Annotated in this window: 50 protein-coding genes and 1 rRNA gene (1 of these 51 only partly in view); 24 read left to right on the forward strand and 27 right to left on the reverse strand. The window is 69.0% G+C overall.

Annotation, left to right across the window (positions count from 1 at the left end; translation table 11 throughout):
• The 4 genes from rrf to HP445_RS13795 all read left to right on the forward strand — a co-directional run.
• A 5S ribosomal RNA gene (rrf, locus tag HP445_RS13780) occupies positions 1–84 on the forward strand; the annotation flags it as partial.
• Positions 85–212: 128 nt separating this feature from the next.
• A complete protein-coding gene (locus HP445_RS13785) occupies positions 213–1,343 on the forward strand; it encodes an ROK family transcriptional regulator (protein WP_175330821.1) in 1,131 nt (376 codons plus the stop codon).
• A gap of 104 nt (positions 1,344–1,447) precedes the next feature.
• The gene (locus HP445_RS13790) at positions 1,448–3,463 is read left to right on the forward strand and encodes a beta-galactosidase (protein ID WP_128779598.1); all 2,016 of its coding nucleotides are present in this window, start codon (positions 1,448–1,450) and stop codon (positions 3,461–3,463) included.
• On the forward strand, positions 3,460–5,619 hold the full coding sequence (locus HP445_RS13795; protein WP_241660333.1) for an alpha-galactosidase: 2,160 nt from the start codon (positions 3,460–3,462) through the stop codon (positions 5,617–5,619). The genes HP445_RS13790 and HP445_RS13795 overlap by 4 nt, the downstream gene beginning before the upstream one ends.
• 338 nt (positions 5,620–5,957) lie before the next feature.
• Here the strand turns inward: HP445_RS13795 and HP445_RS13800 are convergent, their stop codons facing one another.
• Positions 5,958–8,513 (reverse strand): glycoside hydrolase family 2 protein, encoded by a 2,556-nt coding sequence (locus tag HP445_RS13800; protein ID WP_128779599.1) that lies wholly within the window; start codon positions 8,511–8,513, stop codon positions 5,958–5,960.
• A gap of 116 nt (positions 8,514–8,629) precedes the next feature.
• On the opposite strand from HP445_RS13800, the gene HP445_RS13805 reads away from it, so the two are divergent.
• From HP445_RS13805 to HP445_RS13830, 6 genes are read left to right on the forward strand one after another with little or no spacing between them, the layout of a single operon-like run.
• Positions 8,630–10,315 (forward strand): ABC transporter substrate-binding protein, encoded by a 1,686-nt coding sequence (locus HP445_RS13805; RefSeq protein ID WP_111033828.1) that lies wholly within the window; start codon positions 8,630–8,632, stop codon positions 10,313–10,315.
• A 34-nt stretch (positions 10,316–10,349) separates the two neighbouring features.
• Positions 10,350–11,339, forward strand: a complete 990-nt coding sequence (locus HP445_RS13810; RefSeq protein ID WP_071247140.1) for an ABC transporter permease — start codon at positions 10,350–10,352, stop codon at positions 11,337–11,339.
• A gap of 14 nt (positions 11,340–11,353) precedes the next feature.
• Positions 11,354–12,394, forward strand: coding sequence for an ABC transporter permease (locus tag HP445_RS13815; protein ID WP_128779600.1), 1,041 nt, complete (start codon positions 11,354–11,356; stop codon positions 12,392–12,394).
• Entirely contained in the window at positions 12,391–13,347 is a 957-nt protein-coding gene (locus HP445_RS13820; RefSeq protein ID WP_128779601.1) for an ABC transporter ATP-binding protein, read from the forward strand. The genes HP445_RS13815 and HP445_RS13820 overlap by 4 nt, the downstream gene beginning before the upstream one ends.
• Positions 13,344–14,237, forward strand: coding sequence for an ABC transporter ATP-binding protein (locus HP445_RS13825; protein WP_128779602.1), 894 nt, complete (start codon positions 13,344–13,346; stop codon positions 14,235–14,237). Before HP445_RS13820 ends, HP445_RS13825 begins: the two co-directional genes overlap by 4 nt.
• Positions 14,234–16,357, forward strand: a complete 2,124-nt coding sequence (locus tag HP445_RS13830) for a glycoside hydrolase family 36 protein (RefSeq protein WP_128779603.1) — start codon at positions 14,234–14,236, stop codon at positions 16,355–16,357. The genes HP445_RS13825 and HP445_RS13830 overlap by 4 nt, the downstream gene beginning before the upstream one ends.
• A 165-nt stretch (positions 16,358–16,522) precedes the next feature.
• Here HP445_RS13830 and HP445_RS13835 read toward each other — a convergent pair whose 3' ends face one another.
• The 5 genes from HP445_RS13835 to HP445_RS13855 all read right to left on the reverse strand — a co-directional run bounded on the left by HP445_RS13835 (position 16,523) and on the right by HP445_RS13855 (position 20,322).
• Complete coding sequence (locus tag HP445_RS13835) at positions 16,523–17,155, reverse strand: response regulator transcription factor (protein ID WP_128779604.1); 633 nt, start codon at positions 17,153–17,155, stop codon at positions 16,523–16,525.
• Positions 17,152–18,354 carry a sensor histidine kinase gene (locus HP445_RS13840; RefSeq protein WP_128779605.1) on the reverse strand — a complete coding sequence of 401 codons (1,203 nt, stop codon included), beginning with the start codon at positions 18,352–18,354 and terminating at the stop codon, positions 17,152–17,154. Before HP445_RS13840 ends, HP445_RS13835 begins: the two co-directional genes overlap by 4 nt.
• A gap of 29 nt (positions 18,355–18,383) precedes the next feature.
• Entirely contained in the window at positions 18,384–19,181 is a 798-nt protein-coding gene (locus tag HP445_RS13845) for an ABC transporter permease (protein ID WP_128779606.1), read from the reverse strand.
• Positions 19,178–20,017, reverse strand: coding sequence for an ABC transporter ATP-binding protein (locus HP445_RS13850; RefSeq protein ID WP_164941077.1), 840 nt, complete (start codon positions 20,015–20,017; stop codon positions 19,178–19,180). Before HP445_RS13850 ends, HP445_RS13845 begins: the two co-directional genes overlap by 4 nt.
• Positions 20,018–20,181: 164 nt before the next feature.
• Positions 20,182–20,322, reverse strand: a complete 141-nt coding sequence (locus HP445_RS13855; RefSeq protein ID WP_164941078.1) for a hypothetical protein — start codon at positions 20,320–20,322, stop codon at positions 20,182–20,184.
• Positions 20,323–20,709: 387 nt separating this feature from the next.
• On the opposite strand from HP445_RS13855, the gene HP445_RS13860 reads away from it, so the two are divergent.
• From HP445_RS13860 to HP445_RS13885, 6 genes are all read left to right on the forward strand, one after another.
• Positions 20,710–21,378 carry a hypothetical protein gene (locus HP445_RS13860; protein ID WP_128779608.1) on the forward strand — a complete coding sequence of 223 codons (669 nt, stop codon included), beginning with the start codon at positions 20,710–20,712 and terminating at the stop codon, positions 21,376–21,378.
• 87 nt (positions 21,379–21,465) lie between these two features.
• Positions 21,466–22,398 (forward strand): NADP-dependent oxidoreductase, encoded by a 933-nt coding sequence (locus HP445_RS13865; protein ID WP_128779609.1) that lies wholly within the window; start codon positions 21,466–21,468, stop codon positions 22,396–22,398.
• Between the two features lie 156 nt (positions 22,399–22,554).
• Entirely contained in the window at positions 22,555–23,268 is a 714-nt protein-coding gene (locus tag HP445_RS13870; RefSeq protein WP_128779610.1) for a sporulation delaying protein family toxin, read from the forward strand.
• A complete protein-coding gene (locus HP445_RS13875; RefSeq protein ID WP_128779611.1) occupies positions 23,265–23,831 on the forward strand; it encodes an SdpA family antimicrobial peptide system protein in 567 nt (188 codons plus the stop codon). Before HP445_RS13870 ends, HP445_RS13875 begins: the two co-directional genes overlap by 4 nt.
• Positions 23,831–24,811, forward strand: coding sequence for a sporulation-delaying protein SdpB family protein (locus HP445_RS13880; RefSeq protein WP_164941079.1), 981 nt, complete (start codon positions 23,831–23,833; stop codon positions 24,809–24,811). The genes HP445_RS13875 and HP445_RS13880 overlap by 1 nt, the downstream gene beginning before the upstream one ends.
• Positions 24,798–25,289 (forward strand): hypothetical protein, encoded by a 492-nt coding sequence (locus tag HP445_RS13885; RefSeq protein WP_128779613.1) that lies wholly within the window; start codon positions 24,798–24,800, stop codon positions 25,287–25,289. Before HP445_RS13880 ends, HP445_RS13885 begins: the two co-directional genes overlap by 14 nt.
• A 57-nt stretch (positions 25,290–25,346) precedes the next feature.
• Here the strand turns inward: HP445_RS13885 and HP445_RS13890 are convergent, their stop codons facing one another.
• Positions 25,347–26,606 carry a hypothetical protein gene (locus HP445_RS13890; RefSeq protein WP_241660334.1) on the reverse strand — a complete coding sequence of 420 codons (1,260 nt, stop codon included), beginning with the start codon at positions 26,604–26,606 and terminating at the stop codon, positions 25,347–25,349.
• Positions 26,607–26,699: 93 nt separating this feature from the next.
• On the reverse strand, positions 26,700–27,077 hold the full coding sequence (locus HP445_RS19185) for a DUF2510 domain-containing protein (RefSeq protein ID WP_308201627.1): 378 nt from the start codon (positions 27,075–27,077) through the stop codon (positions 26,700–26,702).
• Positions 27,078–27,620: 543 nt separating this feature from the next.
• Here HP445_RS19185 and HP445_RS13900 point away from each other — a divergent pair.
• The 3 genes from HP445_RS13900 to HP445_RS13910 all read left to right on the forward strand — a co-directional run bounded on the left by HP445_RS13900 (position 27,621) and on the right by HP445_RS13910 (position 30,266).
• Positions 27,621–27,941: a nucleotide pyrophosphohydrolase gene (locus HP445_RS13900; protein ID WP_128779614.1), complete on the forward strand. Its 321-nt coding sequence runs from the start codon at positions 27,621–27,623 to the stop codon at positions 27,939–27,941.
• The gene (locus HP445_RS13905) at positions 27,928–29,649 is read left to right on the forward strand and encodes a DUF2075 domain-containing protein (RefSeq protein WP_128779615.1); all 1,722 of its coding nucleotides are present in this window, start codon (positions 27,928–27,930) and stop codon (positions 29,647–29,649) included. Before HP445_RS13900 ends, HP445_RS13905 begins: the two co-directional genes overlap by 14 nt.
• Before the next feature lie 68 nt (positions 29,650–29,717).
• The gene (locus HP445_RS13910; RefSeq protein ID WP_241660335.1) at positions 29,718–30,266 is read left to right on the forward strand and encodes a zinc-binding dehydrogenase; all 549 of its coding nucleotides are present in this window, start codon (positions 29,718–29,720) and stop codon (positions 30,264–30,266) included.
• A gap of 167 nt (positions 30,267–30,433) precedes the next feature.
• On the opposite strand, the gene HP445_RS13915 is transcribed toward HP445_RS13910, so the two are convergent.
• Both HP445_RS13915 and HP445_RS13920 read right to left on the reverse strand, forming a co-directional pair.
• The gene (locus HP445_RS13915) at positions 30,434–31,534 is read right to left on the reverse strand and encodes a DNA cytosine methyltransferase (protein ID WP_128779616.1); all 1,101 of its coding nucleotides are present in this window, start codon (positions 31,532–31,534) and stop codon (positions 30,434–30,436) included.
• A 32-nt stretch (positions 31,535–31,566) separates the two neighbouring features.
• Positions 31,567–34,740 carry a sigma-70 family RNA polymerase sigma factor gene (locus HP445_RS13920; RefSeq protein ID WP_128779617.1) on the reverse strand — a complete coding sequence of 1,058 codons (3,174 nt, stop codon included), beginning with the start codon at positions 34,738–34,740 and terminating at the stop codon, positions 31,567–31,569.
• 202 nt (positions 34,741–34,942) lie between these two features.
• On the opposite strand from HP445_RS13920, the gene HP445_RS13925 reads away from it, so the two are divergent.
• Both HP445_RS13925 and HP445_RS13930 read left to right on the forward strand, forming a co-directional pair.
• Positions 34,943–35,935 carry a PD-(D/E)XK motif protein gene (locus HP445_RS13925; RefSeq protein ID WP_164941080.1) on the forward strand — a complete coding sequence of 331 codons (993 nt, stop codon included), beginning with the start codon at positions 34,943–34,945 and terminating at the stop codon, positions 35,933–35,935.
• Positions 35,932–38,949: a Z1 domain-containing protein gene (locus HP445_RS13930; RefSeq protein WP_128779619.1), complete on the forward strand. Its 3,018-nt coding sequence runs from the start codon at positions 35,932–35,934 to the stop codon at positions 38,947–38,949. The genes HP445_RS13925 and HP445_RS13930 overlap by 4 nt, the downstream gene beginning before the upstream one ends.
• Positions 38,950–39,169: 220 nt before the next feature.
• Here HP445_RS13930 and HP445_RS19315 read toward each other — a convergent pair whose 3' ends face one another.
• From HP445_RS19315 to HP445_RS13970, 7 genes are all read right to left on the reverse strand, one after another.
• Positions 39,170–39,535, reverse strand: coding sequence for a MupG family TIM beta-alpha barrel fold protein (locus HP445_RS19315; protein ID WP_128779620.1), 366 nt, complete (start codon positions 39,533–39,535; stop codon positions 39,170–39,172).
• Positions 39,535–41,043 carry a PTS transporter subunit EIIC gene (locus tag HP445_RS13945; protein WP_128779621.1) on the reverse strand — a complete coding sequence of 503 codons (1,509 nt, stop codon included), beginning with the start codon at positions 41,041–41,043 and terminating at the stop codon, positions 39,535–39,537. Before HP445_RS13945 ends, HP445_RS19315 begins: the two co-directional genes overlap by 1 nt.
• Before the next feature lie 45 nt (positions 41,044–41,088).
• Positions 41,089–42,012 (reverse strand): N-acetylmuramic acid 6-phosphate etherase, encoded by a 924-nt coding sequence (murQ, locus tag HP445_RS13950; RefSeq protein WP_128779622.1) that lies wholly within the window; start codon positions 42,010–42,012, stop codon positions 41,089–41,091.
• Positions 42,013–42,020: 8 nt separating this feature from the next.
• Positions 42,021–42,926 carry a MurR/RpiR family transcriptional regulator gene (locus HP445_RS13955; RefSeq protein ID WP_164941081.1) on the reverse strand — a complete coding sequence of 302 codons (906 nt, stop codon included), beginning with the start codon at positions 42,924–42,926 and terminating at the stop codon, positions 42,021–42,023.
• Positions 42,927–42,982: 56 nt separating this feature from the next.
• On the reverse strand, positions 42,983–43,570 hold the full coding sequence (locus HP445_RS13960) for a hypothetical protein (protein ID WP_128779624.1): 588 nt from the start codon (positions 43,568–43,570) through the stop codon (positions 42,983–42,985).
• 185 nt (positions 43,571–43,755) lie between these two features.
• Positions 43,756–44,859, reverse strand: coding sequence for a DUF7224 domain-containing protein (locus tag HP445_RS13965; RefSeq protein WP_128779625.1), 1,104 nt, complete (start codon positions 44,857–44,859; stop codon positions 43,756–43,758).
• Positions 44,859–45,602 carry an ATP-binding cassette domain-containing protein gene (locus tag HP445_RS13970; protein WP_206647582.1) on the reverse strand — a complete coding sequence of 248 codons (744 nt, stop codon included), beginning with the start codon at positions 45,600–45,602 and terminating at the stop codon, positions 44,859–44,861. Before HP445_RS13970 ends, HP445_RS13965 begins: the two co-directional genes overlap by 1 nt.
• 94 nt (positions 45,603–45,696) lie before the next feature.
• Here HP445_RS13970 and HP445_RS13975 point away from each other — a divergent pair, with 94 nt between their 5' ends.
• A complete protein-coding gene (locus HP445_RS13975) occupies positions 45,697–46,125 on the forward strand; it encodes a hypothetical protein (RefSeq protein WP_128779626.1) in 429 nt (142 codons plus the stop codon).
• Position 46,126: 1 nt separating this feature from the next.
• On the opposite strand, the gene HP445_RS13980 is transcribed toward HP445_RS13975, so the two are convergent.
• The 4 genes from HP445_RS13980 to HP445_RS13995 form a co-directional block, all read right to left on the reverse strand.
• Complete coding sequence (locus HP445_RS13980) at positions 46,127–46,741, reverse strand: hypothetical protein (protein WP_128779627.1); 615 nt, start codon at positions 46,739–46,741, stop codon at positions 46,127–46,129.
• Positions 46,738–47,340 carry a hypothetical protein gene (locus HP445_RS13985; RefSeq protein ID WP_128779628.1) on the reverse strand — a complete coding sequence of 201 codons (603 nt, stop codon included), beginning with the start codon at positions 47,338–47,340 and terminating at the stop codon, positions 46,738–46,740. Before HP445_RS13985 ends, HP445_RS13980 begins: the two co-directional genes overlap by 4 nt.
• A gap of 103 nt (positions 47,341–47,443) precedes the next feature.
• Complete coding sequence (locus HP445_RS13990) at positions 47,444–47,923, reverse strand: DUF4395 domain-containing protein (protein WP_128779629.1); 480 nt, start codon at positions 47,921–47,923, stop codon at positions 47,444–47,446.
• Positions 47,920–48,411, reverse strand: a complete 492-nt coding sequence (locus tag HP445_RS13995) for a TlpA family protein disulfide reductase (RefSeq protein WP_128779630.1) — start codon at positions 48,409–48,411, stop codon at positions 47,920–47,922. The genes HP445_RS13990 and HP445_RS13995 overlap by 4 nt, the downstream gene beginning before the upstream one ends.
• Before the next feature lie 203 nt (positions 48,412–48,614).
• Here HP445_RS13995 and HP445_RS14000 point away from each other — a divergent pair, with 203 nt between their 5' ends.
• Together HP445_RS14000 and HP445_RS14005 are read left to right on the forward strand one after the other, a co-directional pair.
• Positions 48,615–48,833 (forward strand): DUF1653 domain-containing protein, encoded by a 219-nt coding sequence (locus tag HP445_RS14000; RefSeq protein ID WP_241660336.1) that lies wholly within the window; start codon positions 48,615–48,617, stop codon positions 48,831–48,833.
• 68 nt (positions 48,834–48,901) lie between these two features.
• Complete coding sequence (locus tag HP445_RS14005) at positions 48,902–52,396, forward strand: TM0106 family RecB-like putative nuclease (RefSeq protein ID WP_128779631.1); 3,495 nt, start codon at positions 48,902–48,904, stop codon at positions 52,394–52,396.
• Between the two features lie 11 nt (positions 52,397–52,407).
• On the opposite strand, the gene HP445_RS14010 is transcribed toward HP445_RS14005, so the two are convergent.
• The 6 genes from HP445_RS14010 to HP445_RS14035 all read right to left on the reverse strand — a co-directional run.
• Positions 52,408–53,094: a hypothetical protein gene (locus tag HP445_RS14010; RefSeq protein ID WP_128779632.1), complete on the reverse strand. Its 687-nt coding sequence runs from the start codon at positions 53,092–53,094 to the stop codon at positions 52,408–52,410.
• Positions 53,095–53,642: 548 nt separating this feature from the next.
• A complete protein-coding gene (locus HP445_RS14015) occupies positions 53,643–54,068 on the reverse strand; it encodes an SseB family protein (protein ID WP_164941082.1) in 426 nt (141 codons plus the stop codon).
• A 95-nt stretch (positions 54,069–54,163) separates the two neighbouring features.
• Positions 54,164–54,967, reverse strand: a complete 804-nt coding sequence (locus HP445_RS14020; RefSeq protein ID WP_128779634.1) for an SDR family oxidoreductase — start codon at positions 54,965–54,967, stop codon at positions 54,164–54,166.
• 157 nt (positions 54,968–55,124) lie between these two features.
• Positions 55,125–55,790: a GOLPH3/VPS74 family protein gene (locus tag HP445_RS14025; RefSeq protein WP_128779635.1), complete on the reverse strand. Its 666-nt coding sequence runs from the start codon at positions 55,788–55,790 to the stop codon at positions 55,125–55,127.
• Between the two features lie 77 nt (positions 55,791–55,867).
• Positions 55,868–56,659: an HNH endonuclease family protein gene (locus tag HP445_RS14030; RefSeq protein ID WP_206647583.1), complete on the reverse strand. Its 792-nt coding sequence runs from the start codon at positions 56,657–56,659 to the stop codon at positions 55,868–55,870.
• A gap of 66 nt (positions 56,660–56,725) precedes the next feature.
• On the reverse strand, positions 56,726–57,069 hold the end of the coding sequence (locus HP445_RS14035) for a DEAD/DEAH box helicase (RefSeq protein WP_128779636.1). Its footprint extends 3,079 nt past the window's final position; 344 of the gene's 3,423 nt are visible here — the last part of the coding sequence; its start codon lies beyond the right edge, outside the window; the stop codon is at positions 56,726–56,728.

The raw sequence follows: 57,069 nt of genomic DNA on the forward strand, positions 1-57,069 counted from the left end.
CACATTCCGAACCCGGAAGCTAAGCCTCTCAGCGCCGATGGTACTGCAAGGGGGACCTTGTGGGAGAGTAGGACGCCGCCGGACTTAACGTAGTAAGAACAGGGAACCCCTGACCATTCGTGGTCAGGGGTTTTCTGCGTTTTGCGGCCCGTTCGGGGTCCTTGTCGAGGGGGTCCGGTCAGGCCGTAGGATCAGCCGACGACGGAGGAACGATGACCGAAGCCTGGCCGGCCCTGCCCGACGGCTCCCGACTGGCGCTGCGGGAGATCCTCATCCACGGGGTGCTCTCCCGCGCCGAGATCGCTCGGTCACTCGGGCTCTCACGGGCGAGTCTCACGCGGGCCATGCGCATCCTCGTGTCACAGCGGCTCGTGGTCGAGGTCGGCACTGATGTGCGCGGTGCCACCGGTCGCCCGTCGGAGCTCCTGCAGGTGAGCAGCGGGCAGTGGGAGTTCCTCGGCATCAAGCTCACGAAGGACCGCCTGTACGCCGCGGTCACGGACCTGGGCGGACGGGTCCTCGCCCTGCACGAAGAGGCGATCGACGACACCGCCGCCGAGTCGCTCGCGGAGCAGATCACGATGGTGCTCGATCGGCTCCGGGATGCGCACCCGGCGATCTGTGCGGTCGGGGTCTCGCTGCCCGGTGACGTCGTGCTGCGCGCGGGGGAGTCCGTCGTCGCGGCGTCGGTGTTCCTCGGGTGGCACGAGGTGCCGTTCGCCCGGATGCTCGAGGAGCGGACGGGGATCGCCACGTTCACGGCGAACGACGTCCACGCGCTCACCGCGAAGGAGCACTGGTTCGGTGCCGGCGCTGGCCGCGGGTCGATGGTGCTCGTGACGGTCGGTGAGGGCCTGGGGCTCGGGCTCATCGCGAACGGGCAGGTCTCCACCGGGGAACACGGGCGACTGGGGCGCATCGGGCACCTCCCGGTCCTCGGGGGCGGTCCGGATTGCGGTCTCGGTCACGCCGGGTGCGCCTCGAGCTACCTGCCGAGCCCGGTCATCGTGCGGAACGCCGGGCACGAGGGGAAGACGTACGACGAGGTGGTCGAGCTCGCGCGGGACGGCGACGAGGGCGCCCTCGCTGCGTTCGAGGATGCCGGCCGCGCCCTCGGGGTCCTGCTCGCCACCGCGGTGCACATCGCGGACCCCTCGGCGATCGTGCTGACTGGTGACGGGCTGCCCGTGTACGACCTGGCGCGGGCGACCGTCGACGAGTCGATGCGAGCCGCACTGGCGCCGTACACCGAGCCGGTCACGGTGGAGGTGCAGCCGTTCGAGTTCTCGGAGTGGGCACGCGCCGGGGCGGTCCTCGCCATCCGCCGGCTGCTGGGGGAGTGAGCGACCACGGGTACTGCAGCGGTGTCGGAGCGTTAGTTACACACGTTGACAAACGCGGACGCAGACGGGAGGCTTGAGCGGTCCACACCATCGAAGGAGATGCCGTGACCGCTGCCCCCACCGTCCCGTGGCCGACCGACGGCCTGTCGTTCGGCGGCGACTACAGCCCGGAACAGTGGCCCCGGGAGACCTGGCTCGAGGACGTCAGACTGATGCGCGAGGCCGGGGTGAACCTGGTCACCGTCGGGGTGTTCTCGTGGGCACTGCTCGAGCGGTCGCCGGGGGACTTCACGTGGGAATGGCTCGACGACGTCCTCGCGCTGCTGCATCAGAACGGGATCGCGGTGGACCTCGCGACGCCGACCGCTGCACCACCGAACTGGCTGCTGACCGCACACCCGGAGATCCTGCCCGTGGACGCCACCGAGCGGCGAGAACGACCCGGTGGGCGACTCGGGTGGTGCCCGGCGTCCGAGTTGTTCCGGGAGCACGCGCTCCGCATGGTCGACGCGCTGGCCGAGCGGTACGGCCGGCATCCCGCGGTGCGGCTCTGGCACGTGAGCAACGAGCTCGGTGGCGGTAACGGCCGGTGCTACTGCGAGGAGTCGGCAGCGGACTTCCGGCACTGGCTCGTCGCGAAGTACGGCGACGTTGAGGCCGCGAACGATGCCTGGGGCACGGCCTTCTGGGGGCACACGTACACCTCGTTCGACGAGGTCTCGCCGCCGCGCGGGGTGGGCGGGGCGCCGAACCCCGGGCTCGCGTTGGACTTCGAGCGGTACTCGTCCGACGCCCTGCTGCGCCAGTACGACGCCGAGAAGGCCGTCATCGAACAGCACTCGGAGGTGCCGGTCACGACGAACTTCATGGTGGGCGCCGGGTCGCAGGTCGTCGACTACGCCGGGTGGGCGACGCACGTGGCGATCGTCGCCAACGACCACTACACCCTGGTCGACGACGCCCGCCGCGAGCAGGACCTCGCGCTGGCCGGTGACCGGATGCGCGGGATGTCGGCAGGCCGCCGTCCCTGGCTGCTCATGGAGCACTCGACGGGGGGTCCGAGCTGGCAGCAGCGCAACCGCGCCAAGGAACCGGCCGAGCTCGTCCGGAACGCCCTGGCGCACGTCGCGCACGGGTCCGACGGGGCGCTGTTCTTCCAGTGGCGGGCCTCCACCGCGGGCGCGGAGCAGTTCCACTCGGCGATGCTCCCGCACGCCGGCACCCGCACTCGCATCTGGCGCGAGGTGCTCGCCCTCGGCCGGGCACTGCAGGCCCTCGCACCCGTCCAGGGCACCCGCGTCGAGCCGGCCCGGGTCGCGATCGTCGTGGACGAGGCCTCCGGGTGGGCCGTGCAGTCGGGGCTCAAGCCGCACCGGGGCCTGCGCTACGGCCGGGAGCTCCGCGCCTGGCACCGCGCGTTCCACGACCGGCAGGTGCTCACGGACGTGGTCCCCGCCGACGCCGACCTGGACGGCTACGACGTGGTCGTCGTGCCGACGATGCTCATCGTCGACGATGCGACCGCCGCGCGGCTGTCCGCCGTGGTGGACCGCGGCGCCACCCTGATCGTCACGTACCTGTCCGGCGTCGCCGACGAGACCGCCCGCATCCGCACCGGCGGCTACCCGGGCGCGTTCCGCGAGGTGCTCGGCGCCTGGAGCGAGGAGTTCACCCCGCTGCAGCGCGACGAGCGCTGGACCCTCGACGACGGCGAGGTCGTCACCGACTGGGCCGAGGCGGTCGTCCTGGAGGACGCCGAGTCCGTGCTCCGCTACACCGACGGCCCGCTCGCGGGCCGGGCCGCCGTCACGCGCCGCGCCGTCGGCGGCGGCGCCTGGTACGTGTCCGCGATGCTCGCGGACGACAGCATCCAACGGCTCGTGGACGGGGTGATCGCGGAGCGGGGGATCCAGCGGACGGTCACCGGGCCTCCCGGCCTGGAGGCGGTGCGTCGCGTCAGCGACGACGGTTCCGCCTTCCTGTTCCTCGTCAACCACCGTGCTGACGACGTCACGGTCGTCGCGTCCGGGACGGACCTGCTCGACGGGTCCGGCCACGGGCCGGACACCGTCGTGCCGGCCGGACGCGTCCGCGTGCTGCGCGAGGAGCGGGCCTCGTGACCGTCGTGGAGCGCGAGTCGACAGCCGTCGGTGCACGCGATCGACGGGTGCACGTGCTGCGATCAGCCGGGGTGTCGCTGGTGCTGGCGTCCGCGGCGGACGGGCTGCCCGAGGTGCTGCACTGGGGTCGGGACGTCGGGCCCGTCGCGCCGGACGATGCGGCCGACCTGCTGCTCGCACTCGGCCGGCCGCTCGGACCGAGTGCGCTCGACGCGCGGTGGCCGCTCACGGTGCTGCCGACCGAGCGCGACGGGTGGGAGGGTCGACCGGGGATCGCCGGGCACGTGGACGGGATGCCGCTCGTGCCGCGGTGGCTCGACGTGGTGGTGATCGGTGACGACGAGCGGATCGTCGTGACCGCGGAGTCGGACTCGTTGGCGCTCCGGAGCGAGTTCGCGCTCGACTCCGCGGGGGTGCTGCGGGTGCGGCACACGGTGACGAACACCCACGCCGAGCCCGTGCACGTGCAGGCGCTCGAGGCGACGCTGCCGGTGGGGGAGCGGATCACCGAGGTGCTCGACCTGGGCGGACGGTGGACCCGTGAGCGCACACCCCAGCGCCGGGCGGCGACGGCCGGGAGCCACGCGCGGGAGAGCCGTCGCGGGCGGACGGGCCACGACTCGCCGACGTTGCTCGTGCTCGGGACGCCCGGGTTCTCAGACGCCGAGGGTGAGCTGTGGGCGGTGCACCTGGCCTGGAGCGCCGACTCCGTGTACCGGTACGACCAGCTCGCCGAGGCGCGACCGCTGCTCGGCGCCGGAGAACTGCTGCGTGCCGGCGAGGTCGTGCTCGGCGAAGGGGACTCGTTCGCTTCCCCTGATGCGGTGTTCGTGTGGAGCGACACCGGGATCGACGGGCTGTCCGACCGCCTGCACGACTCGTTGCGAAGGCGCCCGGGGCACCCGCGACGACCCCGGCCCGTGGTGCTCAACACGTGGGAGGCCGTCTACTACCGGCAGGAGCTCGAACCCCTGGTGGCCCTCGCCGAGACGGCGGCGGACATCGGGGTCGAGCGGTTCGTGCTCGACGACGGGTGGTTCCTCGGCCGGCGGTCGGACTCGACCTCGCTCGGGGACTGGCGCGTCGACCCGACCGTGTGGCCGGACGGGCTGGCACCGCTCGTCGACCGGGTGCGTGCGCTCGGCATGGAGTTCGGCCTGTGGTTCGAGCCCGAGATGGTCAGCCCGGTGTCCGAGCTGGCGGTGGCACACCCCGAGTGGATGCTGCAGCGCCCCGAGGACGACGTCCGCACGTGGCGGAACCAGTACGTGCTCGACATGGCGAACCCGCTGGCCCGGCACCACGTGCTCGAGAGCATGTCCCGCGTGATCGGCGAGCACCACGTCGACTTCGTGAAGTGGGACCAGAACCGGGACATCGTGCACGCGGTGCACGCGGGACGCGCCGGCATCGACGCGCACACCCGCGGCGTGTACGCGTTGATGGACGAGCTGCGTGCACGGCACCCGTGGCTCGAGATCGAGGCGTGCGCGAGCGGCGGTGCCCGGATCGACCTCGGCGTGCTCGAGCGCACCGACCGGGTGTGGCCGTCGGACTCGAACGACGCCTTCGAGCGACTGCCGATCCAGCGCTGGACCGAGGCGCTGCTCCCACTCGAGCTGATCGGCTCGCACGTCGGGCCGGAGATCTCGCACACCACGGGCCGGCACCTCGACCTGGACTTCCGGATGGCGGTGTCGCTGTTCGGCTCGGCCGGCATCGAGACCGACATCACGAAGTTGTCGCCCGAGGAGCTCGACCGGCTCCGGGCCTGGACGGCGCTGTACCGACGGGAGCGCGGGCTGCTGCACACCGGGCGGCTGCGGCACCTGGACCTCGGGGACCCGGGGACGGTGGCGACCTCGGTGGTCGCCACCGACCGTTCGCGGGCGCTGGTGCGGGTGGCGCGGACGGAGACGGGGCCGAGGTCGTTGCCGGTGCCGCTCCGGGTGCGTGGACTCGACCGGTCGCGGCGCTACCGGCTCGCTCCGGTGTCCGGGCTCGCTGTGCCGCGTGGGCTCGACATGGTGCCGCCGGAGTGGCTCGTGCGCGGACACCTGGAACTGACCGGCGCCGTGCTCGAGGACGTCGGCGCCCGGCTGCCACTCCTCGCACCCGCGACCGCGATCGTGCTGGAGCTCCGCGCGATCGACTGAGCGCCGTCAGCCGCGCTGTTTCGGCGGGGGAAGCGTTTCCTGGTCGGCGACGTGACGGTTCCGGTTCGCGATCCTCGGGGATCGTGAACCAGAACCGTCACGCGCCGAGAGGAAATGTCCGTCGCGGGGCGATCGGTGGGGTGGCGCGCGGTGCACGAGGCGCGGTGCGGGACGGTCCCTCCGTCCGCGGGCTTCGGTGCTGCGGGCTGCCGGGTTGCGGGTGCAGCGGAGGTGTGCGGGCGTGCTCGGGTGACGGTTCCGGTTCGCGAACCCGGGGGATCGTGAACCGGAACCGTCAGCGGCGCGAGGGAACGTCGCCGCCCCCCAGGGCACCTGGGTCAGGGCAGGAGCGAACCCGCGTGGCGGAGGACGAGCGGGTGGACGAGCTCCTGTGCAGCGATGCCCGGCGCGCCCGTCACCGTGAAGGTCACGGACTCGCCGGGGAGCAGGGACACCAGGCCGTCGTCGACCCGGGCGGCCGCATCCACGCGGTCGGGGAACAGCGAGACGTCGCGCGCGTACGCCGTCGCCGTCACGGTGACCGTTGCGCCGTCCTCCGTCGCCGACACCACCGTGGACAGGGGCGAGGGCTCGAGTGCCTGGTCGACGACCTCGGCGAAGTCGTGCACGGTGCGGGTGCCGGCTCCCGTGACGACGAGGACCTCGGAACCGGGGTCGCCCGGTGCCGCGAGCGACGACGGCAGCTGCACCCGGTCGGCATCGGCGGGGGCGGCCGCGAGCATGAACGACGACGACTCGAGCACGGCGCCGTCGAAGGCGACGCGGGAGACCGTGACCTCGTCCGCGACCGGCGCCCCGGACGCGTTGACGAGGACGACGTCGAGACCTCCGTCGCCGTCGCCGTCACCGCCCTGGGCACCGGACGACGGCTGCACGGTGAGCAGCACGGGCTGGTAGGCCTGCCGGACGGCGTACCAGACGGGCTTCCGGATGCCGGCGTGGTCGACGAGGGCCCACGAGACCACGGGCCAGTCGTCGTTGAGCTGCCAGACGACCATGCCGGTGTTGTCGGGCGTGCGGGAGCGGAACCACTCCATGCCGAAGCGGATCGCGTGCGCCTGGTTGAGCTGCGCGGCGAAGTGCCAGTCCTCGATGGAGGCCGGCTCGGGCAGGTGCCCGCGCATGCCGTCGGCGAGCTTCCGGTTGCCCTGGTCGGCCTTCTGGTGCACGAGCATCTCGTGGCCGTCGGGGTCGAGGGGCTCGTCGTGCACCACCGCGGTCAGGGTCGACCACGCCGGCGGGCCCTGGAACCCGAACTCGGCGACGAACCGCGGCTCCCAGTCGGCGTAGGCGCGGTAGTCGAGCCGGTTCCAGACGTCCCAGATGTGCACGCTGCCGTTCCGCTGGTCGTTCGGCGTCAGGTACTCGTCGAACGAGAACGGGCTGCCCGGCGTGTACGGCCGGGTCGGGTCCGGCTCGGCGACGACCGACGGCAGCAGGGAACGGTAGTAGCCGTTGCCCCAGGTGCGGCCGACGAGCGACGGCCGCCAGCCCCACTCGGCGTAGGCGACGAGGTTCTCGTTGTTGCCGTTCCACACCACGAGCGACGGGTGCGGGCTGAGGCGGGTGACGGCCTCGCGGACCTCGGGCTCGACCTCGTCGGCGAGCCAGGGCTCCTCGGCGTAGGCAGCACAGGCGAACAGGAAGTCCTGCCACACCAGGACGCCGAGCTCGTCGCACCGGTCGTACAGGTCGTCGGACTCGTAGATGCCGCCGCCCCAGATGCGCAGCAGGTTCATGTTCGCGTCGATCGCGTCCTGGATCCGGTCCGCGTAGCGCTCGGGCGTCATCGCGGTCAGGTAGGCGTGGTCGGGGATCCAGTTCGCCCCGCGCACCATGACCGGACGGCCGTTGACGCGGAGCAGGAACGGCGCGCCGCCGGCGTCGGCAGCGGTGTCGAGCGTGACGGTGCGGAATCCGACGCGGCCGGTCCATACGTCGTCGCCGACCTCGACCCGGACGTCGTACAGCGGCTGGTCGCCCTCGCCGCGGGGCCACCAGACGGCGACGTCGGGGACCTCGAGGCGGACGGTCGCGGCGCCGTCGACGACGGGACGTGCGCCGACGACCCGGCCGGCGGTGTCGGAACCGGCGTGTCCTGCGGACGCGGGGTGCGGGGCCAGGGTGATCCGGGCCTCCAGGCCGGTGCCCGCGGAACCGTCCGCGGACGCGACGGGCGCGCTGCCGATGGCCTGCGAGAAGGAGCCCGTGGAGCCGGCGTGCTCGACGTCGACGTGGGTCGTCAGCACCCCGGTGGTGCCGTCGAGGTCGACGAGCGGGCGGACGGCCGCGATGCGGACGCCGCTCCAGGACTCGATGCCGATCGACTTCCAGATGCCGCTCGTGGCGACGTCGACGCCCCAGTCCCACCCGAAGTTCGACGCGTTCTTGCGGAGCGCGTTGTAGGGGTGGTGGTTGACGTGCGGCAGCTCGCCGCCGTGCAGGGCGGACAGCCGCTCGGCGGCGGGGACGGGCGCGTCGAACGTGACGACGAGCTCGTTCGCGCCCGGTCGGAGCAGGTGCCCGACGGGGAACCGGTACGAGCGGTGTTGGTTGGCGGTCGTCGCGACGACGATGCCGTTGAGCTCGATCGTGGCGAGGGTGTCGAGGCCCTCGGCGACGAGGTCGTGGCGGGTCTCGTCCGGCGCGGTCCACTCGAAGGTGCGGCGGTAGCGCCAGACGGTGTCGCCGATCCACTGGGTGGCGGCCTCGCCGTCGCCGTCGAACGGGTCGGGGATCCGGCCGGCCCGCAGCAGGTCGGTGTGCACGCAGCCGGGGACCTGCGCCTCGACCGGTTCGCGGTGCTCCGCCGACTGCTCGGGCCCGGTCACCGCCTCGAGGGTCCACGTGCCGTCCAGGGTGGTCCGCTCCATTGCGTCTCCTCATCGTTACGGGGCCGTGACCCGACCCCTTGACCGCCTTAGTTTACGCGTGTAACAATCACGCTCACAACGTGGACCCTGCGACGACGCAGACCGAGAGGACAACGATGTTCAACCCAACCCGTTCACGGCTCGCCATCGGCGGCGCCGTTCTCCTCGCAGCCGGCCTCGCGCTCAGCGGCTGCAGCTCCAGCGGCACCGCCAGCACGAACGACGCCGCTGCCTCGACCCTGGTGGCGTACACCGGCCAGTCCGGCGACTACCAGATCAACTTCAACCCGTGGTCGCCGTCCAACATCGGCGGCGTCGGCACGATCTACGAGTCGCTCTTCTTCATCACCAACGTCAACACGAAGGACCCGAAGCCGCTGCTCGGCAAGTCCTCCGAGTGGAACGACGACGGCACGCAGCTCACCATCACGCTGCGCGACGGAGCCACCTGGAGCGACGGCGAGCCCTTCACCTCGAAGGACGTCGTGTTCACGCTCGACATGCTCAAGAAGCAGAAGGCCCTGAACTCGATCGGCTACGACGGCACCGCGAAGGCCGACGGCGACGACAAGGTGGTCGTCTCGTTCGACAAGCCGTCGTTCGTGCTCGGCCCGAACCTGCTCGGCAAGACCTGGATCGTGCCCGAGCACCTGTGGAAGGACATCGACCCGACCACCGACGTCGTGCGTGAGCCCGTCGGCACCGGCCCGTACACCCTCGGCACGTTCAAGGCGCAGGCGTTCACCCTCGAGGCGAACAAGAAGTACTGGGACGGCGCCCCGGCCGTGAAGACCATCCGCTACCTGTCGCTCTCCGGCAACACCGCCGGCGCCGACGCGCTGAAGCAGGGGTCGATCGACTGGCAGACCGGCCCGGTGCCGAACATGGACGACATCCCCGCGAACTACAACGGCTACGACGGCATCACCGTCGGCCAGAACCAGATGGCCCTGCTGACCTGCGCGAACACCGACCTGGGCTGCGCCGGCCCGCAGACCGACCCGGCCGTCCGCCACGCGATCGCCGACGCCATCAACCGCAAGCAGCTCAACTCGCTGGCGTTCGAGAACACGGCGAGCGAGATCTCGCCGACCTTCGCGCTCACCACGACGCAGAAGGACACCATCTCGAAGGACATCGAGCCGGCCGTGATGCCGGAGACCGCCGACACCGACGCGGCCGCCTCGACCCTCGAGGACGCCGGGTGGAAGAAGGGCTCCGACGGCATCTACGCCAAGGACGGCAAGAAGCTGTCCCTGACGGTCGAGGTCGTCACCGGGTGGACCGACTACATCACCGCGATCGACACGATGACGCAGCAGCTCAAGGCCGCGGGCATCGAGCTCAAGGCGCAGCAGTCGTCGTGGAACGAGTGGACCGACAAGAAGACCAAGGGCAACTTCGAGCTCGCGATCGACTCGCTCGGCCAGGGCCCGACGGCGAACCCGTACTACCTGTACAACAACTACTTCACGACGGCCAACACCGCGAAGGTCGGTGAAGCGGCCCCGATGAACATCTCGCGGTACAGCAACCCCGACGTCGACAAGGCCATCGCGAAGCTCGCCACGATCAACCCCGAGGACACCGCGGCGACCCAGCCCGAGCTCGACACGATCCAGGAGCACATCGTCGAGGACCTGCCCTACATCCCCGTGATGACCGGCGGCACGACGAGCGAGTTCCACGCGGCGAAGTTCACCGGCTGGCCGACGGAGGACGACCTGTACGCGTTCCCGGCGGTCTGGGCGAGCCCGGACAACGCCGAGATCTTCAAGGCGCTCAAGCCGGCGAAGGGCTGACACCGATGGGATCGCGACCGAGGGGCACTCGACGATGACCTACTTCCTGCGCAAGATCGGCTTCTACGTCGTCGCACTGTGGGCGGCCCTGACGCTGAACTTCATCATCCCCAGGCTCCTGCCCGGCAACCCGGTGGACATCCTGCTCGCCAAGCTCCAGCAGCGCGGCGGGCAGGTGACCCCGGCGACCCGGGAGGCGTACGAGCTGCTCCTCGGTGGCGATTCCTCGGAGCCGCTCATCTCCCAGTACGGCCACTACCTGGTCAACGTGTTCCGCGGTGACCTCGGTGTGTCCGTCAGCTACTTCCCGGCACCCGTCACCGAGGTGATCGGCAGTTCGCTGCCGTGGACCATCGCCCTGGTCGGCATCGCCACCATCGTGGCCGCGATCATCGGCGTCGGCCTCGGGGCCTTCGTCGGGTGGCGGCCCGGCACCTGGCTCGACTCGTTCGTGCCGGCCACCACCCTGCTCGCCGCGGTGCCGTACTTCTGGCTCGCGCTGATCCTGGTGTACTTCTTCGCCACCGGGCTCCACCTGTTCCCGGCGCAGGGCGGCTACGACGTCATCCTGACGCCCGGGTTCAACTGGGACTTCATCGTCTCGGCGGTGCAGTACGGGGTGCTGCCGGCGGTGACGATCGTGCTCGCGTCACTCGGCGGCTGGCTGCTCGGCATGCGCAACATGATGGTGTCGACGCTGTCCGAGGACTACATCACCACCGCGCAGGCGAAGGGCCTGTCCGACGGCAAGATCCTGCGGAACTACGCCGCCCGGAACGCCGTACTGCCGTCCGTCGCCGGGTTCGCGATCTCCCTCGGGTTCATCGTGTCCGGCTCCGTCGTCACCGAGCAGGTGTTCTCGTACCCGGGCATCGGGTCGAAGCTGCTGTCCGCCGTGACGAACAACGACTACGCGCTCATGCAGGGCATCTTCCTGTTCATCACCCTGGCGGTCCTCGGCGCGAACCTCGTCGTCGACCTGCTGTACGGACTGATCGACCCGCGCACGCGGGCCCGGAGCTAGGGGAGGAGACGACCATGACCAACATCCAGCAGGAGACCGAGCCCACCATCGGCGCGCTGACCGAGGAGGCCGACAGCACCACGTCGATCGCCACCCGGCGCGCGTCGAAGGGCGGCATCCGCAGGTTCCTCCCCACGCTCACCCCGTGGCTCGTCACGGGCATCGCGCTCGTCGCCGGCGTCACGCTGTTCGGGGTGATCGGACCGCTGCTCGTCGGCGACCCGACCACCATCCGCGACACCGGGCTGCAGGGACCGAGCGGCTCGAATGTCCTCGGTACCACCCAGACCGGTCAGGACGTCCTGGCGCAGCTCGCCTTCGCCACCCGGGGCAGCCTGCAGATCGGTCTCATCGTCGGCGTCCTCGCCACGGTGCTGTCCGCGTTCTTCGGCATCCTCGGCGCCTACCTGGGCGGGATCATGGACGAGGCGTTCTCGCTGTTCTCGAACGTGTTCCTCGTCATCCCCGGCCTGCCGCTCGTCATCGTCATCTCCGGTCTGGTGCCGCGTGAGGCCCGCGGGCTCTGGACCATCGCGGTCGTCCTGGCGATCACGTCGTGGGCCGGGTCCGCCCGGGTGCTGCGCGCGCAGACGATGTCGATCCGCAACCGCGACTACGTGTCCGCCGCCCGGGTCGCCGGCGAACGGCCCTGGCGGGTCATCGCCGTCGAGATCCTGCCGAACCTGCTGCCGGTGCTCGCGTCGCAGTTCGTGTTCGCGGTGATCGCTGCGATCCTCGGGGAGGCGGGGCTGTCGTTCCTCGGGCTCGGGGCGTCGAACTCGTCGACGCTCGGCACGATGCTCTTCTACGCCCAGAACGGCTTCGCGCTGGCGAACGGCGCCTGGTGGTGGTTCGTGCCGCCGGGCCTGCTCATCGCCCTGCTCGGCATGGGCCTGTCCCTGGTGAACTTCTCGATCGACGAGGTCATCAACCCGCGACTCGCGAACGTGCGTGCGCAGCGACGGCGCGACCGTCGTGCGAAGCGTGCGGCCCGCTCGGGAGGCCCGGCGCGCGTCGCCACCGCCGGTCACGACACGAATGGGGTCGCCCGATGAGCGCCACCGACACCGCACGACCGGTCACCTCCGGCGCCCCGGGCGACGGCGCCCGGCCGGCCGTGCTGACCATCGACCACCTCGACGTCGTCTACGAGACCGAGCACCCCGTGCACGCCGTGAAGGACGTCTCGCTCACCCTGGCGCCCGGCGAGATCCTCGGGCTCGCGGGGGAGTCGGGCTGCGGCAAGACGACCCTGGCGTACGCCATCACCCGGCTGCACCGGCCGCCGGCGAAGGTCACGTCGGGCAGCATCACCTTCCACGACCGCGACGGCACCGACGTCGACCTGCTCGGCCTGCCGCACGAGCAACTCCGGGCCCTGCGGTGGTCGAAGCTGTCGATGGTGTTCCAGGGGGCGATGAACGCGCTCAACCCGGTCACCACGATCCGCGCCCAGCTCGACGACGCGCTGGTCGAACACCGCAAGGGCATGCCCCGCAAGGAACGTCGGGCCATCGCCGAGGACGCCCTGCGCCGCGTCGGCGTCGACCCGTCCCGCATCACCGCGTACCCGCACGAACTGTCCGGCGGCATGCGGCAGCGCGTGATGATCGCGATGGCGATGCTGCTCGAACCGCAGATCATGATCATGGACGAGCCCACCACCGCACTCGACGTCGTGGTGCAGCGGGAGATCCTGCGCGAGATCGTCCGGCTGCGGGACGAGCTCGGGTTCGCCGTCGTGTTCATCACGCACGACCTGCCGCTGCTGCTCGAGATCAGCGACCGGATCGCGATCATGCTCCGCGGCGAGGTCGTCGAATGCGACCGTGCCAGCGTGATCCAGCACGACCCGCAGCACCCGTACACGCGGAAGCTGCTGCAGTCGTTCCCGAGCCTGTCCGGAGCCCGCGGCGCGTTCATCCGCACCGGGGTCGAGGACGGCGCCGAACCCGAGACCGACACCCGGGCCGTCGTGGTCCAGGCAGCACAGGAGACGGACCGATGACCAGTGTGACCGTCAGCCACCTCGGCAAGGACTTCCACACCCGCAAGGGCCTGAAGCGCACCACCCTGCGGGCCGTCGACGACGTGTCGTTCGACCTGCTGCCCGGCCGGACCGTCGCGCTGGTGGGGGAGTCCGGCTCGGGCAAGTCCACCATCGCGCGGATGCTCGCCAAGCTCGAGACCAGGACGCGCGGCTCGATCGACGTACGGCTCGAGGACGGCACCCCCGTCGAGGGCAGCATGTACCGGCGGCACGTGCAGATGGTGTTCCAGGACCCGTTCGCGTCGCTCAACCCGTTCCACTCGATCGAGCACCACATCGCCCGGCCGCTGCAGCTGCACCACCGGGCCCGCGGCGCCGACGAGACCGCCGACAAGGTGCGGGAACTGCTCAGCCGGGTGAACCTCGACGAGGACTTCGCGTCGCGGCGGCCGCACGAACTCTCCGGCGGGCAGCGGCAGCGCGTCGCCATCGCCCGCGCACTCGCCCCGGGCGCGCAGGTGCTCATCGCCGACGAACCCGTGTCGATGCTCGACGTCTCGATCCGCCTGAGCGTGCTCAACCTGCTCGGCCGGCTGCAGCGCGAGGACGAGCTCGCCGTGCTCTACATCACGCACGACCTGGCGACCGCGCGGCACTTCTCCGACGAGATCCTCGTGCTCTACCGCGGCCGGGTCGTCGAGCGGGGACCGTCGGACGCCGTCATCCTCGACCCGCACCACGACTACACCCGGCTGCTCGCCGAGGCCGCCCCCGACCCGGAGCGCACCGAGCGCCGGATCACCGCGGGGCCGCCGCTCGACCGGACGAAGATCGACAACACCACCTGCTACGACCACACGGTCGGGGACTGGGTGTCGAGCGAGCCCGCACCGGTCGGGGCGCGATGAGCGACGGGTCGACGTTCGTCGACTGGGTCACCGACGGGTTCGCGGCACGGTTCCGGGTCGGTGCCGACCAGCCCGCGGCGCTCGTGTCGTTCGTGCCGACCGGCGGAGTGTCGGTCGGCGGAGCGCTCGCCGACGGGCCGGACGACCCGCAGCCGCTCGTCGAGCTGACGACGATCGGGCACGGGCGGTTCCCCGGCGGGTTCCGGCACGTGGACTCCACGATCGGGGCGCGACTGCGACCCGTGTCGCACCACGTGCACGACGACGGGACCGACCTGTGGTTCCGGATCGAGCAGGCGGACGCGGCCACGGGCCTCCGGACCGAGTCGGTGTTCCGGGCGCGCGCCGGCGTGCCCGCGTTCCAGACGTGGACCGAGGTGTCGGCCGAGCACGGTGAGCACGTCGTCGACTTCGTCTCGTCGTTCGCGACCGGGGCGTTCCTGACCGACTCGGGCGCCTCCGTCGACGAGCTCGCCCTCGTGCACGCCGACAACGACTGGGCAGCGGAGAGCCGTTGGCGAACCGATCCGCTGCGGTCGATCGGGTTCGCGGCGATCGACCGGGAGGCCCAGCACCACCCGCCCCGCAGCCGCGCCGTCGTGCAGAACCGCGGCTCGTGGTCGACCGGTGAAGCGCTGCCGATCGGGGTGCTGCGGGCGGAGGACGCTGTGTCGCTTCCGTACGCGCTCGTCTGGCAGGTCGAGCACAACGGGCCCTGGTTGTACGAGCTCGGGGAGACCCGGCGGCACGCGTACCTGCTGTTGAGCGGCCCCACCGACCAGGAACACCAGTGGACCGCAGTCGTCACACCGGAGCAGCCGTTCACCTCGGTGCCGGTGTCCGTCGGGATCGCCGGGTCGATCGACGACGCCTTCGGGGTGCTCACCCGGCAGCGTCGGGCGTTCCGGCACGTGCGGGAGGCCGACCGTGCCCTGCCCCTGGTGTTCAACGACTACATGAACACGCTCATGGGCGACCCGACCACCGAGAAGCTCCTGCCGCTCATCGACGCTGCCGCCGACGCCGGAGCGGACCTGTTCTGCATCGACGCCGGTTGGTACGCCGAGGGGCACTGGTGGGACACCGTCGGAGCGTGGGAGGAAGCGGCGTCGCGGTTCCCGACGGGGCTCGGCGCCGTCGTCGACCACATCCGTGCGCGCGGCATGCAGGCCGGCCTCTGGCTCGAACCCGAGGTCATCGGCATCCACTCGCCGCTGGCTTCGACCCTGCCGTCGTCCGCGTTCGTCGAGCACCACGGGGTCCGGGTCGCGGAGCACGGGCGGCACCTGCTGGACCTGCGCTCGCCGGAGGCCCGCGCACACCTCGACGCGGTGGTCGACCGGCTCGTCGGGGAGCTCGGGGTGACGTTCTTCAAGATGGACAACAACACCATGACGGGGCCGTTCGCCGGGATGCTCGAGCACCAGCGGGCGCTGCTCGACTGGCTCGACGCCGTGCAGGAGCGGTACCCGGCACTGCTCATCGAGAACTGCGCCTCGGGAGCGATGCGCGCCGACTGGGCCATGCTGTCCCGCCTGCACATGCAGTCGACGTCGGACCAGCAGGACCCGGTCTTGTCAGCCACGATCGCCGCCGCCGCTCCCGCCGCGATGCTGCCCGAGCAGGCGGGGAACTGGGCGTACCCGGCACCGACGATGGACCCGGAACTGTTCACGCTGTCGCTCGTGAACGGGGTGCTCGGGCGGATGTACCTGTCCGGGTACCTCAACGAGATGTCGTCGTCGCAGCGCGCGGTGGTCGGTGACGCGATCGCTGCGCACCGGCAGGTCCTGGACGTCGTCGAGGCGTCCGTCCCGGTCTGGCCCCTCGGGCTGCCCGCCTGGGAGGACCCGTGGACCGCACTCGGTCTGCACGCAGCCACGGGCGACCTGTACCTGTCGGTGTGGTCGCTGCCCGGTGTGTCGGCCTCGGTGTCGTTGCCGCTGCCGGCGTTCGCCGGGCAGGCGGTGGTCGTCGAGCCGCTGTTCCCGACGGAACTCGGGTCGTGGTCCGTGGTGTGGGACGCCGCTTCGGGCTCGCTCGAGGTCGCGAACGGCGGGTCGACCCCCACAGCGCGGGTGCTCCGCGTCCGGTCGCAGGAGGCGGACGCGGGGGCCTGAGCGGGCGCGCGTCGCGATGGCAGGGCGCGCGCTGGAGCGGACGGGAGGCACGGTGCGGGCAGGCACCGTGCCTCCGGTTCCGTCCGGAACGGCATCGAGTGAGCAGAAGATGTCGGGTCAGCGCACAGGACTCGACATCTTCTGCTCACTCATCGGGCTCGCAGGTCAGGGGAGGAGCTGGAGCTCCATCGCGCGGGTGACGGCACGGGTGCGGTCGTTCACGCCGAGCTTCTCGAAGACGTGGCCGAGGTGGGTCTTCACCGTGGCCTCGCTGAGGAACAGCGCGCGGCCGATCGCCGGGTTGCTGTTGCCCTGGGCGACGAGGCGCAGGACGTCGAGCTCGCGCGGGGTCAGCGACGGGCCGGCCGCGGCGGGGAGCGAGCCCGTCGCTCGGCGGACGAGCGCTGCGGCCGCCGAGGGCGCGAGTGCCGTCTCACCCCGCGCGGTCGCCCGGACGCCGGCGAGGATCTCGGACTCCGGGGCGGCCTTGAGCAGGTAGCCGGTGGCGCCGGCCTCGATGGCGGCGAGGATCTGGTCGTCGGACTCGTACGTGGTCAGGATGAGGACACGGACGCCGGGCTCGGCGGCGAGGATCTCCGCCGTCGCCGCATCGCCGTCGAGCACGGGCATCCGGAGGTCCATGAGCACGACGTCGGGGCGTTCGGCCAGTGCCACCGTCACCGCGGCGCGGCCGTCGCTGGCCTGGCCGACGACCTCGACGTCGTCGGCGTCCTGCAGGAGGGCCACGATGCCCGACCGGACGATCGGGTGGTCGTCGGCGACCACGACGCGGATCACCGGGTCACCTCTGCCACGGGGTGACGATCGACGGCCGGGAGGCTCAGGTCGGGTCCGGTGGGCAGGCTCGCGTCGACGACGGTGCCCCCGCCCGGCGTGCTCGTGATCGTGCAGGCACCGCCGGAGAGCACCAACCGTTCGTGGAGGCCCCGGAGACCGTGCCCGGCCGTCGGGACGCCGGTGTCGAAGCCGACGCCGTCGTCGGTCACACGGACGCCGACCCGTTCGGGCGCGTGCTGCAGGACGATGCGGACGGACCCGGCGTCGGCGTGGGCACGGATGTTCGCGAGGGACTCCTGGACGACCCGGAGCAGCACGACCTGGGCGTCGCGGTCGAGCGGGCCGTCGGTGGCGTCGACGGCGACGGGCGTGCCGGTCTCGCGGGTGTAGCGCTCGGCCAGGCGGTGCAGGGCTCCGGCCAGGCTGCCGCTCGTGGCACCGGCGACCCCGGCGGCGATGAGGGCGCGGGAGTCCTCGAGTGCCGCTCGTGCCGACTCCTCGAGGACCGCCAGCCGTTCGTCGAGGGCGGCACCGCGGTCGTTCGCCAGGTCCTTGCGGGCGCGTTCGGTGAGCATGACGATGCCAGCGAGGTTCTGCGCGACGGTGTCGTGGATCTCGCGGGCCAGGCGCTCCCGTTCGCTCGCGACGCCCGCGCTGCGGTGGGCATCGGCGAGGGACTGCTGGGTGGCGCGGAGTTCGTCGAGGAGCTGGCGGCGCTCCTCGGACAGGCCGGCGACGCTCGAGATCCACACGCCCATCGCGCAGGCACCGATGACGCTGATGCCCTCGATGAGCACGGTGCTGACGAGGGCGTCCGGGCCGCCGGAGACCTGCAGGCCGATGCCGCTCGCGACGCCGACCGCGACCGAGAGCAGGACGGCCGTGCGGACCCGTTCGGACTGCACCCACACGAGGGGGAACGCGATGCACTGCACGAACGCGGTGCTCGGCACGACGGCGGGCAACACCAGGGCGGCGACGAGGACCAGCGGGAGGAAGGCAGCGGCGGCACGGGGGCTGTCGTAGCCGCGGTGGCCGAACACGGCGTAGGCGACGACGAGCACCACGACCGCGGTGAACGCCGGCCAGCGGGTACCCCACGGCGACCACCCGAACACGGTGATCACGGCGGTGAGGAGCATCGTGCCCGCGAAGAAGACGTGCAACCACCGGTTGCGCATCCACGTCTCGCCGTTCATGTGCCCAGCATCCCACCAGCGGGGCGCCATCAGGCGTCCTTGCGGTTCCACCGGAACGTCAGCAGGCAGGCCACCGTGCCCAGGACCAGCCACGCTGCCAACACGAGGGCTCCGAGGCCGAGGTGCCACGCGCCTCCCGGCTCGCCCGACTCGAACGCACTGGGCAGGAAGACGGACCGCATGCCGGAGGCCATCCACCGCAGGGGGAAGACGGACGCGACGTCCTGCAACCAGGTGGGGAGCTGCGTGAAGGGCAGGTAGACGCCGGAGATGAACTGCAGCACCAGCACGATCGGGACGATGGTGGCGGTGGCGCGCCGGCCCTCGCGGGGGAGCGCCGAGACCGCGATGCCGAGGACGCAGCTGGTGGCGATGCCGAGGACCATCACCCCGGCGAAGACACCCCACTTGCCCGCGTCGGTCGGCAGGTCGACGCCGAACACCAGGCTCGCGATCGCCAGCAGCAGGGCCGTCTGCACGAGCGTGGTGACGAGGACCATGCCGATCTTGCCGACGAAGTACGACAGGACCGGGAGCGGTGTGCCGCCGAGTCGCTTCAACGTGCCGTCGCTGCGCTCCGTGGCGATGTCGACGCCCAGGGACTGCGTGCCGGAGAGCAGGATGCCCGTCGCGACCAGGCCGGGCAGGTAGTAGGTGGCGTAGTCGACGCTGACGTCGGGGCCGGCCTGGATGTCGGCGGCGCCGGAGAACGCCACCGAGAACAGCGCCAGCATGATGATCGGGAACAGGAACGTGAAGAAGACCGCGTCGGGAGCGCGGAAGTAGGTGCGGATCTCGTACGAGATGCGGCTGGTCGCTGTCTTCACTGCTGTCCCACCATGTCGAGGTAGACGTCCTCGAGGGACGGACGGATGACTTCGAGGTCGTGCATGGGCGTGGTGCTGCTGCGGATGAGCGCCGTCGGGTCGGTCGTGCGCTCGTCATGGTGTCCGCCGTCGTCGTCACGCCAGCGGACCCGGGGCGTGCGGGCCTCGGCGCCGCCGATCTCGTCGATGGGTGCGAGGTCGAGGAGCTTCCCGTCGGCGATGACCGCGGCACGGTCGGCGAGCTGGGCGGCTTCGTCGAGGTAGTGCGTGGTGAGCAGGATCGTCGTGCCCTCGTGCTGCACCTGGCGGAGAAGGTCCCAGAACTGCCGTCGGGCCTCGGGGTCGAAGCCCGTGGTCGGTTCGTCGAGGAACAGGACCTCGGGGCGGCCGATGATGCCGAGGGCGACGTCGACGCGGCGGCGCTGGCCTCCGGACAGTCGACTGACGCGGGTGTTGCGCTGCGTCTCGAGCCCCGTCGCGGTGAGGAGCTCCTCGACGCTGCGGTGCTTCGGGTAGAGCGTCGCGAAGTGGTTCAGCTGCTCGGCGACGGTGACGTTCGGGGACTCCGCGCTGGTCTGCAGGACGATGCCGATGCGTGCGTTGTGGCTGCGGCTCGTCCGTGCCGGGTCGTGGCCGAGGACGCGGACCTCGCCGGCGGTGCGGGAGCGGTACCCCTCGAGGATCTCGACCGTCGTGGACTTGCCGGCACCGTTGGGGCCGAGGAGCGCGAAGGTCTCGCCGCGTTCGATCGTGAAGGAGACGTCGTCCACGGCACGTTTGCCGGTGGCGTACTGCTTGCCGAGGTGCTGGACCTCGATGGCGGGGGACTCGGGCATGGGTCCAGCATCGCCGCCCGGTGGCCGTGGGGGATCGACCGGGGCGGTGGTCTCGGCATCGTCCGATCGGGGGATGGTGCCGGCGGGGGAGGTGGTTCGGTTTCCGGCCGGTGACGGTTCTGGTTCGCGATCGTCGGGGATCGTGAACCGGAACCGTCACCGTCTCAGTACTGCGGGCGGATCCAGTCCGTCGGTTGCACGAAGCGGGCGCGGGGCAGGACCTCGTCCGGCTCGGCGGTCCGCACGCTCGTGATGATCGTGTCCTCGCTGTGCTCGTACGAGCGGCGGGCGATGCACCGTGTCAACGTGCATGTTGGACCGAGATTGCGCAGGGGAGAGCTGCCTTGCGTACTGTCAGATAGGCTCCGCCGTCACACGCCGGTGCAGAGGGCATGCTGTCCCGGGTTCGGCTCTCTTCGGACCCGATGGTCATGGGCACGTAGATAGGAGCCCGGCGACTCGCCCGCCACCGCCGTCCGCGTCAGGAGTAGGCCAGGCTCAGGGGACCGACTAGATCCACACGCCAGCCTTGCGCCCAGCGCCGGGGCCACCAGCTGGGACGATTGCTCGGAGCGGCTCTTCGCCCGCGAGCGGGACGGCCTTAGTTTGCGATGGCGCGAGCAATCTGCACCGCCAACAAATGACTAGGTCCGCCGGCATGAGCGTGCCACAATCAGGGGGTGGAGCTAGTCGTGGGCATACTCGGATTTCTTGCTGCAGTCGTCATACCTATGTATCTGCATCGCCAGAAGTACCCCCGTCGTGAGTTGCGTTACGCAATCCTGCGAGACGATGCGCCGGGCATCTGGAGGCTCCGAATCTGGTCCACAAGCCGAGCAGACATTCCCTCAGCCACGTTCGACGACGCGCGGCCAATAATCTTCACCTTCAGCCGAGCGGTCGCGGACAAGGGCCCCGGTCCCTCGATGGGGCGCAGAGCGACAGAGTGGATCGCGCCGACCGAACTAGCCATCGCACCGCAGCTGTTGCGGACTGACTTCTCTTCTACGGTGATTTTCTCCGCCCATGAGCCTTTTAGTCTGCAGGTGGAGAACTCGCTCATTGACGTCCCGGTTAGTCGGGACACAAAGGTGGAAACTTACGGAATACCTCGAGTTGAGGTCGCGATCCGGAACACAAGGACAAAATCTCGTATCTCTGCGCTGGCCATCGTGCTGTGGCTTACTGCGGTCAGTTTCGCGCTCTTTGTGTTGGGTCTGAGTGTCGCGACTTACGATGACAAGCTCGGCGAAGCACTCGGTATCCCCGGTATGCTCCTGCTCACGCTAAGCCTCGTGGCACTGCTTGTGATTGGGTTGCGGCGCCTCTTCACTCGTGGAAGAAAGAAGCTGCGCTTCTAGAACTGGGTGCGGACGCGATCGGCCAGGCAGCGGCGCGCGCGGCTCGGTGCCTGAGAGCTAGCGCCCCGCGTCCGGTAGACCAGGAGGATGCAGGTCGTCGGAGTCGAACAGTTCGGAGGGCCCGAGGCCCTCGCCGTCCACGAGGTGCCGGAGCCGCACGCCGGTGCGGGGTCCGTGCGGATCCGGGTGCAGGCGTTCGCCGTGAACCCGACCGACACGGGGGTGCGTGCCGGGCAGCGGGACAGCTCGCAGGCCTCGCCGCCGTACGTGCCGGGGATGGACGCCGCCGGCGTCATCGACGAGGTCGGGCCCGACGTCACCGGATGGCAGGTCGGCGAAGAGGTCATGGCGATGGCATTGCCGCTCAGCGCCCACGGTGGCGCCTATGTGCAGGAGCTCGTCGCGCCGGTGGGGTCGTTCACGCGGATCCCTCGTGGGACGTCTCTTCCGCTCGCCTCCACGGTGCCGATGAACGGGCTGACGGCGTTGCAGATCCTGTCGCACGCCTCCCTCGCGCCGGGGCAGACGCTCGCCGTGACCGGGGCCGCTGGGCTGCTCGGGAACTACGTGGTGCAGCTTGCGAAGGCCGCCGGGCTGACGGTGATCGCGGATGCTGCTCCGGCGGACGAGGCACTCGTCCGGTCGCTCGGGCCGGACCACGTGGTGCCGCGAGGTGCTTCCTTCGCCTCCGCTGTCCGGGAGCTCGTGCCGGACGGGGTCGATGCGCTCGCCGATGCTGCCGTGCAGCGCGACGAGGTCGTGGACGCCGTTCGCGACGGGGGAGTGTTCTTCGATGTGCGGGGGTGGCAGGGCAACGGGGCTCGGGGGATCGAGTTCGTGCAGATCATGGTGTTCTCGGAGTACCGGTCGTTCGACAAGCTCGAGCAGCTGCGGCATGCGGTGGAGAGTGGGACGTTGACTCCGCGGGTCGCCGAGGTGCTGCCGGCTGCGCGGGCTGCGGAGGCGCATGAGCGGTTGGAGGCCGGGGGGACGCGGGGGCGGTTCGTACTGACGTGGTGAGTTGATGACACGGTGAGGGACGGGAGGCGTGGTGCCGGGTGGTGCCGCGCCTTCCGTCGTTCGGTGGCAACTCTCTCGAATGCCGTTGCATGAGGTATTAAATATCAGTAGGTTGCTCTCGTGCACAGCACAGTGGCTGTGTCGGGAGGGACAAACTTGAACATCCAGAAGCTCCACCGTCCACGGGTTGCCGTGCTCGGATTCGTGACTGCCATCCTGCTGCTCGCGGCATCGCTCGTCGGTTCGCCAGCCGTGGCGACGGCCGTCGAACCGGTGGCAGCTGCGAGCAGCACGTCGGGCCTCTCAGAACAGGACCTGCTGCTCGTCGACGGGGCGCTGTTCGGTGTCGGCCCCGTTGCGAAGCAGCTCGGCACGAGCATCGAACCAGTCTTCTCCGGCGATGACTTGGAGCGAGTCACGGCCTACGCGCGTGAATCCCGTGAAGGACTCGTCGCATCGAACCCCGATGCGGTCGAGCGCGCTGTGGCCAACATTCGGTCGGGATCGGTGAACTCCGTTGCGAAGGGCTTCGAAGAGCTCGGGGGAGCCTTCAACTCTTACATCAGCGAGACGTACACCGAGGAAGAGTTGAACGCAGCCAAGGAGGAGTACAGCTCGACGCAGGCCGTACCGATGTGTGGAGCAGTCGCCGCCTGTGTCGCAGCAGTTGCCTTCGCCGTCTACGCAGCAGCTGCCGTTCACAATGCTGCGGTCATCACAGCGGCCGCTGCGGTCCTCGTGTCCGTGTATGCGTGGTGCGGAGCCTGGACCGGTTGCGGGCGCAGCGGCCAAGCAACCGGGAATGACCGGGTGAAGCAGGAGAAGTTCCTGGCCAACGCAACCCGCGTCGGTCAGACGCTGCCCGCGTGAGTCTGAAGCTCGCCGAGACGACCGTGGTCACGGTGGCGGCTCTTGCCGTGGCCACGGTCGCCTTCGCATCACTCCCGATCAGTACCCACGCGTCGGGATTCGTTGCTGACGGTCTGCGTGCTGTCAGCGAGATCACGCCACAAGGATGGGGCTTCTTCACCCGTGACCCGCGCTCTCCGATCACGCAAGCCCGCGTCCGCACCGCGGAGGGAGAGTGGAAGACCGTGACTCGGGGTCCGAACGCGACCCTGCGGAACGCGTTCGGGTTCAACCGGTCGTCGCGACTCGACGAGTACGACGTGTCCCAGGTCACCGGGTCTCGCGACATCGATGGACTCTGGTCGGACTGCACCGGAAACTCGATCGCGGAGTGCGCCCAGCGTGCTGCGTCAGAGCGCGGTGTTCAGGAGTGGACGGCCGAAGGCTACGACCTCCGGCTCTGCGGGGAGGTCCTCTTGCTCGCCGTGGATCCGGTGCCGATCGACTTCGCGGGCCTGCAGTACGACGCCTCGACGAAGGCCATCCGCGCGACCGTCCGATGCGATGCTCTGGAGGATCAGTGATGACCTCTGCCGCCACACTGCAACGTCACAACGGTGGCGGAGTGGGCGGGCGAGCGTCGTTCGAGCGGTACGTGTCGGCCGTCAGCCCGTTCACGCCGGTACTCGGGCTCGTGCGATCAGCGATCGCAGCAGCCGCCTTGCTCACGCTCGTGTTCAGCCCGACCGATCAGCTCTTCTTCCGGAGCTCGACGTTCCCGACCGGTGCGAACTGCGGGAACAGCACGTCGTGGATGTCCTTGTTCTGCATCGGGTCCTCCAGCGGGCATCTCGAACTGACGAAGTGGGTCGCGGTGTCCGTACTCGCCATCGTCGTCACCGGACTGTTGCCGGCGATCACTGCCCTTCCACACTGGTGGGTGACGTGGAGCCTCATGACCTCGAGTACGGCCGTCGACGGCGGCGAACACCTCGCCGCGAACCTGGCACTCATCCTCGTTCCGCTCGTACTGCTCGACCGCCGTCGCTGGCACTGGACCCCTGACAGGCGGTACGTGGGCCGTTCTTCGTGGGTCGCCGTGATCGGGTACACCACCCTCGGGCTCTGGACTCTCCAGATGATGGGCGTGTACTTCCAGGCCAGCGTGGCGAAGTTCTCCGTCCTCGAGTGGTCGGACGGGACGGCGCTCTGGTACTGGATGCAGAACCCGGTCTTCGCCCCGGCCGGAGCCGTCGGAGACCTTGTTCGGAACGCGCTCCAGTGGTTACCACTCACCGTCATCGCGACGTACGGCACGCTCGCGCTGCAGCTCGCTCTGGTCGGCGCTGTCTTCATGCCGCGCAGGCCTCGGCATCTGCTCCTGGGCCTCGCTGTCGCGTTCCACCTGGCGATCGCCGTGCTGATGGGCCTGTGGAGCTTCTCGATGATCATGATCGCGGCAGACCTGCTGTTGCTCCTCCGCCCCCACGAATCGGAGAGCGTCGCTCGTGCCCTTCACATGGGCTCACGAAACGAACGGCAGGTGAACCATGTCAGCGCCTGACGGGTCCTTCCGAAGCCCGGCGGATCGCGGAGCGGCACTCGGGGCACTCTTCATCCTGGTCCCCATCGCGGTGATCGGAGTCGCTGGGGCTGCAGCGAAGGGCTTCGATGGACCGTCTCTTGTCGTTCTCGTTCTGGTCTTCGGCGGGCTGGTCTGGGCGATGTCGGTCGCTGCGCGGACGGCTGCCTTCATCGAATTCTCACCAGAGCAGGTCACCGTCGGGTTGGCGCCGTTCTGGAGGACGCGGCTGGCTCGACGTGAGATCGCAGACGTCGCGATAGTGCATATCGACACCTACGGCGACTACGGAGGCTGGGGTATCAAGGGCTCCGCCCGAAGCTCGAAGGGGCGCCTGTACTCGGTCGGCGGTGAGACCGCCTTGCGGCTGATGATGCGGGATCAGCGGACGTTCGTGGTCGCGTTCAAGGACCCCGGGACGGCGGAGCGAGCGAAGCGAGCGCTGCACGGCGGGTGCTGATCGCGCTGAGCGGGACGGTTGGGCCGACGATGGACCGCGGAGCGCCACCGGCCTGCGTCAGTCATCGGCGGGCTCCTCAGCCTTCCGACGCATCCGGGTCTGCAGCCCCGCCAAGCGGTTCGACAGCGCGCCCGCCGCATTTGCAGCGTGCCCGATGGCATCCCCGCCGAGCCGTTTTGCGACGTCAACCGAGTCGGCGCTCACATCGAGGGCACGATCGCGGGCATCCGTCGCGACGTCGTCGACAGCGTCGCGCCACTTCTTCGAGTGCAGCGTCGAACGGTCGTGCTCGATGCCAAGTGTGCCGTGGAAATCGACGAGTCCGGCTGCGACGCGGTTCGTACCCTCGACGACCCGTCGCGAATCGATCGGATTGAGCAGCACCTTCACGTCACTCATTCCGGCCGCCGCGTCCATCCGGTCGATGAGACGCTTCGTCGTGGCGGCGATGGCATCGCGTCGCTGCGAACGAGCGACCTGCACACCGGCGCGGTGACTGTCCAGTTCGTCGGGCGATGTCCGGAGGACCCGGTCGAGCTCCAACACTGCGAGACCGTCATGCAGTTGGAAGCACCGTGCGAGCACCGCCAGCCATTCGCGCGCGGCCGACTCAGCGTCGGAGGTGAGCTCAGCGAGATCGCCGACCTTCGTGGTCTTCTCGAGCTTGACCGCGAGTGCGTCCAGCGCTCTGAGCGCGTACGACTGCACCGTCAAGATCGTCTGGCTCGCCCCCTGGATCTTCGACCAGGTGACGTCGTTGACGCCCCCGACCTGCTCGCGGATCGTCAGCGCCTCGCTCAGGAGCAAATCGACGCCGATCATGTCGGAGAAGACCTGGTCCTTCTGAGCACGGAGGACGTCGTCGAGCTTCGCGTCGATCTTGGCCAGGTAGTCCGTGATCTCGTCCATCGCCTGCTGCATCGCAAGCTGCGCCATCACGCCCGCAGCGCCGGTCAGGACGGCGGGGTTCGTGAGGACCGAGCCCGGTGTCTTGACGAATTGCAGTATGCCCTTGATCTTCCCGCCGTCCGTGACCACCGCACGGCTCACGGAGGGATTGGAGCCCTTCATCGCGGGAAAGTCCTTCAGCGCCTTGGCGGAGTCTTTGGTGAGCTTCACCCATCGCCCCGACGCTGCCAGTCCGGCGCCAGCCTGGGTTGCCATTGATCCACTACTCGAGACTTCGCTCCACCGAGGAAGGGTGAGTTCGCGAGAAGCGAGCCCGTTCGATGACAAGAAACGCTCCACCGCACTCGGGTCGCCGATGATCGCGACTCCTTCGTCGTCGCGGACGACCTCGATCTCGTCAGTCATCATGCTCCTCATCGTTCGCCGGGTGATCGGCGAAGCTCGTTCGATTGACTCTTACCGCAGTTTCTAGACAATTCGGGCGATCGCTCGAGACGCCGGTCAGAACGACGAGGCTGCCGGGGGAGCGGGCGGCATCGAGTGCTGCACGTGCTCGGTCCATTGGAGACCATCCCACCAGCGGTTCGCGCCCTGCGCGTCCGCGTACCACCCGGGCGGCGGGCCCTGCGACGGAGCCGGCACTGGCGTCGGCTGCTGAACAGTGACGGTTGGCTGGGGCGTCGTCGCCTGCGCACCGAGGTGGAGCGACATCTTGTGGCCGCACCCTCGGCAGGTCTTCGTGAAGCCCATCGCGAGCTCCGAGATCCCGACGGTCATCACGGCGGTGCTCGCGCGAACGCTGTTCCTGCCCAAGTTCGCTGCAGCGCTGTTCGTGCACTTCTTGCAGTCACGGCAGCCTGTCTCGACCCGATTCGCCATCAGGCACCCCTCTCGTTCCTCGGGAAGCGTACGAGGACCGCTCACCTGCGACCAGTGCCCCTTCGGGGGTGTTGCGGGATGGCGCACGTCTTTGCGGCGAAGGACGCTCGCCGCCCGGTGTTCAAGGAACTCTGATCGCCCTAGTTGCTCGAACGTGAGGACCCCTCCCGAAGGTCCGCGGATCAGGAGCACTTCGTGACAGACCAACGACGGCAGGACGAACGACTCCTGGCGGGCCTCCGTTTCCTCGCAGATCAGTCAGAACCAGCCCCCCCCCCGAAAGGACGTTGGGAAGCAGCATCGGCGCAAGTCTCCATGAGCGAGACGGAGTCGACCTTCGTCCCCTCCCGCCCCGAATCTTGGGGCCGCAACGCCTTCGGGTTCGGGAAGTCGACGCTCGGTCGCGCGGGTTCGATGGCGGCAGTAGCTCAACAGTTATCGTCGTTCGTTCAACAGGGTCTGCGTAGCGAGAGCGTTTGACCGACCGACCGACCGACCGTGCGCTCGTCTCGTTGTCGTGAGCCGCGCTGCTAGCGTCGCAGCATGGCGGATGAGGGGCTGCACGACGAGCTACGGGCTTTCGTCGACGAACGCGACTGGGGTCAGTTCCACAGTCAGGAGAACCTATCGAAGAGCATCTCGATCGAGGCGGCGGAGCTGCTCGAGTGCTTCCAGTGGAAAGCCGAGGCCGACGAGTCGCGCGTGCGGAGCGAGCTTGCTGACGTACTCACGTACTGCTTCCTCCTCGCGGACCGCCTCGGCACGTCGCCGGAGACCCTGATCCGCGAAAAGCTCGCGATCACGAAGGCCAAGTACCCGGTGGAACGATCGCGAGGGCGGAGCACGAAGTATGACCAGCTTTGACATCGAGCGGCTCCCGTTCACCCGAAAGCACCTGCGGTTATGGCAAGCGGATGATCGTCGCTTCATCAACTGGCCAGTGGTCTACATCCTCGACGATGGGAAGCGGGCGTACGTCGGCGAGACCCTGAACACCGCCGCGCGGATGCGGCAGCACCTCGAGTCAGCCGAGCGCAAGACGTTGAAGTCGGTTCGGCTCGTGCTCGACGACACGTTCAACAAGTCAGTATGCCTCGACCTCGAGTCGCAGCTCATCGCCTTGCTTGCGGCGGACGAGAAGTTCACGGTGCTGAACAGCAACAAGGGAATCGTCGATGCCGATTACTTCGACCGGCCAAGGTACCGCGACACCTTCAAACAGATATTCGATGCACTCCGCGAGCAGCAGGTATTTACTCGCAGTCTGCCCGAGATCGAGAACCGTGAGCTCTTCAAGCTCTCACCCTTCAAGGCCTTGAACCGTGACCAGGCGATCGCGTTGGAGGACATCCTCGAGGGCCTGTTCGACGACTGGGAAGACGATGCAGCGACTCCGATCACCGTGCAAGGGGACCCCGGCACCGGCAAGACGATCGTCGCTGTCTACCTGCTCAAGCTCCTCCGAGACCTCGCCCAGGGCAAGGGGCTCGACGATCTCGAGAGCGACGCGCTCTTCTCCGACTTCTTCACCGAGGACAACCACCGTCTTCTCGATGGTTCGCGGCTCGGGCTCGTTGTTCCGCAGCAGGCGTTGCGGGCGTCCCTCAAGCGCGTGTTCGCGAAGACCCCCGGTCTTGACAAGACGATGGTGCTGACTCCGTTCGAGGTGGGGAAGAGCGATGAGCCCTGGGATCTGCTCGTCGTCGATGAATCTCATCGCCTCAACCACCGCGCGAACCAAGCGTCCGGCGTGCAGAACAAGAGTTTCGGGGAGATCAACGAGAAGTTGTTCGGCGCCGACGCCGATCACCTGACACAATTGGACTGGATCCGGAAGCAGAGCCGGCACCAGATCTTCCTGATCGATTCGCATCAGAGCGTGCGTCCCGCCGACCTTCCGCAAGCGACGCAGAAGGCGCTCATCGATGAGAGTGAAGCCGCGGATCGCCGCTACCGACTCTTCACGCAGATGCGCGTGCAGGGTGGCGCGGACTACGTGTCCTTCGCACGAGCGCTCCTGGGCGACAAACCGCGCGAGCGTGAGGACTTCGGCACCTACGATGTGCGGTTCTTCGACGACCTCGGCGAGATGCACGACGCAATCCGAGCCCGCGACGCTCAAGTCGGGCTCTCCCGTCTCGTTGCCGGGTACGCCTGGGAATGGAGAAGCAAGAACGACTCCGCCGCGATCGACATCGAAATCGACGGTCGCAAGCTGCAGTGGAACCAGACCCAGACCGACTGGATTACCTCACCGGGGGCGGTCGAGCAGGTCGGATCGATCCACACCGTGCAGGGGTACGACCTCAACTATGCGGGCGTCGTCATCGGGCCGGACCTGCGGTTCGACCAAGAGACGCAGCGTGTTGTCTTCAACCGATCGAACTACTTCGACAAGAAGGGTATGGAGAACAACCCGCGGCTCGGGATCGAGTACTCGGATGAGGACGTCCTCCGCTTCGTGACGAACGTGTACTCGGTCCTGATGACGCGCGGGGTACTCGGCACCTACCTGTACGTGGTTGACCCGGCGCTGCGGGAGCACTTGCGCGCGATCATCCAGGCGGGCTGAGCCGACCCCGAGTAACGGCCCTGACTCGCGCTCGTCTCACACGAAATCGTGCTGCGGCGACCGTGCCCATGAACGGGCTGACGGCGTTGCAGATCCTGTCGCACGCTTCGCTCGCGCCGGGGCAGACGCTCGCCGTGACCGGGGCGGCTTGGCTGCTCGGGAACTACGTTGTGCAGCTGGCGAATGCCGCCGGGCTGACGGTGATCGCGGATGCTGCTCCGGCCGATGAAGCGCTTGTGCGGTCGCTCGGGCCGGACCACGTGGTGCCGCGAGGTGCTTCCTTCGCCTCCGCTGTCCGGGAGCTCGTGCCGGACGGGGTCGATGCGCTCGCCGACGCTGCCGTGCAGCGCGACGAGGTCGTCGACGCCGTTCGGGACGGGGGAGTGTTCTTCGACGTGCGGGGGTGGCAGGGCAACGGGGCTCGGGCGATCGAGTTCGTGCAGGTGATGGTGTTCTCGGAGTACCGGTCGTTCGACAAGCTCGAGCAGCTGCGGCATGCGGTGGAGAGTGGGACGTTGACGCCGCGGGTCGCCGAGGTGTTGCCGGCTGCTCGGGCTGTGGAGGCGCATGAGCGGTTGGAGGCTGGGGGGACGCCGGGGCGGTTTGTGCTGACGTAGGAATAGCCCCAGCGCACGAGAGGAAGCCTGTGAGCCGAGCTGTCGATCAAGGTTGCCACAGCCGATCCAAGCCACGGCTCAACACCGTGAGATCCAGGTTCAAATCCATATTGAGTGTTATCGGCCCTCGACACCGTGCGCTGATCGACGCGAGCGGACCAAGCTTTTCAGCCAAGCAGCCCTGCGAGGTGCCGTCCGATTGCGGCGCCCAGCGGAATCGGCACTGCATTTCCAATCTGGCGCGCAATCTCGATCTTTGAACCCATGAAGAGGTAGTCGTCTGGGAACCCTTGGAGCGTCGCGGCCTCGTAGTGCGTGAGCGCTCGGTCCTCGACCGGATGAAGGTATCGTCCCTTCTCCGGCTTGAAGAACTCCGTGCGCACGGTGACCGCCGGTTTGTCCCAGTGCAATCGACCCATGACGTCAGCCGATCCTGATGTGTGCTTCTTCCAGCAGTCAGGCAAGAGCTCGTACGGGATGTCGAAACGGTTGCCCTTTTCGGGGATGTGGGCGAACCGTTCGCGCGAGAGGTCGGTGTAGTAGCGGGTGACATGCAGTTCGGCGGCGCGATAGGGCCCAGAAACCGCGCTTCCGTGGACAACGCGAGCGCGATTGGAGGGGAGGTCGATCGTGCTGACGGCGGCAGTCATTCCACGCTGTTTGAAGGCCTGTCCGACGGTGACATGCTGTTGCGCGCGCCCAGGGCCGTGTGTGGGCTCAGGGAAACCGGGCGCGACCTGATCGTCGCGCCACCCAATGATCACGGTGCGTTTCCGCGCCTGCGCCGCACCGTAGTCCGCTGAGTTGAGGACGCGCCAGTCGAAGGAGTAGTTGGATAGCATCCCCGCTTCGGAGGTTTCGCGGCGAAAGTCCTCAAACTGGGGAGACTTGGTGAACGCGGCGACGTTCTCAACCACGAAGTACTTGGGTTGGGCTCGCTTGACTGTCTCCGCGTATTGCTTCCAGAGGAAGTTGCGCACGTCCTCGGCGTCCTGCTTCCCGAGAGTGGAAAAGCCCTGACACGGCGGGCCCCCGAGGACAACCTCGACGGAGGGGATGTCCTCCTGTGCGAGCCAGTCCTCGATGGGACCGGCGAAGACGAGGTCGTCGCCGTGATTAGACGCGTACGTGGCTGCCGCTGCGGTGTCCATCTCGACCGCGCGGACCGTCGAGAACCGGTCCGAACCTTTGCGGAAGCCTTCGCTGAGGCCTCCGGCTCCTGCGAAGAGGTCGAGCGTGCGGATGGGGGCGAGCTGCGTAGTGGCCATGTCGGATCAAACCTACGGTACGAGCGCGCGGTTCAAGCGGGCGCGGCCGGCGCGCCGGCGGGACCAGGGTTCATCTCTGCGCGCTCCTCTGCGGGGCTCGGCTGACACCTCCGGAAGGCGTCCGCATGGCGCGGCTCCATCAGGACCCGGCAGGCGACACCAAACGGAGTCCGCTCAAGCCGGAGCGCGAGGTCGTGGATCGAGGCACCGGTAGTGAGCGCTGAATCGATGAGCTGTGCGTCCACGTCCGAGTATCCGGCACCGTGACGGGCGGGACGGCCAGAAGTCGGCGTTGACGTTTCGACGCCGAAGAGTGTCTGGCTGAGCGAGGCCAGGACAGTGCCACGAGCGACGTTCAGGCGGCGAGCTATGTCATCCGGGTGCTGGCCACTCAGGAAGGCAGCCGCCGTGTCCGGGGGGCTCGCAAGGAGATCGACTCTTGGCTGCGCCGATCTGTTGGCGGCGGGGTCCGCGATTATCGAAGGCACGGCCAGCCGATTCCGGCGCTTTTTCCGGCCATACTGCCTAACCTGCTCCTCGACGGTCAGAGACCTAGCTCTAGGGACCGAAGTGACAGGCCTATCTTCACGGACAGTGGTGTCGTCGATGAAGTGATGATCCGTGAGCATTGCCTGCCGACGCGGACCACGCATCTTCTCCAGCGCCTTCTTTTCCAGTTGTCGAATTCGCTCTCGGGTGACCCCGAACTCGACACCAATCGCATCAAGTGTCTGACGCTCGCCTCCGTCGAGTCCGAAGCGGAGCACGAGGACCCGTGCCTCCTTCCAGTCAAGGGTATTGAGGACTCGAACGAGGTCCCGTCGGAACAACAGTGCCTCGAGGACGTCGCTTGCGGAATCAACCGCGTCGTCTACGAGGTGGTCACCGAAGGGCTCGTCCCTTCGCAGTTCTGGGTTGTACCAAGGCGCGTCAAGTGACCACACATGTGTGAGCCGGTCTGCCGCGTCGAGCCGTTCGATGTCAGAGCGGTCAATTTCGGACTGCCGGGCGAGCTCGTCGAGCGGTACGCCATCCGGGTAGAGCGGTTCGAGCGCGGCGCGGGCACCGGACAGTCTCCGTAGTGACTCCATCAGATGAACTGGCAAGCGTATGGCGCGTGCTTTGTCGTCGAGCGCCCGCGAGATAGCCTGCCGGATCCACCAGGTGGCGTACGTTGAAAACTTCGTCCCCTGCGCGTAGTCGAACTTCTCGACCGCGTGGATGAGCCCCATGTTGCCTTCCTGGATCAGGTCGAGTGACTCCATGTCGCGACCTGCGTAGCGCCTCGCGACGGAGACGACCAGGCGCAAGTTCGCGTTGACGAATCGTGCCTTGGCGTGCTGACCAGCGTGAGCGATCTCTCGAAGTTCGCGTAGAAGCGACCTGCGCTGTTCCTGAGCGCTATCCGAGGCGAGATGCTCTTCGGCGAGCAACCCGGCCTCGATACGACGAGCGAGCTCGACCTCTTCGGCGGCGCTCAGCAATTGCGCTCTACCGATTCCCCAAAGGTACTGCTTCATCGGGTCCGCAGAGTGTGGGATGTCTCGATTGCGCTCGACGAAGCCAGGGGCGGGGCGCTCAATCGAGAAGCCGCCCTCGTCGACTCGCGTGGGTATCGGAACCTCGTCGCCGACCTGCCACCCGTCGAGATCGAGCTCGTCATCGGCAGGCGGTCGGGCTGCCCGGGTCGCCGTTTCGCGGGTTGCGTCGTAAGCGTGTTCGTCGATCTGCTGGAACGTGGCGGCGGCGAGAACAGCATGGATACGCTCGATCTGCTCAATCGTGCTCTGCTGCAAATGACCGCGCTCCAGCTTGTCTTGTAGCTGTAACACGATCGAGGTTTTGAAGAACGCGGCGTCGCCGCCGTGGACACCCTGGAGCTGCTCCCGGTAACCCTCGTTCAACCAGACCGTCGCTGCCGCGTGCTCCAGTTCGAAGAGCCGGCCGCGGCCCAGAGGCTTCCACAAGACGCGGAGGTTGTTGCCATCGTCACGGAATCCGAACTCCTCGTCCATCGCGCCGATGACGGCTTGGGGAAGCCCCTCCGCAATGCGCGCAACCGGCTTTGGGCCGCGCTCGCGTTTGCTGCCGAGCCGGAACACCTCCTTCGCCGCGGTCAGGAAGGACCGGAAACCCTGTCCGTCTTCTGCGACAGCTCGTTCTACCGCGTGGACACCGTCTGCCGTGAGCACGACGCCGTGCTTTTCGGGATTGATGCGAACGGCGCCAAGCGCCTCGACAGCCACGTCGACGGCGACCCGCGCAAGCTGCAGTTCGGCCAAGTTGCCGGGCAGCAAGTTCAACCAGCCGCCAGCTTGCTGTAGCCGATCGTTACGGTAGACATACAAACCCTGCCACTCCGCTCGCGGGCGCCCCAGCATTTTGGCGCTCGGACCCTGGTTCGCGGGCTGCATGATGTGGCAGGTGAAGCGCACCTCCGCACCTCCCGGGGTCGTTCCGGTCAGATTGAGCGGGTAACCGGCGGCACCAGACGTGAAATCGAAGGGGTCAACGGGGGTTACTTTGACGGGGACGCCGTCGCCCGTTCGTGTGTCGAACTGCTGCAGGACGATCGTGATGTCACCTCGCGAGATGATCCTGTGGAACGTCAGCCCGAGGTCGTGTCCCAGGCTTGTGAACACCTCGTCGAGCCAGCGCCGCCGATCGACCTCCACATCGCCGGTGAAGACCGAATGCAGGTGGTCCCATTCCACCACAGTGCCGCTTTCGACACGGGCGAAGCCGCCAGCTCCCTTCGTGAAACCGCGCTGGGCGTCAGCGTCGCTCAGGACTTCGCCCTCGAATCGTCCGCGCGCGAGACGTATCGCTCGCGTCGGCTCATAGCCACACCTGGAGTAAACAGTCAGCCGGTCAGCCTGACTGAATGACGCTGCTTTCAAGCCGACGCCGAAATGACCGTGCTCGGCCGCTCCGTACTTGCGACGGACGCCGAGGCGCATCGCTGACGCGAGCTGCGTTGCGGACATCCCTGCGCCGTCGTCATGCATCCGGATCCCGATGAGCTCCTCGTTGCGTGTGATGAATCGCGCGAGGAACTTGGTCGCGCCCTTGTCGATGGAGTTGTCGATCAAATCGGCCATCGCAGTGGCCAGAGAATGCCCGGCTCCGATCGCGCTGAGGATCGAAGGATCCGGGGCGAGGTCGACGACATGCGCGGCCTCGGCGTGTTCTTCGGTCGACTCCATGACTGGGGACGCTACAACCCTCCTCGGACACTCAACGACCGGGATCCCTGGAATCAAGTACCGGCGTTCTCCCCAAAACGGGGGGGAGCAGACAGTCCCCTTGACACGGTTAAGCTCTGCGGGTGCGCTGCCATGGTGTGCTCGCTACTTGCGCGACGCATCGGGACGCAGAAGTCGCACGGCGGACGAACAAGGGGGATGTATGGTCGGCGGTGCTACCGAGGATGTTGTTCAGCATCTGACGCCGGAGACAGTGGACGTGTACTTTCGGGCGGCGGCGCCAGCTCGTTTCCGATTGAGCGCGAAGATCGACGCCTTTCTCGACATCGACCCCCAGGCTCAGCGAATCAGCCTGCACGTGCCGGCGCGAGGTGAGGCGCCTGACGTTTCTGCCTTTGAGCGGATCACTGTCGCCAAGACGATCTTGGCCGGCCATTCGAGGGAGTGGTTTCGCATCGACATCGACGCAGCAGGCATGCGGTACGAGGCGTACACGCTCGCGGAATCCGTCGTCGACCAGATGCAGTACGGGGCGACGCCGCGCCACGCGCTGTCCGAGACCCTCGAGGCGCTGAAAGACCTCCTCACCAGGCGCCGCCGCCTGACGGACGAGAAGGAGGCCGGCCTCCTCGGCGAACTGCTCCTGCTGCGGCACGTGATTGACGTGATCGGCGAGGACGCCGCCATCGCCACCTGGTTGGGGCCCGAGTCCGGGGAGCACGACTTCGGCTTCGAGGACTTCGAGGCGGAGGTGAAGACCACCAGGTCCGAGGCGCGTGTGCACGTGATCGGCTCCGAGACTCAGTTGATGCCCTCGCCCGGCCGCCCGCTTCACCTAATCTCCATCCAGCTCACCCTCGCGGGGCACGGCCAGGACGGCTTCACCCTTCCGCAGCTCGTCGACGAGGTGCGTTCGCGCGTTGACCATAGCGCCCGTGCCCTTGACGACCGCCTCGAATCGGCTGGCTGGCAGGACGAGGCGCGCGACCTCTACACCCTGCGTTTCCAGTACCGCAGCCGCCCGAGGGCCTTTCTCGTCGACGAACTCTTCCCTGCGATCACGCGCCCGCGCCTGGACGAAGTTGTGCCTCAGCCGGTGCATGTGGGTAGCGTCTCGTATCGCCTTGACGTCACCGATTTTCCCTTCACCGATGCACCCGCACCGTTGAACGGCTTCTGCGAGGGAGAGGAATGAGCACCGTCGAAACGGTCACGCTCGCGAGTGCGATCCAGTCCGCATTCAACGCAATGGAGAAGACGGGGCCGAAGGCGCTGCTCCCACGCGTGAATCTGGACGTCGAGGAAGCTGGCCACGACGCCGTCGATGAGGCCACGGTGGTCTCCTTCATAGTCGAGGCCGGCGTAAACGACCCCGCGCGGTACGCGGCACATATCGCGCTGGCTCAATGGGACGTGGCGGAGGGAGTCGAGTGGCCGGACGGCGCCACGATCGGCTCCTCCGCCCGACGCCAGCGGGTCTACGACCTGCTCAAGTTGGGCGGTGCCGCCCGCACCCGCCTCAATGAGGTGTTCCCGAGCCAGGCGCTCGTCGACTCCGTCATCACGAGCGACCGGTGGGACCCCTGGTACACGACGGCCCGCCAGGAACGTGACTTCTACTGGAAGGCGTACAAGGGCGTCCTCGAAGGCAAGAAGTGGAAGCCCGAGGCGATTGCCGAGGTCGACGCGTCTGCTTCGAAGATCGTCAGTCGGCTCGCAGACCCCGCCGCCGAAGAGGCCTATTCTTCGCGCGGCCTCGTCGTCGGCTACGTGCAGAGCGGCAAGACTGCGAACTTCACCGGCATGATCGCGAAGTCCATCGACGCCGGCTACCGGCTCGTCATCGTGCTGACAGGCACGATCGAGCTCCTGCGCGGGCAGACGCAACGGCGCCTGGACATGGAGCTGATCGGCGAGGAGAACATCCTCGGCGGCCACGACAAGAACGACGTCAATGCCGTCCGCGACGTCGACTACGCCGGCAACGGCGACACGGACTGGCTCGCCGGCAAATTCCTCCGGCACGGCATCGATCTCAACGCGCGCCGGGACATCCCCTCAATCAAACGCCTGACCACGGCCAGCGGCGACTACAAGGCGTTGAAGCAAGGTCTGGACACGCTCGACTTCCGCTCGGCGGCCGAGCTCGCCGATATGAGCAAGCCTGTGAACCACCCCGACAACCTGTTCGGCACCAATGTGCGCATCGCCGTGGTGAAGAAGAACAAGTCCGTGCTCACCAAGCTCCTCACCGATCTGAAGAACGTCAGGACGCGCCTCGACGAGATCCCCGTGCTCCTGATCGACGACGAGGCGGATCAGGCCTCGGTTAACACCAAGAACAACACGAAGAAGACCCGGCGCACTGACGAGGAGAAGGACAGGACCGCGATCAACAAGCTGATCTCGGACATTCTGGACACCATGCCGCGGGCGCAGTACGTGGGCTACACGGCAACCCCGTTCGCCAACGTGTTCGTCGAGCCGGATGACGAGATCGACGTCTTCCCGCGCGATTTCATCGTGAGGCTTAAGGCCTCCGCTGATTACATGGGCGGCACGAGGTTTCACGACCTCGAACCCCTGCAGCCTGGCGAGGAGGCGACCGCTGCGAACTCCAACGAGGAGGCGCACGTGCGTGATCTCGTCGCCGCACCGGGAACAGCGGCCGAGGTCACCGAGATTCGGCAGGCTCTCGACGCCTTCGTTCTCACTGGCGCGATCAAACTGTGGCGGCAGACGCAGGATCCGGACCTCAAATTCCGGCACCACACGATGCTCGTGCACGAGGACGTGACGCAGGCTGCTCACAGCACTCTGGCGACGCTCATCCGACAAGTGTGGGCGGAAGCTGCCTATCGCTCGCCCGAGGCGAAGGCCCGCCTTCGCGAGCTGTACGAGACCGACTTCGCCCCAGTGCACCGGGCGCGCGGTGGCTGGGGCCTCCGGCTCCCTCTGGCGTTCGACGACCTCGCCGAGTACATCGGTGAAGCTGTAGCCAAGGTCATGTCGGACAACAACCCCGTAGTCGTCGTCAACGGCTCCAAGGAGAGCGACTACAACGAGATGGACTTCACGACCAAGCACTACTGGCGTGTCATGGTCGGCGGCACCAAGCTCAGCCGTGGCTTCACAGTCGAGGGCCTCACCATCACCTACTTCAAGCGCCGCGCCATGGCCGCGGACACCTTCATGCAGATGGGTCGCTGGTTCGGCTACCGGCCCGGCTACCGCGACCTCGTTCGGCTGTACATCGCGCGTGACGTCACGGACTCTCGAGGCAAGAGCTACGACCTCTATGAGGCCTTCACCGCGATGGTGCAGGACGAGGAAGCATTCCGCGAGCAGCTCGACGAGTTCTCAGAGGTGGACCCTGAAACCGGGCGACCGGCGATGCGACCGATCGACGTCCCGCCTCTCGTGTTCCAGCAGCTCCCGTGGCTTCGGCCGACCTCTGGCAACAAGATGTACAACGCCGAACTCGCTATCGAGGGAAGCCCCGGGAAGACCCGGGACTTCCCCATGCAGGCCAAGAGAGGAACCGGAGCAGCCAACGCCCGCCACTTCGAACTGGTCACCCCGTGGCTCGACGAGCGGGGCCAAACGGTGGACCTCCTGACGGACTTGGGGGGCAGCTACAAGGCCCGGGTGGCAATCCTCCCCGCGGCCGAAGTCGCGGACGTGCTCGACAGGTTCACCTGGGCGGACGGCTACTCGTTCAAGCCCACCGTCCTTTTCATCGAACGAGCCGTCGAGGCCGGACAGCTCGACGATTTTGCCCTCGTCTTTCCCGAGCTGTCGATTGACGGTGAGCAGCTCCACGACGTCACGGGACGAGACGTCCAGATCCTCCAGCGCGCGAGGCGTGATGACCGCCGCGGATTCTCCGGAAGCTCCGCTCGCCAGCGTCACGCCGTCGAGTTCATCGCCGGGGCATCCAAGGAAGGGCCCACCGGACCGGAAGCCAACACGTTGCGACGAGAGAAGGGGCGCGGAGCGATCCTTTTCACTTTCGCCGACGACGTGATCGGACCTGACGGCTCGGCCCTCAGCCGGAAGACGTCCGAAATCACGGGGGCTGTCGACGCGACGGATGTGGCGACTCTCTTCTCGATCGTAATGCCGACATCGACACAGTCGCTGAGCCGGGTCGGGTTCCGTGCGAAGCGTTCCGATGTCGACTACGGGCAAATCATCGACGCCGACTGACTTCGGAAAAATCCACGAGTTACGCGTGGAGAAAGGCTGTCTTGGGCGACGACGGACGGCACACGCCGTTCGATACAGGCCAACAAGGGCCGTGACACCAAACCGGAACTCGCCGCCCCGCGGATCCTGCATGCGGCGGGCCTGCACTACCGGGGAAACTAACCCTTCCTGCCCCGACGCACGGCCGAGATCGTCTTTACGCGAGCGAAAGTCGCCGTTTTCATCGATGGGTGCTTCTGGCGCGGGTGTCTGGCCCATTACCAACCCCCATCAACGAACCGCGGATCTCAGGTACCGAGAACCTGAAGTCGATCCGCGCCCGAGCCACTCCGATCGACCGCAGGAAGTCCCACGGCGAATCACCGAGCAGCCGAGCGGTGTTGGGGGAGACATCGGCCACGACCGACAGTCCCGAGGATGCAGCAGCCGACACGATCGCGGTCGCAGCTGCCCGGGCTCCCGCAGGAGAGTCTTCCGGGACGTGCAAAGAGGTGAACGCGAGCGTCGCACCTGCGGCCGCGGCGGCCTCGAAGGTCGGGCCAGCCAGCGGACCGTGCGCCAGGTACGCGCTCGCGCCCAGGCGCATCAGCGCGCAGCTCCCGCGGAGTCAGCCGGCGTGACCTGCACGTCGAGCGGCGCGTCCGGAGCGACGGGGTCGCCGGATGGTGCAGACGACTGCGCCTCGAGGTCGGCCCGCACCGAGTCGGAGACCCCGAACAGCAGCGTTGCCACGAACCCCACGACGTACGCCACCACGAGCCCCGACCCGTACCCGAGCAACGCCCACCCGTACCCGGACGACCCGTTCAGCAGCGGGATGAGCGACAGGTCCGAGGCCCCGATGGCGATCGCCCCGACGGAGTGCCCGAGCTGGTCGAACAGCCCGACGACCCCGCCGCCGAACGCCCCGCCGATGCACGCGGTGATGAAGGGCCGCCCGAGGGGGAGCGTCACGCCGTAGATCAGGGGCTCGCCGACACCGAGGAACCCGGCCGGGAGCGCCCCGCGGATGGTCCGCACCAGCGATGCGTTCGACCGGAACCGCACCCACAGCGCGATGCACGCGCCGATCTGCCCGGCACCACCCATCGCCAGCACGGGCAGCAGCACGGTCCACCCGGTCTGGTCGATCAGGGTGGTGTGGATCGGGATGAGTCCCTGGTGCATGCCGGTCATGACGAACGGCAGGAAGAACCCTCCGAGCACGAAGCCGGCGAAGGCGCCACCGTTCGCCAGCAGCCAGGTCGCAGCAGTACCGATCGCGACCGAGACGACACCGGCGACGGACATGAGCACGCCTAGGGTGATCGAGCCGGCGACGAGCACGGTCACGGTCGGCACGACGATGAGCGCGATGACGTCCGGCGTGACCCGGCGCATGAAGCGCTCGACGTAGGCGGCGAGGATGCCACCGGCCAGCGCGCCGAGCACACCGCCCTGCCCGGGAGCCAGGGTCTCGCCGAACACCGTGACGTTCGCGACACCGGCCGCGACGATGATGCCGCCGACCGCACCACCGAGAATGGGCGTGCCGCCGAACTCCTTCGCGGCGTTCATCCCGACGAACACGGCGAGCAGCGACAGGAAGCCGGACGAGAGCACGCCGAGGAACGGCGTCAGCGCAGGCACCCACCCCAGGTTCGTCAGGATGCCGTTGATCCCGGCGATCAGCCCGCAGGCGATCAGCGCGGGGATGAGGGGGATGAAGATCGCAGAGATCTTCCGGATCGCGCGCATCGTGCGCCCGTCGGAACGGGACCGCGCGGTCGCCTTGATGGACGCACCGCGAGCAGCGAGCTCGTCAGGCGACGCACCAGGCCCACCAGCCGCAGCCGGCGGGGCGGCCGCGCGTAGGGCCTCCAGGCCGTCGGCCACGCGGTCGACGAGACCCGGGCCGAGCACGATCTGCAGGTTCGAGCCGGCCGCGATGGCGGCCATGACGCCGTCAGTGGCCTTCAGGTCGTCGAGCGCGACGGAGGAGTCGGACACGACCTCGACCCGCAGGCGGGTCATGCAGTTCTCGACGTCGGCGATGTTCGCGGAACCGCCGACGGCGTCGAGGATCTGCTGGGCGAGTTGCTGTGCATCGGGCATTGCTGTGCTCCTCGGGGGAAAGGAAACGGAAAAGGGGAACGAGCTCTACAGCACGGCGCGCAACGAGCCAGCAGCAGCATCGAGGCGCTCGCGGGCATCGGCAGCCGAGGCGCCGGTCAGGATCACGGCGATGGCGGTCTTCACCTCGCCGTCCGAGGCTTCGAGCGCTGCCTGGACCTCGGCGGGGGGAGCACCGGTGACGTCCTGCACGAGCGAGAACGCCCGGGCGACGAGCTTCGCGTTCGTCGCCCGCACGTCGACCATGCGGTTGCCGTACGTCTTGTGACTGCGCACCATCGCGAGCGTGGTGAGCATGTTCAGGACGAGCTTCTGCGCGGTGCCCGCCTTCAGGCGGGTCGACCCGGCGATGAACTCGGGGCCGACGACGACGTCGATGGCGATGTCGGCCTCCCGCCCCGCGGCCGAGTCGGGGTTGCACGCGACGGAGACCGACAGGGCGGAGCGGCGCCGGGCCTCCAGGATGGCCGCGATGACGTAGGGAGTCCTGCCGGACGCGCTGATCCCGACGACCACGTCGTCGGCCGTCAGACCGAGCGCGTCGAGGTCGCGGACGGCGGCTGCTTCGTCGTCCTCCGCGCCCTCCACCGCGGTGGTCAGGGCGGGATCGCCGCCGGCGATCACGCCGACCACCTGGCTCGGGTCGGTGCCGAAGGTGGGCGGGCACTCGCTGGCGTCGAGGACGCCGAGCCGGCCCGGCGTGCCGGCGCCGACGTAGACGAGCCGGCCGCCGCGCGCGAACGCTGCGGCGATCGAGTCTGCCGCCAGGGCGATGGCCGGGAGGCACGGCTCCAGTGCCGCAGGCACGCTGCGGTCTCCGGCGTTCATGCGCTGGGCAGCTTCCAGCGTGGAGATCGTGTCGATGTCGTCCAGCGAGTGGTCGGTCGCCTCGGTGGTGAGGGCGGCGAGTTCGTCGCGGAGGGCGTCGTGGGGTTCGTGCGTCTGGTCCATGGTGGTGCTCAGTTCCGGTGGTGGGTGCGGACGGCGTCGCGGCTGCGGGCGAGGAGCGGCTGGGAGCGCTCGTCGGTGCGCTGCGCGACGACGATGAACAGGGTGTCGACGATGGCGAGCTGACTCATCCGGCTGCCCATGGCCGCGGGGCGCAGGGCACTCTCGGCACCGGCGACCCCGAGCAGGACGTGGTCGGCGGTGGTGGCGAGCGGGGCGGCGGCGTGGCCGGTGATCGCGACGATCGTGGCGTGCTGGGCTCGGGCGGCGTGGGCGACCTCGAGGGTCTCGACGGTGGAGCCCGAGTGGCTGACGAGCACCAGGACGTCGTGTTCGCCGATGACGCTCGCCAGGGTCAGGGCGTTGTGTGGGTCGTCGGCGATCGAGCTCACGATGCCGATGCGCTCGAGCTTGAGGTGCAGGTCTCGGGCGACGATGCCGCTCGCGCCGACGCCGTACAGGACGACGCGGCGGGCGTTGGCGAGTTTTCGTGCTGATTCGTCGAGCGCGTGCGGGTCGAGTGCGGCGCGGGTGTCGGCCATCACCGCGCGGACGTCCTCGGTGACCTTCGCGATGACGGTGGCGACGTCGTCGTCGACCGCGACACCGGCGTGGATCTCGGTCGACTCACGCTCGTGGATCCCACGTTCGACTGCTCGGGTCATGCTGCGCTGCAGGGCTGCGAAGTTCGCGAAGCCCAGGTGCTGGGCGAAGCGGGAGACCGTGGCAGGGGAGACCCCGGCCCGGCCGGCGAGGTCGGTGGCGTTGGTGGTGGCCGCGGCTGCCGGGTCCTCGAGGACGGCGTCGGCGATGGCGCGCATGCTCGACGGCATGCTCGCCGACTGGGTCCGGACGAGGGCGAAGGCATCGGCGCGCTCGGACCGCTCGGATCGCTCGGGCCGCTCGGTGATCGTCATCCCGCCATGAAAGCCTCTTTCGTTGGCGAGCGCCAGTGCTGAAAGTAAATTGCGTGTTACGTCGTTGTGCTCGACCGGTGTGCCAGCGGACTGACGATGGCGGCGATCACCAGGGGGAGGACGAACGCCCACGACGCCGGGTCGGTGTTCGTCGACACGACTCCGGCCCATCCGGCTGGTTGGTCCGGGGTCCCGCGACCGAACAGCGCTGCGACGAACAGGTAGAGCACGCCCGGCACGGACTGGTACCGGTCGCCGAGTACCGCTCGGCTGACCAGTGCGAGTGCGCAGAACGCGATCGTGTTCCGGGCGGTCGCGACCGCGGCCTCGGGTGCGGCGCCGACCGCGAGGCCGATGCTCGCGGTGGCGGTCACCAGCGCGACCACGGCGATGACGGTGGCCAGCTCGAGCAGGTCCGTCCGCCGAGTGGGCGCGGGGAACGGTGCGCGGGTGATCGAAGCGCTCGTCGCGATGGCGATCACCAACGGGAGCACGGCCGCGACGGGGATCAGTGCGAACGGTGCGCCGCCGCCGAACGAGGGGAAGAGCATGCCGATCGGGCCGAGCGTGATCGAGAGCACCGTCAGGGCGGTCGTGAGTCCGAGCAACGGCAGGGTGCGGTGGACACGCAGCCACCAGATCACGAGGACGGCACCGGGATGTGGCCGACCGAGCAATCCGTCAGGCGGTCGATCGTCGCCGTGACCCACGCGGCCTGAGCGGGGGCCGGAGCACGACGGAGGGCTCGCAGAACGTCGGGGTCATCCAGCTCGAGGGCGGGTTCCACGTGGTCGGCGTTCACGATGCCCTCGGCGGCGACGTCGATGAGCTATCGGTTGGCAACAGCGGCATCGTTGAGGCGTTCGGCATCGTCCTCCTCGGTGCCGCAGTACGCCACCTCGGCGTCGCCGAGCAAGGAGGTGGTGATGCTGTGGAGCAGGTCGGCGTCGGTCATCCGGACCTGGACGATCATGTTCAGGACGTCGGGTGTCGACGGCGCGTTGCTCGCGCGGATGGTCGACGGCACCGTGATGCCCGAGCGGCCGATGTTCTCCACGGCCTTCCGGATCACCGACTGCGAGTCGTCGCTGTCGCGTTGCTCCGGGAAGAGGCAGATCGTCGGCGCCGCGCCGCTGCAGATCGCCTGCGCTTGCGGGCGGTCGACGATCGGTGCCGCGCCGAGGACGGAGCCGGCGGTCAGTGCGACGAGGGTGATCACGGCGAACGAGCTCGCGCCTATCGGGACACCGAACCGGTGGACGCTGTTGCCGCTCGAGCGTCGAGCGACCGTGATGACGAGCAAGCTGCACCCGGCGAGCACACTGAACGCCGTCGCGATGACCGGTGCCCGGACGTCGAGCGCGGTCTCGACCGAGCAGCAGTCCGCCATCACGAGACCGGCGAGGTACCGGAGTGGGAAGTAGTCCACGGACCAGGTGAAGCCGAGCCAGCTGTACGAGACGAGCAGACTCAGCGGGATGGACGCCACCGGCGGGACCCACCGCCCCAGTGCGAATCCGATGCAGCTGTGGAAGAACAGGATCCCCGCGAAGGCCAGGCCGACGAGGGGCGACGGGCCACCGGGAGCGCCCCAGGTGTCCCGACTCATGAGTGCGACCGCGACGAGCTGGAGCAACAGCCCGGCGGCCAGTGGTGTCCACAGGTGATCGGTGACGACTGCTGCGCTGGATCGGCTGCTGGACTCGATCACCGGCGCTGCGGCCCGGAAGCGCTTCCCTTCCCAGGCGCCGGCCGTGGCCGCGACGCCGCACGAGAACACCAGGTAGATCGCGGAGCCGGCCATCGCCGCGGGCCAGTAGCCGGCGACGGTCGTCTCAGCTGCGAACTGCACGCTGTAGGCGACGACGCCGAGCAGCCCAGGAGCGAGGAGCCACACTGCGGCTCGGCTGCGCCACGGGATAATCGGGCGCATCAGTCGTCCTCACTCGTGAACCGCGCGTACGAAGCGGTGATCGCCTCGGTGGGCGAGAGGTCTGCGAACGGCTCGGTGAACGACGCGACCGAACCAGCGAACGGCACCCGGCCGTCGACGAGGACGGTCACGTGGTCGTAGGTCGTGGCGACGTCCTCGGTCTGGTGTGTCGAGACGACGACGGACACTTCCGTCGGCAGGTTCTGGATCACCCGAGCGAACCGCGCGCGCTGCGCCGGATCGAGTCCGGCCGTCGGTTCGTCGAGCAGGATCCACTGCGCGCCGGACACCAGCGCGCCGGCAACGCCGAGCCGCCGGATCTGGCCGCCCGACAACGAGGTCGCTCGTGCGTCGGCTCGGGTGGTGAGATCGACGGCGGCCAGGGCGGCCGTCGAGCGAGCCCAGGCGTCGGCGCGCGACAGGCCCTTCAGCCAGCCGCAGTAGGCGACGTGCTCTCGAGCGGTCAGGCCGGGGAAGGCGCCGCTCCGCTGCGGAAGCCATGCGACGCCGCGGCGGTACCGTCGGCGGTTTCCGCGCGTCCCCGGTTCCCCCAGTCCCTCGATGCTGATCGTCCCGGCGCGGGGGCGGAGCGTGTCGGCGACGAGCCCGAGCAGGGTCGACTTGCCAGCGCCGTTCGGCCCGAGCAGGACGCTCGCTCCGGTCGGGAACACCGTCGACAACCCGGAGAGCACCGTGTGGTCGCGCCGGTACCCGAAGGTGAGTTCGTCGATCTGTATGCCCACTGCGCCCCCTTGAAACCTTGTACTGGTGTTTCACCGTACAGTAGCGTGCACTCGGCTCGGACAGCCCGGGCCATTACCTCAAGGGGGAAGTGCAATGGTCAATCTCAGTCGTCGTCTCGCGGCAACCGTCGCAGGGGGAGTCGTGGCCGCCACGGTGTTCGCGGCAGCGCCGGCGTTCGCCGAGGGTTCCTGGTCGTCGAAGCTGACCGGTGTCGCGATCGGCAAGAACTCGAGGAGCTGGCAGGACTCGCACAAGGACAAGGTGCGGACTGCCACGACGTTCGCGAGCTGCCGGATCTCGGGGAACGCGAGCGGATTCCGATCCGCCACCGTCCGGCTCTACGACGAGCGCGGCCTGTTGCCGGACAAGAGCATGGGGTCGAAGGTGAACAAGTGCGGACGGAGCGACTGGGGCGTGATGACCCGGCCTGACCGGTACCACTGGACGATCACGGCGCTCAACGGCTCCTCGTACGAGCCCGCTCTGCGGCTGTCGGTGTCGCGGGTGCGGCAGGCCTACTGAGTCAGCGCTGGCGGGCGGCTGCCTCGGTGGCCGCCTGCACGTAGCGCCGGCAGCTCCGGGACTGGTGGAGGAAGAGTGGCGTGAAGACGACGGCCGCAACGAGGAGCGTGCCGCAGAGGATCCGACTGAAGACGGCAGAGAAGGGGTCGTCGCCGACGAGGTTCGGGAGCTGCGGACCGACGATGCCGAGGCAGAGCAGCAGGAACTGACCGAGGGCGATCGGCTGGTAGGCGGCGCGGAGACGGGCGATGTCGACCGCCCGTCGTGCGAGGTCAGAATCGGCCGGTTCGATCGGGGCTTGCTTCGCGATCGCCTGCGCGAGGGTCTTCCGGCCGAAGCGCGAGAGCCCTTCGAGGGGCGCCTGCATCTGCGGAGTCAGCCGGAGTGTGGTGGCGACGAGCGAGAACGCCCCCGCGAGTCCTCCGACCGCCACCGTGCACCCGACCACCACGATGGGCCATCCCGGGCCTCGGCGCGCGTCTCCGAGCAGGATGACGACCACGACGCCCACCATCAGGCCGACGATTCCGCCGGCCAGGATGATCCAGGCCGTCCGGCGCCAGGCTCGGCGGGCGATCGTCTCGGGTGTCTCTGGTGTCTCCGTCGCGGTGGTCATGCGACGGCGACCGGAGTGTCGGTGCGGCGTTCGTTGTCGGCGGTGGCGGCATCCGCGTAGCGCCGCGCTCGGCGGCCTCGGACGACCAGCAACGGCGCGACGAACACCATTTCGATGACGAAGAGCGCGAGGAAGATCCGGCTGATGATCGCGTTGCCATCGCCGGTGACGACCCGGGCGAACTGGGGAGCTGCGGCTCCTGCGAACAGCAGGAGGTTCTGGACGAGGATCAGCCCGTTGAACGCGGCGGTCCCGCGGGCGACGGTGAGCGCGCGATGCTGCAGCTCCGGGCCTGCGTCGTCCGCGAGCGGAACGCCCGAGCGGATGGCACCCTTGATGATCTTGCGACGGTCTCTCGTCAGGTCCTCGGTCGCCTGCGTGATTATCGACGACGCGCGTGCCGTGGCGGGGAGCAACGAGAGCATCCCGGCCATGCCGACGAGCACGGCGACGCACGTGCAGATCGCCAGGGCGACGGTCCAACCGCCCTCGTCCCGCGAGGTTGCCCAACCCGCAACTGCCCCCGCGACCGCGGCGATCGACACGACCAGGGCGGTACGACGCCAGGCACGCCGGATGATTCGTTCGTCTTCCCCCACCCGCTCACCCTACGGGGCGGGGCAGAGCCGTGTTCTGGAGCCGAGCACCCGTCGGCCGCTGGCGGTGCGGTCGAGGTGGGGCGGGCCTCCAGGCCGGACGCCGTCAGGCGACGCCGCGCCGCGGACGGAAGACGCCCGCCCGGACCAGCCACACGTAGAGCAGGCAGCCGATGCAGACGTCGAAGACAGCGTTGAGGAACGCGGCCACCAGGGCGACTGCGGCACCGATCGGGGCGGCGTACGGCACGCCGAGCAGTGCGAGGAGTAGGGCGACCGCGGTCACGAACAGGCCGACCTGCTGGGCGAAGGTCGGGGGTTCCGGGGCCTCGAGTTCGGCGGGCGGGGCGAGGCGTGGACGGACGACCCGTCGGAAGAGTGCGCCGTAGGGGTGGCGGCGGATGCCGGCGATGCCTCCGACGGCGAACAGCGCGACGATGACCGCGAGCAGCACGATGCCGGCGATCCACGTCTCGGGGATGAGCGTGAGGACGATCGTCGCGGCGAGGAGCACCGTGGTGATGGCGGCGCCGAAGCGTGGGGAGCGCGGGTCGATGCCGCGTGTGGGGTCGGTCGTCGTGGTCATCGGGACTCCTGGGTGCCGGTCGTGTCTGCGGTGCCTGTGGTGCCTGCGGTTCCTGCGGTCAGGACGGCGTCGAGGGCTGCGGCGAGCTCGGGTGGGCGGGGTGGGCCTCCGAAGCGGGTGCGGACGGTCCCGGAACCGTCGACGAGCAGGACCGTGGGGGTCTGCAGGACGTTGAAGCGGCTCGCCAGTCCGGGGTGCTCGGCGAGGTCGATCTCCAGTCGGGAGACACCGTCGTGTCGGGCTGCGACGGAGTCCAGGTGCCGGGCGGTCGCGGGGCAGCGGGCACAGGTCGGGGTGGAGAACTGGAGGAGGGTGGCGCGCGTGCCGAAGGCTGTCGGCGGGGCGAGGTCGGCGACGGTGCTGGCGGTGCCAGCGGCTGAGGTCGTGCTGGGCTTCGCGCGGCCGGTCCTGGAGCGGAGGAGCAGCCCGAGGACGGTGGCGAGGGCAAGAACCCCCGCCAGCACGGCGACGGCCACGATGACGGTCATGGTGCGACCGTACGTCGTGGTGCTGTCCGCACGGAAGCACGTGTCCGTTCGTGACGGGGCCGGGCGGTCAGGCGGCCCGGCGCAGCCGTCGCGTCGTTCCGCCGGCAGGCGAGCGTCCCGCCAGTGTGGGGACACCTTCGCCTTGAACAGGCATACGTTTCTCGCGTCGGCAGCGGACGGCTCGCCTGCCTACGATCGAGAGTGTGAGCTTCGACGTGACACCTGGGCGGTACCGGCACTTCAAGGGGAACGACTACGAGGTGGTGCTGGTCGCCCGTGACGTGGAGACCGAGGAGCCCGTGGTCGTGTACCAGGCGCTCTACGGCGAACGCGGGCACTGGGTCCGCTCGCTCGCCGACTTCACCGCGCACGTCACGCGCGACGGGTACGACGGGCCCCGGTTCGTGCCGGTCGGCAGCTGACAGCCAGAGCAGCCGGTGTCGGCGCCCACCCCTAGGCTTTCAGGGCACCGGAGAGCAAGGGGGAGCGCATGCAGATCGGCGTCGACGGGCACGTGCTGCTCAGCCCGAGTGACCTGAGCACGTGGTCGGCCTGCGAGTGGGCGTTCCTCCGCCGCCTCGACGCCAAGCTCGGTCGCGGGGAAGCCCTGCCCGACGTGCACGACGACATGCTCGAGCGCACGGCTCGGCTGGGGGACCAGCACGAGCTCGACTACCTCGACATCCTCAAGCAGACCCGCAAGGTCGTCGAGTTCGACCGCCCCGCCCCGCCGGACTACGTACGCGCCGCATCCGAAGCACGACAGGCCTTCGCCGACGGTGCCGACGTGCTCTACCAGCCGACCTTCCACGCAGCACCGACCGCCGACGCCCCCGGCTTCATCGGCTTCGCGGACTTCATCATCCGCAACGACCACGGCGAGTACGAGGTCTACGACACCAAGCTCGCCCGCCACGCCAAGATCAGCGCCCTGCTCCAGCTCGCCGCCTATGCCGAGCAGATGCAGGCGCACGGGATTCCCACCGGTGAGCAGGTGCACCTGGTGCTCGGCGACCGGACGACGACCACGCACGACCTCGCCGACATCGCGCCGGTGTACCGCACGCAGCGCGCCGAACTCCAGCGGGTCATCGCCGAGCGCATCGCGGCAGACGAACCGCTGCGGTGGGGCGACCCGCGCTACTCCTCCTGTGGCCGATGCGCCGTCTGCTCCACACAGGTCGCCGAGCACCGCGACCTCGTCCTCGTCGCCGGCATGCGCCTGGACCAGCGGGCGAAGCTGATCAAGCACGAGGTGCGGACGATCGACGACCTGGCGATCCGCACCCGGGCAGTACCGGGCTTGTCCCGCGCGACGCAGGATCGGCTGGTACGGCAGGCGAGCCTCCAGATCGAGTCGGAAGACGCCCGACGGAAGGGCGCCGACGGGCCGGACCAGCCCGTCAAGCCGCGCTTCGAGGTCCTCGACGCCCGTGCGCTCGACGCGATCCCGGCACCCGACCCGGGCGACGTGTTCTTCGACTTCGAAGGCGACCCGCTGCACACCGAGGACGGCGTGCACTGGGGCCTCGACTACCTGTTCGGCCTGGTCGACGACCGCGCCGAGTTCACCGCGTTCTGGGCGCACACCATCCGCGACGAGCGAGTTGCGCTGGAGCAGTTCCTCGCGTTCATCGAGGCCCGGCGGCAGCAGTACCCGGGCATGCACATCTACCACTACGCGGCCTACGAGCGGACGCACCTGCTGTCGCTCGCCGCCCGGCACGGGGTGGGTGAAGAGGCCGTCGACGACCTGCTGCGCGCCGGGGTCCTGGTCGATCTGTACCCGATCGTCCGGAAGGCCCTGGTCGTCGGCAGCCACAGCTACTCGATCAAGAAGCTCGAACCGCTGTACATGGGCTCGGACCTGCGCGAGAGCGACGTCACGAACGCCGCGGACAGCATCACCGCCTACGTCGACGCGATCGAGGAGCTCCGGAACGGCGACGCGGCCGAGGGGCAGCGGATGCTCGACCAGGTCGCCGACTACAACGCCTACGACTGCCGCTCGACCCTGCGCCTGCGCGACTGGCTCCGCTCGCTGCGCACCGACGACCCCGACGCGGCCGACCCCGCGCTCGAGCTCGAGGTCCCACCGATCCCGGTCGAGCGCGAGCCGAACCCGGTGTACGTCGCGCTCGCCGCGCAGCTCGAGGACGTCGACGCCCTCGACCGCACCCCGGACCAGACCGCGTTGGCGCTCGCCGCGGCCGCGATCGACTACCACCGCCGCGAGGCCAAGACCTTCTGGCAGGACCACTTCGACCGCCTGCGGAACCCGGTCGACGACTGGGCCGACACGCGTGACGTCCTGGTCGTGGAGCGTGCATCCGTCGAGCGCGACTGGGACACGCTGCCGCGCGCCCGCTCGCAGTCGCGGGAACTCCGGTTGTCGGGGACGCTCGCGCCCGGCTCGCGGCTCCGGCCTGGAGGCACGCCCCACCTGGTCTACGACGACCCGCTTCCGCCATCGGTCGCCTCACCGGGCCCCGGGTCGAAGGGCGCGTCGTCGCGCGCCGTGATCGTGGACGTCTGGGACAACGGCGATGCCGTCGAGGTCCTTGTGAAAGAGGGACTGCCCGTCGGTGGCGAACCGCACCACGAGTTCCCGGTGGCCCTCGCCCCGTCGGCACCGCCCCGCGCGAAGCCGCAGCCCGAGGCGATCGCGTGGTGGGGCCAGGCCGTGCTCGACGAGCTGCCGGCGATGCTGCCCGACCCGGCGCTCGACCTGCTGCGCCGGGTGCCCCCGCGTGGCCCGATCGTCCCGGTGCAGGGCGACGACACGGTGTCGGCCGTCGTGTCGACCCTGCTCGGCCTCGACCGGTCGTACCTGGCGGTCCAGGGCCCTCCCGGCACGGGCAAGACCTACGTCGGCTCGAACGTCGTCGCCCGGCTCGTCCGCGAGTACGGCTGGCGCGTCGGGGTCGTCGGGCAGTCCCACGCGACGTCGGAGAACTTCCTGACCTCGGTCGTGAACGCCGGTGTCCCCGCGGACCGGGTCGTGAAGGTGCCGAAGTCCGGCGCGACCGAGGACGAGCTCGACGCCGCGGCCTGGACCCCGGTGAAGAACGGTGCCGCGGTCGCCGCGTTCCTGTCCTCGTCCGAGGCCTCGGGTACCGGCGGTGTCGTCGGTGGCACGGCATGGACGTTCGCGAACGAGTCGACGATCGAGCGCCGTTCGCTCGACCTGCTCGTGGTCGACGAGGCCGGACAGTTCTCCCTCGCACCGACCATCGCGTCGTCGGTCGCCGCGACCCGGCTCCTGCTGCTCGGCGACCCCCAGCAGCTGCCCCAGGTGTCACAGGGCTCGCACCCGGAGCCCGTCGACGAGTCCGCACTCGGCTGGCTCGCCGACGGACAACACGTCCTGCCGCCGGAGTTCGGGTACTTCCTGGCCCGCACCCGCCGCATGGAGCCCGCCCTGACCGAGTCCGTCTCCGCCCTGTCGTACGACGGAAAGCTCGCCTCGATGGTCTCCGGGCGGCACCTCGACGGCATCGACGCGGGTGTGCACCCCGTGCCGGTCGTGCACGCGGGCAACACGACGTCCTCTGCTGAGGAGGCAGCCCGGGTCGTCGCGCTCGTGGGCGACGTCGTCGGTCGCACCTGGACCGACGGTTCCGACACCCGGGCGCTGACCGACGAGGACGTCATCGTGGTGGCGCCGTACAACGCGCAGGGGGCACTGATCCGGCAGGAGCTCGACCGCGCGGGCTTCACCGGCACCCAGGTCGGCACGGTCGACCTGTTCCAGGGTCGCGAGGCCGTCGTGTCGATCGTGTCCCTCGCGGCATCGAGCGCAGCGGACATCCCACGCGGCCTCGACTTCCTGCTCATGCCGAACCGGTTGAACGTGGCGATCTCGCGGGCGAAGTGGGCGGCGTACCTCGTGCACTCGCCATCGCTGACCACGGGGCTGCCGCCGTCGATCGCGGGCCTGTCCCTGCTGTCCCGCTTCATCGAGCTCGTCGAACCGCGCCGCTGACCAGCGGGAAGTCAGCCCGACTCGACGGTGCCGATGGTCGAGCTGTATGTCGCCACCGCCCCGAACTGTGCTCCGATGATCGTGACGGTCCACGCCGTGCCGTCCGGGGCGACGGAGTACAGGAGGCGTGCGCCATCAGGAACGGCAGCGAGCCCGGTGCCGTCGGGCAGGAGGATCCGCTCCGGCGCGGTCAGCCCGACGGACAGAGTCGACGGGTACGGACCGGTGCCGAACCTCTGCTCCATGACGAAGGCGAGTGTGCCGGCGCTCTGTGCGACGGCCGACCGCTCGGTCTCGACAGTCGCCGGAGCTGGCGGCGAGGCAGGTTCTGGCGTAGCTCCCGGAACAGCAGACTCCACCGGAACAGCGACGGCCGGGCGTTGCGGGACCGCAACCGGTCCGACGGCAGCGCTCCGGTCATCGAGGGGGAGCGAGAGTGCTGGCAGGTGGACACCGGTACCCGCCAGAGCAGACCCGATGACCGCGTACGCCATGAGCGCCGTCCCGACGCTGCCGAGGATCGCACCTCCGCGACCGAATGCCCGCGCAGTGGCCGAGCCCCATCGTGCTGTCTTGATCGCCTGCACGCCGAAGACGATCGCCGAGATGCCGATCGTCGAGACGATGAAGCCCGTCTGGATCCCGGACTGTTGCGGCTCGACGAGTGCGATGACCACGCTGCCGAAGCCGAGCAGCATCGCAAGGGTCGCGAACGCCCAGGGCCTCGTGCGCCGGCGTGGCTTCGCGTTCAGCAGCGGTGAGGGTGCGTGGAGCGTCGGCAGCCGGCGTGCACCGCTTCGCGAGGGTCCTGATGAGTACTCCGGAGGGGACCAATCTCGTGGTCCTGGCCCGCCCAACGGCATCGTCGTTCCCCCGTCTGCTCAGTACGACGGACCCATCTTGATGGGCGCCGCTGACATGAGCGATCCCCAGAACTGGGTTGACGGGCTGGCCAGGAGTGAAGGTGGCAGACCGCTACGATCACGCGGACATCGGCACCGGATGCCCTCGGCCTCGGGCAGGTCATCCGACGGACGAGGTCGCAGGGATGGGCGGTCGCTGTCGGCACCGCGACCGTCATGGCGATCGTGGTGTCCGTGACCTGGGTGGTCGTCGCGGAGCACGCTGGGTGAGTCAGCGCTGCGTGACGGTTCTGGTTCACGAACCCCGGGGATCGTGAACCAGAACCGTCACCCGGCGGAAAACGCCCCGCACTCACCCGGAGCGGACGGTGAGACGGAGCGGGTCAGTCGTCGCTGGTCGGGACGCCGCTCTGCATCTGCGCCCGCATCTGGGCGAGGACATCGGCGTGCAGGAAGTTCGCCTCGGCCGCACTCGTGGGGTCGACCACGATGCCGAACTCCTCGGGGAGCGCGGACACGAGCTCGGACATCGGCACCGGACGCCCCTCGGCCTCGGGCAGACCAGCGGCGAGTTCGTCCGGGTCGGTGAAGACGGGCACGAAGGGCTTGTCCCGGATCATGACGTGGGCGACGCTGCCGGCCTCCGGAGTGCCTGCTGGCTTCCAGGGGACCCACGCCGCGCTGCGCAGGAAGCCCGCGGGCGAGGCGGCCATCCTCCGTCGCAGTTCGGCGGCCGCGGTCGGCGGGGCCTTGTCGACGCCTCGGCCGAAGGCTGACCCGTTGGTCTGATCGGTACTCACGCCAGCCATGCTGTCACGGTCGGCGGACATGGCGGGGCCGAGCCGCGCCTCCAGGCCGAAGCCCGGCGCACGCGGACGTGGGCCGGGCGTCAGAGGTGACGGTCTCAGTACGCGGCCGACTGCCCGCCGTCGATCGGGACGACCGTCGCGTTGACGTAGGACGCGTCGTCGGACAGCAGGAAGGCGACGACGGCGGCGATCTCGGGGGCCTCGCCGTAGCGCTTCGTCGGGTTGACCTGGATGAACTCCTCGGCGGCCTTGCGGGGGTTCTCCGCATCGAGCTGCTTCATCGAGTTCTCGACCATGGGCGTCCAGATGGCACCGGGGGCGATGGCGTTGATGCGGATGCCGTAGCGGCCGTACTCGACGGCCGAGTTGCGGGTGAGGCCGACGACGCCGTGCTTGGCGGCCGCGTACCCGGACTGGTTGCCGATGCCGCGGATGCCGCCGACGCTCGCGGTGTTCACGACCATGCCGGAACCCTGCTCGCGCATGACCTTGAGCACCTTCTCGAGGCCGAGGAACACGCCGCGGAGGTTGATCGACACGACCTTGTCGAACTCGGCGGCGGTGAAGGACTCGGTGGGGTTCTGCTTGCCCTCGATGCCGGCGTTGTTGAAGAAGCCGTCAATGCGGCCGAAGCGCTCGGTCGTGGCGGTGACGTAGGCGTCGACCTGGGCCTCGTCGGACACGTCGGCGACGGTCGTCAGGACCTGCGCGTCCGGGGTGGATTCGAGCACGGCGGTCTTCGTCGCCTCGAGTCCCTGCTCGGAGACGTCGACCAGGGAGAGCGCAGCGCCCTCGGCGGCCAGGCGGACGGCGGTCGCGCGGCCGAGGCCGGAGCCGCCGCCGGTGATGAGGACGACGCGGTCGGCGAAGCGGGTGGTGCCGGTGGTGGTTTCGGGCATGGTGGGAGGCCTCCTGAGGTCTTCGACGGTGAAGGGCTCGGGGTCCGCGGTGGGGCAGCGAGTCCGATCGATGCATCTGCATCGAGATGGCTAGACTACACCTGTCGTTTAAGAGTGGAAACAGCAGGCGTCCGGGCGCCCCATCACGCTGCCGGCCTCAGCTCGTCACGATCGACGTCGTCGTTGCCATGGTCGCAGCCATGATCACGACGATCGTCGCGGCCTCGATCTCCTCGAGCACGGCCTTCACCGCCGGGCTCGCCCAGGTGCCCGAGGTGATCTCCTTCACCAGGTCCTTGTCGACGGCGCCGAACTGCTTGCGCAGGGTGTTCGTCGCGTCGAGCAGGCCGATGACCGCGGCGGAGAACGGCGTGGGTCCTGCCCGGCCAGCCAGCACGTCCCCGATGCCGGAACGCAGCAGTGCCTCCGGGGCTCCGTCCCGCTCCGGGTGCTTCGTGGTGGGGAAGAGGCCGAGCACCTTGCCCTGCTCGACGCTGATGATGCCCCTGGCGACGAGGCCGGCGAACACGTCGTCGCGCAGCCGCTGCTTGCCGAGTCGGCTCACCCACCACTTCGCCTTGCGCGGTGCACCGGATGCCGCGATCGACCCGACGACGCCGTCGAGCACCGGGTCGCCCGTGGCGGCGCCGTTGACGACGGTGACCAGGCCGTCCTGCAGCGAGATGGCACCGCGGAGTGCGAGGTCGGCGAGGACCGCACCCGCGAGACCGGTGTCCAGCGTCTGCCCGTCGAGGGACTTGCGGCCGTCGGGCTCGACCTGCAGGAGCGCGAACGCCTGTGGGACCGTGAGTTGCTCAGCCATGCCCGCAGCCTGCCACGCGGGGCGGAGGTGCGCCGGGCCTCCGAGCCGACACCCAGCGGCGCCGGACCCGCCCGACGTCAGCAGGCGTCCAGCACCCGCACCATCGCGTCCCGCTCCGCTGGAGCCACCCAAAGGCGGTACTTCGCCTTCACCGTGACCTGGTGCTCGATGTAGGTGCAGCGGAACGCCTTGTTCGCCGGGAGCCAGGTCGCCGCGTCGCCGGAGCCCTTCTGCGAGTTGGACCGGCCGTCGACGGCGAACAGGTTCACCGGGTCGTTCGCCAGCGCCTGCCGCTCGGCCTCGGTGAGCCGCTGCGCTCCGGTGCGCCAGGCGTTCTCGAGCGCGACGACGTGGTCGATCTGCACGAGGGTCGAGGTCGTGTTGCCGCGCACGAAGTCCACCGTCGCACCCGTGTACGGCGAGACGAGGGTGCCGGTGAGCACCTTGCAGCGGCCCTCGCGGGTGATGTCGGCGAGGTCGCGCGCGAGGACGTCGTTCCGGGTGTCGCACCCGTTGTGGTCGACGTCGAGCCAGGCGCTGCCGAAGTCACCGGTGCGGTCGTAGCCGGTGCCGGCTGCCTTGCCCTTGACGGGCAGGTCGGCCAGCTGGGTGCGTGCGCGGACCGCGTCGGCGTCGGTTCCGCGGCTGACGGTCGGACTGGAGGCGGGGCTCGCCCCCGACGACGCCTGCTGCGGTCCGATCGTGGTCGTCTCCCCGGCCGTGGGGCCGCCCGCAGCGGTCGTGCCCGCCGCGTCGGCGTCCGGCCCGAGGACACCGGACGCGTCGAGTGCGTACCCGCCGACGGCGAGGGCCAGGACGACGAGGACGGAGGTCAGGGTGATGCGGCTGCGGCGTCGGCGGGACGTCATGCGGTGGGGCTCCAGGTGGTGCGGGGCGGAACGTGGCGCGGGTCGAACAGGGGCGCGGGCGGCGGGTCAGGTCAGCAGGGAGCGGATGTCGTCGGCGGTCAGGTCGTCGGCGAACAGGGCGTCGTCGTCGATCATCGTGGCGAACAGCTCGGCCTTGCGCGCGGCGAGGGCGAGGACCTTCTCCTCGATGGTGTCCTCGGCGATGAACCGTTGGACGCTGACCGACCGGGTCTGCCCGATGCGGTGCGTGCGGTCGACGGCCTGGGACTCGGCGGCGGGGTTCCACCACGGGTCGAGGACGAACACGGTGTCCGCCTCGGTCAGGGTGAGCCCGAACCCGCCGGCCTTCAACGAGATGAGGAACGCCGGGGCGGTGCCCTGCCGGAAGCGCTCGATGACCTCCGGGCGCT

Source organism: Curtobacterium flaccumfaciens (assembly GCF_013359815.1).
Taxonomy (GTDB): Bacteria; Actinomycetota; Actinomycetes; order Actinomycetales; family Microbacteriaceae; genus Curtobacterium; species Curtobacterium flaccumfaciens.

What these genes read in the sequence shown, in the direction of transcription:
- HP445_RS13850 (WP_164941077.1), bottom strand. Translation starts at nt 20,017, where the DNA reads ATGCCCGAGTCCCCCGCCATCGAGGTCCAGCACCTCGGCAAGCAGTAC.
- HP445_RS13785 (WP_175330821.1), top strand. Translation starts at nt 213, where the DNA reads ATGACCGAAGCCTGGCCGGCCCTGCCCGACGGCTCCCGACTGGCGCTG.
- HP445_RS13825 (WP_128779602.1), top strand. Translation starts at nt 13,344, where the DNA reads ATGACCAGTGTGACCGTCAGCCACCTCGGCAAGGACTTCCACACCCGC.
- HP445_RS13955 (WP_164941081.1), bottom strand. Translation starts at nt 42,926, where the DNA reads ATGACGATCACCGAGCGGCCCGAGCGATCCGAGCGGTCCGAGCGCGCC.
- HP445_RS19185 (WP_308201627.1), bottom strand. Translation starts at nt 27,077, where the DNA reads ATGGCGAATCGGGTCGAGACAGGCTGCCGTGACTGCAAGAAGTGCACG.
- HP445_RS13810 (WP_071247140.1), top strand. Translation starts at nt 10,350, where the DNA reads ATGACCTACTTCCTGCGCAAGATCGGCTTCTACGTCGTCGCACTGTGG.
- HP445_RS13805 (WP_111033828.1), top strand. Translation starts at nt 8,630, where the DNA reads ATGTTCAACCCAACCCGTTCACGGCTCGCCATCGGCGGCGCCGTTCTC.
- HP445_RS13840 (WP_128779605.1), bottom strand. Translation starts at nt 18,354, where the DNA reads ATGAACGGCGAGACGTGGATGCGCAACCGGTGGTTGCACGTCTTCTTC.
- HP445_RS13890 (WP_241660334.1), bottom strand. Translation starts at nt 26,606, where the DNA reads ATGATGACTGACGAGATCGAGGTCGTCCGCGACGACGAAGGAGTCGCG.
- HP445_RS14005 (WP_128779631.1), top strand. Translation starts at nt 48,902, where the DNA reads ATGCAGATCGGCGTCGACGGGCACGTGCTGCTCAGCCCGAGTGACCTG.
- HP445_RS14025 (WP_128779635.1), bottom strand. Translation starts at nt 55,790, where the DNA reads ATGGCTGAGCAACTCACGGTCCCACAGGCGTTCGCGCTCCTGCAGGTC.
- HP445_RS13905 (WP_128779615.1), top strand. Translation starts at nt 27,928, where the DNA reads ATGACCAGCTTTGACATCGAGCGGCTCCCGTTCACCCGAAAGCACCTG.
- HP445_RS13975 (WP_128779626.1), top strand. Translation starts at nt 45,697, where the DNA reads ATGGTCAATCTCAGTCGTCGTCTCGCGGCAACCGTCGCAGGGGGAGTC.
- HP445_RS13945 (WP_128779621.1), bottom strand. Translation starts at nt 41,043, where the DNA reads ATGCCCGATGCACAGCAACTCGCCCAGCAGATCCTCGACGCCGTCGGC.
- HP445_RS13925 (WP_164941080.1), top strand. Translation starts at nt 34,943, where the DNA reads ATGGTCGGCGGTGCTACCGAGGATGTTGTTCAGCATCTGACGCCGGAG.
- HP445_RS13865 (WP_128779609.1), top strand. Translation starts at nt 21,466, where the DNA reads ATGCAGGTCGTCGGAGTCGAACAGTTCGGAGGGCCCGAGGCCCTCGCC.
- HP445_RS13995 (WP_128779630.1), bottom strand. Translation starts at nt 48,411, where the DNA reads ATGACCGTCATCGTGGCCGTCGCCGTGCTGGCGGGGGTTCTTGCCCTC.
- HP445_RS13990 (WP_128779629.1), bottom strand. Translation starts at nt 47,923, where the DNA reads ATGACCACGACGACCGACCCCACACGCGGCATCGACCCGCGCTCCCCA.
- HP445_RS13920 (WP_128779617.1), bottom strand. Translation starts at nt 34,740, where the DNA reads ATGGAGTCGACCGAAGAACACGCCGAGGCCGCGCATGTCGTCGACCTC.
- HP445_RS13965 (WP_128779625.1), bottom strand. Translation starts at nt 44,859, where the DNA reads ATGCGCCCGATTATCCCGTGGCGCAGCCGAGCCGCAGTGTGGCTCCTC.
- HP445_RS13815 (WP_128779600.1), top strand. Translation starts at nt 11,354, where the DNA reads ATGACCAACATCCAGCAGGAGACCGAGCCCACCATCGGCGCGCTGACC.
- HP445_RS13910 (WP_241660335.1), top strand. Translation starts at nt 29,718, where the DNA reads ATGAACGGGCTGACGGCGTTGCAGATCCTGTCGCACGCTTCGCTCGCG.
- HP445_RS13880 (WP_164941079.1), top strand. Translation starts at nt 23,831, where the DNA reads ATGACCTCTGCCGCCACACTGCAACGTCACAACGGTGGCGGAGTGGGC.
- HP445_RS14030 (WP_206647583.1), bottom strand. Translation starts at nt 56,659, where the DNA reads ATGACGTCCCGCCGACGCCGCAGCCGCATCACCCTGACCTCCGTCCTC.
- HP445_RS13980 (WP_128779627.1), bottom strand. Translation starts at nt 46,741, where the DNA reads ATGACCACCGCGACGGAGACACCAGAGACACCCGAGACGATCGCCCGC.
- HP445_RS14010 (WP_128779632.1), bottom strand. Translation starts at nt 53,094, where the DNA reads ATGCTGCTCGGCTTCGGCAGCGTGGTCATCGCACTCGTCGAGCCGCAA.
- HP445_RS14015 (WP_164941082.1), bottom strand. Translation starts at nt 54,068, where the DNA reads ATGGCTGGCGTGAGTACCGATCAGACCAACGGGTCAGCCTTCGGCCGA.
- murQ (WP_128779622.1), bottom strand. Translation starts at nt 42,012, where the DNA reads ATGGACCAGACGCACGAACCCCACGACGCCCTCCGCGACGAACTCGCC.
- HP445_RS13930 (WP_128779619.1), top strand. Translation starts at nt 35,932, where the DNA reads ATGAGCACCGTCGAAACGGTCACGCTCGCGAGTGCGATCCAGTCCGCA.
- HP445_RS13885 (WP_128779613.1), top strand. Translation starts at nt 24,798, where the DNA reads ATGTCAGCGCCTGACGGGTCCTTCCGAAGCCCGGCGGATCGCGGAGCG.
- HP445_RS13830 (WP_128779603.1), top strand. Translation starts at nt 14,234, where the DNA reads ATGAGCGACGGGTCGACGTTCGTCGACTGGGTCACCGACGGGTTCGCG.
- HP445_RS13900 (WP_128779614.1), top strand. Translation starts at nt 27,621, where the DNA reads ATGGCGGATGAGGGGCTGCACGACGAGCTACGGGCTTTCGTCGACGAA.
- HP445_RS13800 (WP_128779599.1), bottom strand. Translation starts at nt 8,513, where the DNA reads ATGGAGCGGACCACCCTGGACGGCACGTGGACCCTCGAGGCGGTGACC.
- HP445_RS13820 (WP_128779601.1), top strand. Translation starts at nt 12,391, where the DNA reads ATGAGCGCCACCGACACCGCACGACCGGTCACCTCCGGCGCCCCGGGC.
- HP445_RS13915 (WP_128779616.1), bottom strand. Translation starts at nt 31,534, where the DNA reads ATGGCCACTACGCAGCTCGCCCCCATCCGCACGCTCGACCTCTTCGCA.
- HP445_RS14020 (WP_128779634.1), bottom strand. Translation starts at nt 54,967, where the DNA reads ATGCCCGAAACCACCACCGGCACCACCCGCTTCGCCGACCGCGTCGTC.
- HP445_RS19315 (WP_128779620.1), bottom strand. Translation starts at nt 39,535, where the DNA reads ATGCGCCTGGGCGCGAGCGCGTACCTGGCGCACGGTCCGCTGGCTGGC.